Origin of the sequence: Enterococcus sp. DIV1206 (assembly GCF_051712485.1) — a bacterium.
GTDB lineage: Bacteria > Bacillota > Bacilli > Lactobacillales > Enterococcaceae > Enterococcus > Enterococcus faecalis.
The window spans coordinates 57,672-115,342 of the sequence record NZ_JBIOOZ010000001.1; the positions used below are offsets into that span (position 1 = coordinate 57,672).

General features: G+C 38.1%; 47 protein-coding genes and 2 pseudogenes (1 of these 49 only partly in view). 40 read left to right on the forward strand and 9 right to left on the reverse strand.

Annotation, left to right across the window (positions count from 1 at the left end; translation table 11 throughout):
• Window positions 1–25: 25 nt before the first annotated feature.
• From purR to IGK86_RS00270, 4 genes are all read left to right on the forward strand, one after another.
• Window positions 26–847, forward strand: coding sequence for a pur operon repressor (gene purR, locus IGK86_RS00255; RefSeq protein WP_002381336.1), 822 nt, complete (start codon window positions 26–28; stop codon window positions 845–847).
• A gap of 201 nt (window positions 848–1,048) precedes the next feature.
• The gene (gene glmU / locus IGK86_RS00260) at window positions 1,049–2,434 is read left to right on the forward strand and encodes a bifunctional UDP-N-acetylglucosamine diphosphorylase/glucosamine-1-phosphate N-acetyltransferase GlmU (protein ID WP_002359237.1); all 1,386 of its coding nucleotides are present in this window, start codon (window positions 1,049–1,051) and stop codon (window positions 2,432–2,434) included.
• Between the two features lie 440 nt (window positions 2,435–2,874).
• Complete coding sequence (locus IGK86_RS00265; protein ID WP_438741899.1) at window positions 2,875–6,813, forward strand: 5'-nucleotidase C-terminal domain-containing protein; 3,939 nt, start codon at window positions 2,875–2,877, stop codon at window positions 6,811–6,813.
• A gap of 135 nt (window positions 6,814–6,948) precedes the next feature.
• The gene (locus tag IGK86_RS00270; protein ID WP_002361487.1) at window positions 6,949–8,628 is read left to right on the forward strand and encodes a peptide ABC transporter substrate-binding protein; all 1,680 of its coding nucleotides are present in this window, start codon (window positions 6,949–6,951) and stop codon (window positions 8,626–8,628) included.
• A gap of 46 nt (window positions 8,629–8,674) precedes the next feature.
• Here IGK86_RS00270 and IGK86_RS00275 read toward each other — a convergent pair whose 3' ends face one another.
• A complete protein-coding gene (locus IGK86_RS00275; protein ID WP_002356070.1) occupies window positions 8,675–8,899 on the reverse strand; it encodes a DUF896 domain-containing protein in 225 nt (74 codons plus the stop codon).
• Between the two features lie 14 nt (window positions 8,900–8,913).
• A complete protein-coding gene (locus IGK86_RS00280; protein ID WP_002356071.1) occupies window positions 8,914–9,900 on the reverse strand; it encodes an LLM class flavin-dependent oxidoreductase in 987 nt (328 codons plus the stop codon).
• Between the two features lie 218 nt (window positions 9,901–10,118).
• Between IGK86_RS00280 and ruvA the strand changes: the two genes are divergently transcribed.
• From ruvA to IGK86_RS00305, 5 genes are all read left to right on the forward strand, one after another.
• A complete protein-coding gene (gene ruvA / locus IGK86_RS00285) occupies window positions 10,119–10,733 on the forward strand; it encodes a Holliday junction branch migration protein RuvA (protein ID WP_002359241.1) in 615 nt (204 codons plus the stop codon).
• A gap of 12 nt (window positions 10,734–10,745) precedes the next feature.
• On the forward strand, window positions 10,746–11,762 hold the full coding sequence (gene ruvB, locus IGK86_RS00290; RefSeq protein ID WP_016616679.1) for a Holliday junction branch migration DNA helicase RuvB: 1,017 nt from the start codon (window positions 10,746–10,748) through the stop codon (window positions 11,760–11,762).
• Window positions 11,763–11,903: 141 nt separating this feature from the next.
• Entirely contained in the window at window positions 11,904–12,602 is a 699-nt protein-coding gene (locus tag IGK86_RS00295) for an N-acetylmannosamine-6-phosphate 2-epimerase (RefSeq protein ID WP_033627775.1), read from the forward strand.
• Window positions 12,603–12,780: 178 nt separating this feature from the next.
• The gene (ygjK, locus tag IGK86_RS00300; protein WP_010713650.1) at window positions 12,781–15,120 is read left to right on the forward strand and encodes an alpha-glucosidase; all 2,340 of its coding nucleotides are present in this window, start codon (window positions 12,781–12,783) and stop codon (window positions 15,118–15,120) included.
• Between the two features lie 547 nt (window positions 15,121–15,667).
• Complete coding sequence (locus tag IGK86_RS00305; RefSeq protein WP_002403937.1) at window positions 15,668–16,585, forward strand: helix-turn-helix domain-containing protein; 918 nt, start codon at window positions 15,668–15,670, stop codon at window positions 16,583–16,585.
• A gap of 41 nt (window positions 16,586–16,626) precedes the next feature.
• Here IGK86_RS00305 and IGK86_RS00310 read toward each other — a convergent pair whose 3' ends face one another.
• Complete coding sequence (locus IGK86_RS00310) at window positions 16,627–17,280, reverse strand: Crp/Fnr family transcriptional regulator (protein WP_002356081.1); 654 nt, start codon at window positions 17,278–17,280, stop codon at window positions 16,627–16,629.
• Between the two features lie 273 nt (window positions 17,281–17,553).
• Here IGK86_RS00310 and IGK86_RS00315 point away from each other — a divergent pair, with 273 nt between their 5' ends.
• The 14 genes and pseudogenes from IGK86_RS00315 (at window position 17,554) to IGK86_RS00380 (ending at window position 26,171) form a co-directional block, all read left to right on the forward strand.
• Complete coding sequence (locus IGK86_RS00315; protein ID WP_002376330.1) at window positions 17,554–18,447, forward strand: SDR family oxidoreductase; 894 nt, start codon at window positions 17,554–17,556, stop codon at window positions 18,445–18,447.
• Window positions 18,448–18,459: 12 nt separating this feature from the next.
• Window positions 18,460–19,032, forward strand: coding sequence for an alkaline shock response membrane anchor protein AmaP (gene amaP, locus IGK86_RS00320; RefSeq protein WP_002381343.1), 573 nt, complete (start codon window positions 18,460–18,462; stop codon window positions 19,030–19,032).
• A 12-nt stretch (window positions 19,033–19,044) separates the two neighbouring features.
• Window positions 19,045–19,236, forward strand: a complete 192-nt coding sequence (locus IGK86_RS00325) for a DUF2273 domain-containing protein (protein WP_002356087.1) — start codon at window positions 19,045–19,047, stop codon at window positions 19,234–19,236.
• Window positions 19,237–19,248: 12 nt separating this feature from the next.
• Window positions 19,249–19,761, forward strand: a complete 513-nt coding sequence (locus IGK86_RS00330) for an Asp23/Gls24 family envelope stress response protein (RefSeq protein WP_002383483.1) — start codon at window positions 19,249–19,251, stop codon at window positions 19,759–19,761.
• 58 nt (window positions 19,762–19,819) lie between these two features.
• Window positions 19,820–20,380, forward strand: a complete 561-nt coding sequence (locus IGK86_RS00335) for an Asp23/Gls24 family envelope stress response protein (protein WP_002356090.1) — start codon at window positions 19,820–19,822, stop codon at window positions 20,378–20,380.
• A gap of 23 nt (window positions 20,381–20,403) precedes the next feature.
• On the forward strand, window positions 20,404–20,646 hold the full coding sequence (locus tag IGK86_RS00340) for a GlsB/YeaQ/YmgE family stress response membrane protein (protein WP_002356092.1): 243 nt from the start codon (window positions 20,404–20,406) through the stop codon (window positions 20,644–20,646).
• A gap of 164 nt (window positions 20,647–20,810) precedes the next feature.
• A complete protein-coding gene (locus IGK86_RS00345) occupies window positions 20,811–21,326 on the forward strand; it encodes a hypothetical protein (protein ID WP_104845339.1) in 516 nt (171 codons plus the stop codon).
• 39 nt (window positions 21,327–21,365) lie between these two features.
• Window positions 21,366–21,881 (forward strand): annotated as a pseudogene (locus tag IGK86_RS00350) (hypothetical protein).
• Window positions 21,882–21,920: 39 nt separating this feature from the next.
• Entirely contained in the window at window positions 21,921–22,436 is a 516-nt protein-coding gene (locus IGK86_RS00355) for a hypothetical protein (RefSeq protein WP_085406714.1), read from the forward strand.
• Window positions 22,437–22,442: 6 nt separating this feature from the next.
• On the forward strand, window positions 22,443–23,861 hold the full coding sequence (locus IGK86_RS00360; protein ID WP_016616686.1) for a DUF2974 domain-containing protein: 1,419 nt from the start codon (window positions 22,443–22,445) through the stop codon (window positions 23,859–23,861).
• Window positions 23,858–24,163, forward strand: a complete 306-nt coding sequence (locus IGK86_RS00365) for a hypothetical protein (protein WP_016616687.1) — start codon at window positions 23,858–23,860, stop codon at window positions 24,161–24,163. Before IGK86_RS00360 ends, IGK86_RS00365 begins: the two co-directional genes overlap by 4 nt.
• A 9-nt stretch (window positions 24,164–24,172) precedes the next feature.
• Window positions 24,173–24,439: a hypothetical protein gene (locus IGK86_RS00370; RefSeq protein WP_002356100.1), complete on the forward strand. Its 267-nt coding sequence runs from the start codon at window positions 24,173–24,175 to the stop codon at window positions 24,437–24,439.
• Window positions 24,440–24,735: 296 nt separating this feature from the next.
• Window positions 24,736–25,971, forward strand: a complete 1,236-nt coding sequence (locus tag IGK86_RS00375; RefSeq protein WP_002356101.1) for an MFS transporter — start codon at window positions 24,736–24,738, stop codon at window positions 25,969–25,971.
• 20 nt (window positions 25,972–25,991) lie between these two features.
• The gene (locus tag IGK86_RS00380; RefSeq protein ID WP_002381345.1) at window positions 25,992–26,171 is read left to right on the forward strand and encodes a hypothetical protein; all 180 of its coding nucleotides are present in this window, start codon (window positions 25,992–25,994) and stop codon (window positions 26,169–26,171) included.
• Window positions 26,172–26,326: 155 nt separating this feature from the next.
• On the opposite strand, the gene IGK86_RS00385 is transcribed toward IGK86_RS00380, so the two are convergent.
• Together IGK86_RS00385 and IGK86_RS00390 are read right to left on the reverse strand one after the other, a co-directional pair.
• Complete coding sequence (locus tag IGK86_RS00385; RefSeq protein WP_002373754.1) at window positions 26,327–27,811, reverse strand: helix-turn-helix domain-containing protein; 1,485 nt, start codon at window positions 27,809–27,811, stop codon at window positions 26,327–26,329.
• Window positions 27,805–29,292 (reverse strand): helix-turn-helix domain-containing protein, encoded by a 1,488-nt coding sequence (locus tag IGK86_RS00390; RefSeq protein ID WP_010775476.1) that lies wholly within the window; start codon window positions 29,290–29,292, stop codon window positions 27,805–27,807. The genes IGK86_RS00385 and IGK86_RS00390 overlap by 7 nt, the downstream gene beginning before the upstream one ends.
• Window positions 29,293–30,002: 710 nt before the next feature.
• Between IGK86_RS00390 and fss1 the strand changes: the two genes are divergently transcribed.
• The 7 genes and pseudogenes from fss1 (at window position 30,003) to IGK86_RS00425 (ending at window position 44,251) form a co-directional block, all read left to right on the forward strand.
• On the forward strand, window positions 30,003–36,101 hold the full coding sequence (gene fss1, locus IGK86_RS00395; RefSeq protein WP_154212975.1) for a fibrinogen-binding MSCRAMM adhesin Fss1: 6,099 nt from the start codon (window positions 30,003–30,005) through the stop codon (window positions 36,099–36,101).
• 273 nt (window positions 36,102–36,374) lie between these two features.
• Window positions 36,375–37,289 (forward strand): annotated as a pseudogene (locus IGK86_RS00400) (diacylglycerol/lipid kinase family protein).
• A gap of 81 nt (window positions 37,290–37,370) precedes the next feature.
• Window positions 37,371–38,876, forward strand: a complete 1,506-nt coding sequence (locus IGK86_RS00405) for a helix-turn-helix domain-containing protein (RefSeq protein WP_104877159.1) — start codon at window positions 37,371–37,373, stop codon at window positions 38,874–38,876.
• Window positions 38,877–39,220: 344 nt separating this feature from the next.
• Window positions 39,221–39,460 carry a hypothetical protein gene (locus IGK86_RS00410; protein WP_002356115.1) on the forward strand — a complete coding sequence of 80 codons (240 nt, stop codon included), beginning with the start codon at window positions 39,221–39,223 and terminating at the stop codon, window positions 39,458–39,460.
• Window positions 39,457–42,372, forward strand: a complete 2,916-nt coding sequence (locus IGK86_RS00415) for a glycosyl hydrolase family 28-related protein (protein ID WP_179141071.1) — start codon at window positions 39,457–39,459, stop codon at window positions 42,370–42,372. Before IGK86_RS00410 ends, IGK86_RS00415 begins: the two co-directional genes overlap by 4 nt.
• A 176-nt stretch (window positions 42,373–42,548) precedes the next feature.
• Window positions 42,549–43,310: a formate/nitrite transporter family protein gene (locus IGK86_RS00420; RefSeq protein ID WP_002389593.1), complete on the forward strand. Its 762-nt coding sequence runs from the start codon at window positions 42,549–42,551 to the stop codon at window positions 43,308–43,310.
• Between the two features lie 155 nt (window positions 43,311–43,465).
• Window positions 43,466–44,251, forward strand: coding sequence for a lipoprotein (locus tag IGK86_RS00425; RefSeq protein WP_010713639.1), 786 nt, complete (start codon window positions 43,466–43,468; stop codon window positions 44,249–44,251).
• Between the two features lie 58 nt (window positions 44,252–44,309).
• Here IGK86_RS00425 and IGK86_RS00430 read toward each other — a convergent pair whose 3' ends face one another.
• Window positions 44,310–44,930, reverse strand: a complete 621-nt coding sequence (locus tag IGK86_RS00430) for a helix-turn-helix transcriptional regulator (protein WP_002383467.1) — start codon at window positions 44,928–44,930, stop codon at window positions 44,310–44,312.
• 316 nt (window positions 44,931–45,246) lie between these two features.
• On the opposite strand from IGK86_RS00430, the gene IGK86_RS00435 reads away from it, so the two are divergent.
• The 4 genes from IGK86_RS00435 to serS are packed head-to-tail and all read left to right on the forward strand — an operon-like array spanning window position 45,247 to window position 49,241.
• On the forward strand, window positions 45,247–46,353 hold the full coding sequence (locus IGK86_RS00435; RefSeq protein ID WP_002383466.1) for a PTS sugar transporter subunit IIC: 1,107 nt from the start codon (window positions 45,247–45,249) through the stop codon (window positions 46,351–46,353).
• On the forward strand, window positions 46,340–47,035 hold the full coding sequence (gene sdaAB, locus IGK86_RS00440) for an L-serine ammonia-lyase, iron-sulfur-dependent subunit beta (RefSeq protein WP_016616693.1): 696 nt from the start codon (window positions 46,340–46,342) through the stop codon (window positions 47,033–47,035). The genes IGK86_RS00435 and sdaAB overlap by 14 nt, the downstream gene beginning before the upstream one ends.
• Window positions 47,036–47,049: 14 nt before the next feature.
• Window positions 47,050–47,943: an L-serine ammonia-lyase, iron-sulfur-dependent, subunit alpha gene (gene sdaAA / locus IGK86_RS00445; RefSeq protein ID WP_002356122.1), complete on the forward strand. Its 894-nt coding sequence runs from the start codon at window positions 47,050–47,052 to the stop codon at window positions 47,941–47,943.
• Between the two features lie 26 nt (window positions 47,944–47,969).
• Complete coding sequence (gene serS, locus IGK86_RS00450) at window positions 47,970–49,241, forward strand: serine--tRNA ligase (protein WP_002383464.1); 1,272 nt, start codon at window positions 47,970–47,972, stop codon at window positions 49,239–49,241.
• 36 nt (window positions 49,242–49,277) lie between these two features.
• On the opposite strand, the gene IGK86_RS00455 is transcribed toward serS, so the two are convergent.
• On the reverse strand, window positions 49,278–50,228 hold the full coding sequence (locus IGK86_RS00455) for an alpha/beta hydrolase (protein ID WP_016616694.1): 951 nt from the start codon (window positions 50,226–50,228) through the stop codon (window positions 49,278–49,280).
• Window positions 50,229–50,358: 130 nt separating this feature from the next.
• Entirely contained in the window at window positions 50,359–50,838 is a 480-nt protein-coding gene (locus IGK86_RS00460; protein WP_002356125.1) for an arginine repressor, read from the reverse strand.
• Window positions 50,839–51,057: 219 nt separating this feature from the next.
• Here IGK86_RS00460 and IGK86_RS00465 point away from each other — a divergent pair, with 219 nt between their 5' ends.
• From IGK86_RS00465 to IGK86_RS00490, 6 genes are all read left to right on the forward strand, one after another.
• Entirely contained in the window at window positions 51,058–51,570 is a 513-nt protein-coding gene (locus tag IGK86_RS00465) for an arginine repressor (protein ID WP_002387472.1), read from the forward strand.
• Window positions 51,571–51,866: 296 nt separating this feature from the next.
• Window positions 51,867–53,093, forward strand: coding sequence for an arginine deiminase (gene arcA, locus IGK86_RS00470; protein ID WP_002356129.1), 1,227 nt, complete (start codon window positions 51,867–51,869; stop codon window positions 53,091–53,093).
• A gap of 25 nt (window positions 53,094–53,118) precedes the next feature.
• Window positions 53,119–54,141 (forward strand): ornithine carbamoyltransferase, encoded by a 1,023-nt coding sequence (gene argF / locus IGK86_RS00475; RefSeq protein ID WP_161299076.1) that lies wholly within the window; start codon window positions 53,119–53,121, stop codon window positions 54,139–54,141.
• Window positions 54,142–54,246: 105 nt separating this feature from the next.
• A complete protein-coding gene (arcC, locus tag IGK86_RS00480) occupies window positions 54,247–55,179 on the forward strand; it encodes a carbamate kinase (RefSeq protein ID WP_002356132.1) in 933 nt (310 codons plus the stop codon).
• Between the two features lie 24 nt (window positions 55,180–55,203).
• Complete coding sequence (locus IGK86_RS00485) at window positions 55,204–55,896, forward strand: Crp/Fnr family transcriptional regulator (protein ID WP_002363490.1); 693 nt, start codon at window positions 55,204–55,206, stop codon at window positions 55,894–55,896.
• Window positions 55,897–55,943: 47 nt separating this feature from the next.
• Window positions 55,944–57,395 carry a YfcC family protein gene (locus tag IGK86_RS00490; RefSeq protein ID WP_002356134.1) on the forward strand — a complete coding sequence of 484 codons (1,452 nt, stop codon included), beginning with the start codon at window positions 55,944–55,946 and terminating at the stop codon, window positions 57,393–57,395.
• Window positions 57,396–57,485: 90 nt separating this feature from the next.
• Here the strand turns inward: IGK86_RS00490 and IGK86_RS00495 are convergent, their stop codons facing one another.
• A protein-coding gene (locus IGK86_RS00495) for a type 1 glutamine amidotransferase domain-containing protein (protein ID WP_010707958.1) crosses the window boundary here: on the reverse strand, window positions 57,486–57,671 show its 3' end. It continues 495 nt past the right edge of the window; the window shows 186 of its 681 coding nt (coding positions 496–681); the start codon falls outside the window, past its right edge; its stop codon occupies window positions 57,486–57,488.

Genomic DNA, 57,671 nt, shown 5'->3' on the forward strand with positions numbered 1-57,671 from the left:
GATAGAATGAAAAGGAGTGACGAATTTGAAAATTCGGAGAAGTGAACGATTAATCGATATGACCCAATATCTTTTAGATCATCCCCATACATTGGTTTCTTTGACATATTTTGCTGACCGATACCAATCTGCCAAGTCTTCCATTAGTGAAGATTTAGCAATTGTTAAAAAAACATTTAAAGAACGTGGAACAGGTATTTTAGAAACGATTCCAGGCGCTGCAGGCGGTGTCCGCTTTATCCCTGAAATTCCTTATGAGGAAGCGGAGCAGTTGATTATGGATTTATGTGATCGTTTGTCAGAACAAGATCGCTTATTACCTGGGGGCTATGTTTATCTTTCAGATTTACTTGGGGAACCGAATTTATTAAGACAAGTGGGCCGGATTATTGCTTCTAAATATTTAGGCAAACAAATTGATGCGGTAATGACCGTTGCGACCAAAGGAGTGCCAATTGCGCAAGCTGTGTCTTATTACTTAAATGTTCCGTTTGTGATTGTTCGTCGCGATTCTAAGATTACTGAAGGTTCAACGGTGAGCGTGAACTATGTATCAGGGTCTTCAGAACGTATCGAAAAAATGGAACTTTCAAAACGCAGCTTAAAACGCGGATCAAAAGTTTTAGTCGTGGATGACTTCATGAAAGGCGGCGGCACCGTCAATGGTATGAAGAGTATGATTGAAGAATTTGAAGCAGAACTTGTGGGCATTACCGTTTTTGCTGAGTCAAAATTCAATGGCCGTCGTGCAATCGATGACTACACTTCGCTATTATATGTGGAAGATGTGGATACACAAACAAAAACGATTAGCGTAGTCCCAGGAAACTATTTCACAGAGAAATAATTTGAAAAAGAACCTGAAAATGGTCCATTCCATTTTCAGGTTCTTTTTTTCTGTTTTATTCCTTTAAAAAAAGATGAGAAAATAAATTGGTCTACCTTTTAAATGCCTTATTTTGTTGAAAAAGACAAAAGAGTAAGATAAACTAGAAAAGGTATAATGAGGACGATTTAGAAGAAAATCAAACAATTTAGTTAATTTGAGGTGGCAAACGTGGAAAATAGATACGCAATTATTTTAGCAGCTGGTAAAGGAACACGCATGAAATCTAAACTTTATAAAGTATTGCATCCAGTTGCTGGTAAACCAATGGTCGAACATATTTTAGATCAAGTAGAACAAACAGAACCAACAGAAATCGTGACGATCGTTGGACACGGGGCGGAAATGATTAAAAGCCATTTAGGCGAACGTAGTCAATATGCCTTACAAGCTGAACAATTGGGAACTGGGCATGCAGTCATGCAAGCACAAGAGTTATTAGGTGGCAAACAAGGAACAACATTAGTTATTACAGGGGATACGCCGTTATTAACTGCAGAAACCTTGAAAAACTTATTCGATTACCATCAAGGTAAGAATGCAAGTGCGACTATTTTAACAGCGCATGCGGAAGACCCAACAGGCTATGGTCGAATTATTCGTGACCATGTGGGCATTGTTGAACGAATCGTGGAACAAAAAGATGCCAGTGAAGAAGAAGCACGTGTTCAAGAAATTAATACAGGAACCTTCTGTTTTGATAATGAATCATTGTTTGAAGCGTTAGCGAAAACAGATACAAACAACACACAAGGGGAATACTATTTAACAGATATCATTGAAATTTTGAAAAAAGAAGGCAAAGCTGTCGCTGCTTACCAAATGGCAGACTTTGACGAAGCAATGGGTGTAAATGATCGTGTTGCTTTATCCACTGCTAATAAAATTATGCATCGTCGGTTAAATGAGATGCATATGCGAAATGGTGTTACATTTATTGATCCAGACACAACGTATATTGATGAAGGCGTGGTAATTGGTTCAGACACAGTCATTGAAGCGGGAGTCACTATCAAAGGAAAAACAGTGATTGGCGAAGATTGCTGGATTGGCGCACATTCAGAAATCGTTGATAGTCACATCGGCAATCAAGTGGTTGTTAAACAGTCTGTGATTGAAGAAAGTGTGGTTCGCGAGGGGGCCGATGTGGGTCCGTATGCACATTTACGTCCTAAAGCAGATGTGGGGGTAAACGTACACATTGGTAACTTCGTGGAAGTAAAAAATGCAACAATCGATGAAGGCACAAAAGTGGGCCATTTAACATACGTTGGTGATGCAACATTAGGCAAAGATATTAATGTCGGTTGCGGCGTTGTTTTTGTTAATTATGATGGCAAAAATAAACACCAAACAGTCGTGGGTGATCACGCGTTTATTGGCTCTGCAACGAACATTGTTGCGCCAGTCACGATTGGTGATCATGCGGTGACTGCTGCTGGTTCAACTATCACAGAAGATGTCCCTTCAGAAGATTTGGCGATTGCCCGGGCACGTCAAGTGAATAAAGAAGGCTATGCTAAAAAGTTACCTTATATGAAGGATTAACCTCAAATAAAAAAGAACGCTCTTTTGCTTAAGCAAAAGAGCGTTCTTTTTCCTCCTTAAAGACTAGACCAATTGCTGCTAATATTTGTTTAGAGGTATTCAAGGACTAGACCAATGCTGTTTATTCGGTATTTTTAGTTATTTTTTTCAAAAAAATAGTTTTTGTTCTGCTTTTCCAATATAAAAAGACTTTCTTTTTTATAAAGTTCGTGTTTTGGTCAAAATTACTATTTTTTTCACAAACAAATCCGCTGTATTGTCCAAAAATAAAAACAATTTACAGGAAAAACATCTTATTTTAACGGAATTTACTGTTTTTTATTTAACGGATATATTATGATAGGAAAAGAAGAGCAGCGTGATGGGGGAAGGCTCTTTTTGTTGTTTGTTACTTTGACAATTGTTTGTTGCAAATGGGTTGAAACACAAGGAGGAAATTTGTGAAAAAGTTGAGCTTTAAAAAAGTGAAGTGGGGCATGCATTTTTTAATGGCTGTTGCGTTGATAGCGCCAAGCGTTACTAGTACGGCATATGCAGTAGAAACAACGAGTCAACAAAGTTCAGAAGCAGTAACAAGTACCACCGATTCAAGTAGAAAACAAGAACCAGTCATTACACAGGAAACAACAGACATCAAACAAGAAGCACCAAATCAGGCTACGAGTGACAGTGTCAAGCAGTCACAAGAAACCACAGCACCAACAGAGACGACGAATTTAGAAACGTCAACCGCTGAAAAAGAAGAAACGAGCACGCCGCAAAAAATAACAATTTTAGGTACGTCAGATGTTCATGGTCAATTATGGAATTGGTCTTATGAAGATGATAAAGAATTACCAGTTGGTTTGTCCCAAGTAAGTACAGTCGTCAACCAAGTCCGGGCACAAAACCCAGCAGGCACCGTTTTAATTGATAATGGCGACAATATTCAAGGCACTATTTTAACAGATGACTTGTATAATAAAGCGCCTTTAGTGAATGAAAAGACCCATCCAATGATTACCGCCATGAATGTGATGAAGTATGATGCAATGGTTTTGGGGAATCATGAGTTTAATTTTGGTTTACCGTTAATCCAAAAAATTCAAAAAGAAGCCACTTTTCCAATCTTGTCTGCGAATACCTACAATAAGGATGGTAGTCGTTTTGTTGAAGGGACTACCACGAAGGAACTTGATCTTAATCAAGATGGGCAGCCAGATTTAAAAGTTGGGATTATCGGCTTAACAATCCCGCACATTCCTTTGTGGGATGGCCCTCGTGTTACTTCGCTTAATTTTTTACCTTTGAAAGAAGAAGCAGAAAAAGCAGTTACTGAGTTGAAAACTAACGATCAGGCTGACATTATTGTTGCTTCGATTCATGCGGGACAACAAAATAGTGATCCGGCTGCCAGTGCCGACCAAGTAATTGAAAATGTCGCGGGGATTGATGCGTATATTCTGGGTCATGACCACCTTTCTTTTACCAAGCAAGGAGCAGCGCCGAATGGAAAAACTGTACCGGTAGGGGGACCTAAAGATACAGGGACAGAAGTTGTTAAGATTGATCTTTCAGTTGCTAAAAATGCCGATAAGTGGGAAGTGCAAGAAGGTACAGCAACGATTGTACCAACAACGAATGTTCCAGCAGATGAAGCAGTTAAGGCAGCGACAAAAGAATACCATGAAAAAACGCGAGCGTTTATTCAGGAGGAGATCGGCACAGCAACAGCTGATTTTTTACCAAAACAAGAAATTAAAGGAATTCCCGAAGCACAATTACAACCAACAGCGATGATTTCTTTAATTAATAATGTTCAAAAAGAAGTAACAGGCGCACAATTAAGTGCGGCAGCGTTGTTTAAATATGACAGTAAATTACCTGCGGGGAAGATTTCCTATGCCACGATTTTTGATATCTACAAATACCCGAATACCTTAGTGAGTGTTCCCATTAACGGTGAAAACTTACTGAAGTATTTAGAAAAACAAGGGGCGTACTATAACCAAACACAGCCAGATGATTTGACCATTAGTTTTAATCCAAACATTCGTGTATATAACTATGACATGATTTCTGGAGTGGACTACAAGATTGACATTTCAAAACCAGTGGGTGAACGAATTGTAGATGCGAAAATTGACGGCCAACCGTTGAATCCTGCCAAAGAATATACGATTGCTATGAATAATTATCGTTACGGCGGTTTAGCTAGCCAAGGGATTCAAGTAGGGGAACCTATTAAAAATTCTGATCCAGAAACCTTACGAGGAATGATTGTTGATTATATTAAGAAAAAAGGAACGCTTGATCCAGAACAAGAAATCGAACGAAATTGGTCAATTATTGGGACAAATTTTGATGAAAAATGGCGTGCCAAAGCAATCGAATTAGTGAATGACGGCACTCTTCAAATTCCGACTTCTCCTGATGGACGTACACCAAACGCCGCCGCTATTACGAAACAAGATGTCCGTAATGCGGGCTTTGATTTAGATAATGCATATACCATTATGCACACAAATGACGTTCATGGCCGACTAGAAGCAGGGAAAGGCGAATTAGGTATGGCGCGTCTAAAAACCTTTAAAGACCAAGAAAACCCAACCTTGATGGTGGATGCAGGGGATGTTTTCCAAGGATTACCAATCTCCAATTTCTCCAAAGGCGCGGATATGGCCAAAGCCATGAATGAAGTTGGTTATGATGCCATGGCGGTGGGAAATCACGAGTTTGATTTTGGTTTAGAGATTGCACTAGGTTATAAAGACCAACTGAATTTTCCGATTTTATCTAGTAATACGTATTACAAAGATGGCAGTGGACGGGTTTTTGATCCGTATACAATCGTAGAAAAAGCTGGGAAAAAGTTTGCCATTGTAGGTGTGACGACCCCAGAAACAGCAACGAAAACACACCCGAAAAACGTGGAGAAGGTAACATTTAAAGACCCGATTCCAGAAGTAGAAGCAGTGATTAATGAAATTAAAGAGAAGTACGCGGATATTCAAGCTTTCGTGGTTACTGGGCATTTAGGCGTAGATGAAACGACGCCGCATATCTGGCGTGGTGATACGCTAGCAGAAACCCTTAGTCAAACATATCCTGAGTTAGATATCACTGTGATTGATGGACATTCGCATACAGCCGTCGAAAGCGGCAAACGTTATGGCAAAGTGATCTATGCTCAAACAGGTAATTATTTAAATAATGTTGGGATCGTCACAGCACCAGAGAGTGAACCAACTAAGAAAACAGCAAAATTGATTTCAGCAGAAGAGTTGCTAGGATTGCCAGAAAACCCGGCAGTTAAAGCCATCGTTGATGAAGCACGAACGAATTTTAACGCTGAAAATGAAAAAGTAATTGTCGATTATATTCCATTCACATTGGATGGACAACGAGAAAATGTGCGCACACGAGAGACCAACTTAGGGAATTTGATTGGTGATGCGATTATGTCATATGGACAAGACGCGTTTAGTCAACCTGCTGATTTTGCAGTAACCAATGGTGGCGGCATTCGCGCTGATATTAAACAAGGGCCAATTAAAGTTGGGGATGTCATTGCTGTGTTACCTTTTGGCAATAGCATTGCGCAAATTCAAGTAACCGGCGCTCAAGTTAAAGAAATGTTTGAAATGTCTGTTCGTTCGATTCCACAAAAAGATGAGAATGGCACAATTTTACTAGATGATGCTGGCCAACCAAAACTTGGCGCAAATGGTGGTTTCCTACATGTTTCAAGCTCCATTCGTATCCACTATGATTCCACAAAACCAGGTACTCGCTTGGCTAGTGACGAAGGCAATGAAACAGGACAAACGATTGTTGGTAGTCGCGTATTAGGAATAGAAATTAAAAATCGGCAAACGCAAAAGTTTGAACCATTGGATGAGAAGAAACAATACCGGATGGCTACCAATGATTTCTTAGCTGCTGGTGGTGATGGTTACGATATGCTAGGTGGTGAACGAGAAGAAGGGATTTCACTAGATGCTGTCTTAATTGAATACTTGAAAAGTGCAACCAGCTTGCGGTTGTATCGTGCAGCAACGACGATTGATTTAGCACAATATAAAGAACCATTCCCAGGCGAACGAATTGTTTCTATTTCGGAAGAAGCTTACAAAGAGTTAATCGGTGGAGGAGAGACGCCAAAACCAGATCCAAAACCAGATCCAATACCAACACCAGAAACACCAGTAGCAACCAATAAACAAAACCAAGCGGGAGCAAGACAGAGCAATCCATCCGTAACAGAGAAGAAAAAGTATGGCGGCTTTTTGCCTAAAACGGGTACAGAAACAGAAACGCTTGCGTTATATGGTTTACTGTTCGTTGGACTTTCTTCTTCTGGCTGGTATATTTATAAACGACGTAACAAAGCTAGTTAGTCATTTTTTAAGAACCGTCCTTCGGGATTGGTTCTTTTTTTATTTTAACGCTTGCCATTTGTTTTTAATTTTAGTATTATAAGAATATTCTAAAAATTAAAAAATGAAGAGTTTTTTCTGTGAAGGGAGAAAGGCATGAAAAGTAAACGTATAAAAGGACTTATCGGGTTAAGTTTAACAACGCTGTTAGTTTTAGCTGCTTGTGGTGGTGATGGGGGAGCTGGCGCCGAAAAAGCAAAGGGCGGATCAGAGAAAACTGCCGCTAAACAAGAATTTAAAGTAGTAGTTCAACAAGAAATGCCTTCTGCAGATTTATCTTTAGGAACAGATACAATTAGTTTTACGGCACTGAATAATGCGTATGAAGGAATTTATCGTTTAGATGATAAAAGCAAGCCGCAACCAGCAGGGGCTAAAGAAAAAGTGCAAGTCAGTGATGATGGTCTGACGTACACAGTGAAACTAAGAGAAGAAGCAAAATGGTCCAATGGTGATCCTGTCACAGCTGCCGATTATGTTTTTAGTTGGCAACGTACAGCAGATCCTCAGACTGGCGCTGAGTATGCTTATTTTCTAGAAATGATTGAAAACGGTGCAGATATTGTAGCTGGTAAGAAACCAGTCTCTGAATTAGGCATTAAAGCAAACGGAGATTACGAGCTAGAAATTAAACTGGCAAAACCAACACCATATTTTGATTATTTACTGGCCTTTCCACTATTTTTCCCGCAACATCAAGCAACCGTAGAGAAATATGGCAAAGATTACGCTGCTTCCAGTGAAAAAGCAGTCTATAATGGTCCGTTTGTCTTAGCTAACTTTGAAGGGGCTGGCTCAGATACCAATTGGACTTTGGAAAAAAATGAAAACTATTGGGATAAAGACAATGTCAAATTAGATAAAATCAATTTTGATGTCGTCAAGGAGGCACCAACTGCCTTGAACTTATTCCAAGATGGTCAAGCAGACGATGTTATTTTAAGTGGCGAATTGGCCCAGCAAATGGCGAAGGATCCAGAATTGGTTATCGAAAAAGAAGCACGAACCAGCTATTTGGAATTTAATCAGCGAGATAAAAATTCACCGTATAATAATGTGAATTTACGCAAAGCAATTTCAGCAGCGATTGATCGCAACGCATTAGTAGATAAAATTTTAGGCGACGGCTCAGTAGTCGCTACCGGCTTAATTCCAGAAGGGATGTCGTATTCGCCGACAGATGACAAAGATTTTGCTGATGAAAATAAAAAAATTGTTGAATATAGCCCAGAAAAAGCAAAAGAATATTGGGCAAAAGCGAAGAAAGAATTGGGCATAACAACACTCAAAATGGATATTGTTGCCGATGATGTCGATTCTACGAAAAAGTTAGCGGAATATATTCAAGGTACGTTAAAGGATACTTTAGAGGGCATTGATGTAACAGTGAGCCCAGTGCCGTTTTCAGTTCGAATTGATCGAGGTAGTCGCGGCGATTTTGAGACAATCTTAGGTGGTTGGGCTGCGGATTACGCAGATCCAAGTAGTTTCTTAGACCTTTTTGTTACTGGTAATAACTATAATCGCGGGCGTTTTTCAAGTAAAGCCTACGATGAGTTGATTGAGGCTTCAGCTACAAGAGATGCTTCAGATCCTGAAAAACGTTGGGAAGACATGGTTAAGGCTGAGAAGTTATTGATTGGTGAAGAGACCGCTTTGGCACCACTTTATCAAAAGGCGACTGCCCATCTACGCAGTAAAGAAGTGAAAGGCGTCGTTGCCCATGGTGCTGGCGCACAATATGATTATAAGTGGACATATGTGACAGAAGAGTAGTTAAAAAGAGACACAGAATAGTCAAATCGACTGTTCTGTGTCTCTTTTAATCAAAATATTTCTGCTGTTCTTCTTTTAATTTTTCTGGGGTCACATCTTCACCAGTAGGATCATAAATAGTGACGCCCATTAATGTTTTATTGAATTGTTCACGAATGGTCCGCAAATATTCTTGTCGCAAATCGACACGAAGAGCTTGTTCTTCAGATGTTAAGCCTTGTTCACGCTCTTTTTGTGCAAGCGTATTAATTCTTTTTAAAACCTCTAACATTTCTCATTTCCTTTCTATAATAATTCTTTTGCTAGGCGTTCAAATGATTGAAAGCGCGTTTGTTTGTCATAACCTGGGGTGATTAGCATCGCTTCTGTCAACCCTAGTTCTTCTTGTTGGTGGAAAAACTCCGCAACTTCTTGGCTACTGCCAATGACAAAGCGTTGTTTATTTTGTTCTAAAACCAGTTTGTCCATTTCACTGTAAGGGAAAGCTAGGGCTTCTTCTGGCGATAAAAATTTATTTGGAAGCCCATGTTCGGTGGCAAAGATATAATGCTCGAAACTAGCCGCATGGTATTCTGCTTCTTCTTTCGTGTCGGCGGCGAAAGTGAAATACGCAGCGCTCACTTGCGGCTCTTGTTGTTCAGTTACTGGTCGGAAATGCTTGTAATATGCGGACAATACTTCTTTGGGCAAATGTCCATGAATAAACTGCGCAAAGGAAAAATTAATGCCATATTCACCAGCTGAACGTGCGCTTTCTTTACTAGCACCTAGTAACCAGGGTTGTGGTAATAGAACTTCCCGCGGAACAGCTGAAATTTTAGAATATAAATGATCTTCAGGAAATTCCTCTCTTAAAAAGAGTAAAATTTCAGGTAATTTATCAAATTGGTCTAGCTGTGGTGGCTGACCATTATTTAACGCTAACGTAGTCAAAGGGCTGCCGCCAGGCGAGCGGCCCATGCCTAAATCGATTCGATCAGGATATAAAGCTGCTAATGTTTTAAACGTTTCTGCGACTTTAAATGGCGCATAATGCATGGTCATGATGCCACCCGCGCCAACACGAATTTTTTCGGTGGCACTAGCAATATGTGCAACTAAAATTTCTGGCGTTGCACTGGCAAAGGCGTCTGAACCGTGATGTTCGGCATACCAAATTCTTGTGTAACCAAGTTTTTCCGCTAATTGAGCGAGCTCTTTGGCTTCTTGTAATGTGTCGCTTGCTGATTGATTTTTAGGAACCGTTAATTGATCTAAGATACTTAATTTCATGTATGTAGTCTCCTTTTTGGTTATTTTTTTGAAGCTACCGCTATTATTACGCAAGCATGTCAAAAAAAACAGTACGCACTTTTTAATTCCCTAGTGAGCGAAAAGTAACAAATAGATGTAGCCAAGGTCGATGATAAAAAATTCTCCGCTATGGCTTTTTGATGCTTTGTGTTAAAATGGAACATATGTACGCAATCAGCAATTGGAAAGGTGACAACATGTACGAATATATTATTGGAAAAGTAACGTTTGTTAGCCCATACTATATTGTCGTTGAAACAAATGGCATTGGCTATCAGATTTCAGTCGATAACCCGTATCGCTATTCAGGAAAAATGGATACGGATATTAAACTATATCTTCACCAAGTCGTGCGGGAAGATGCACAACTTTTATTTGGTTTTGGCAGTTTAGAAGAAAAACAATTGTTCTTAAAATTAATCAGTGTCTCTGGAATTGGCCCTAAAAGTGGCTTAGCTATCATGGCTTCTGTGGCTGATCATGGTGGTTTAATCAATGCAATTGAAGGGGAAGATGTTACATATTTAACGAAGTTCCCAGGTGTTGGCAAGAAAACAGCCCAACAAATGATTTTAGATTTAAAAGGAAAATTAGGCGAATTAGAGTCTTCCGAAGCAGCGGTGGCGGCCATGACCGCAACCGAAGCGGTGACAACAAGCAATCAAGCATTGGCAGAAGCGTTAGAAGCATTAAGTGCCCTAGGCTACAGTGACCGAGAGATTAAGCGTATCACTAAGCAATTGGAAGCGTTAGGTGAGACAACGACAGATGTTTATTTGAGCAATGCGTTAAAATTCATGATGAAACGCTAAGGAGGAATAACGATGACAGAAGAAGAACGGTTGCTTTCAGCTGCAAGTCAAGAAGCAGAAGCTTCAATTGAAAAATCGTTACGTCCACAATTTTTAGCACAATATATTGGTCAAGACAAAGTAAAACAAGAACTAACGATTTATATTGAAGCGGCGAAAAATCGGAATGAAGCGTTGGATCATACCCTTCTTTATGGTCCACCAGGTTTAGGGAAAACGACAATGGCGATGGTCATCGCCAATGAAATGAATGTGAACATTCGTACCACAAGTGGACCAGCCATCGAACGGGCGGGAGATTTAGTCGCTATTTTGAACGAATTAGAGCCTGGTGATGTGTTATTTATCGATGAAATTCATCGTTTGCCGCGAGTTGTGGAAGAAATGCTGTATTCCGCAATGGAAGATTTTTACATTGATATCATGGTTGGTCAAGGAACCACGGCACATCCCGTTCATTTTCCATTACCGCCTTTTACTTTAGTGGGCGCTACCACACGGGCAGGGATGCTTTCAGCGCCATTACGAGATCGTTTTGGGATTATTTCTCACATGGAGTATTATCAAGAGCAGGATTTAAAAGAAATCGTTCTTCGTTCCGCGGATATTTTTCAAACGGAGATTTTTGAGGAAGGTGCCTTTGAAATTGCGCGCCGCTCAAGAGGAACCCCCCGAATTGCTAACCGTTTGTTAAAACGTGTCCGTGATTTTGCCCAAGTCCAATCAGATGGCAAAATCGACCGAGCGATTGCAGACAAAGCGTTAACCTTACTGCAAGTGGACCATCAAGGCTTGGATTATGTCGATCAAAAATTGTTGAAAACAATGATTGATTTATACGGTGGCGGTCCGGTTGGTTTAAGTACCTTGTCTGTAAACATCGGTGAAGAAACCGAAACGGTGGAAGATATGTATGAACCCTATCTTATTCAAAAAGGTTTCATTAAACGAACACCGCGAGGACGAATTGCAACGCCATTTGCGTATGCACATTTTGGGTATGATTATTTAGAGGCTCGTAAAAATTAAAAATAAGTCAAAAGAAAGCAAGCCCTAACCGCTTGCTTTCTTTTGTTTCACGTGAAACGTTTGTTCTTATTTAGAAGAGTGGCATATTTCAGCTGTTGTAGGTATACTGTGTTTGTAATCGCTTTTAAATTGGAGGGATCAATGTTGAATAAAGAAATCAAAGGGGCATTAATTGTTTCTTGCCAAGCGTTGGCAGACGAACCGTTGCATAGTTCTTTTATCATGTCCAAGATGGCTTTGGCCGCTAAACAAGGAGGGGCTAAAGGCATTCGAGCAAATTCTGTGGTAGACATTCGAGCAATCCGGAAAGAGGTTGATTTACCAATCATTGGGATTATTAAACGAGATTATCCTGGCGCAGAAGTATATATTACCGCAACTATGCGTGAGGTAGATGAATTAATGGCTGTTCAGCCAGAAATTATCGCTCTCGATGCAACCCATTCGAAACGACCAAATGGCGAAACGTTAGCCACATTTTTCAAAAAAATAAAAGAAAAGTATCCTAACCAAGAATGGATGGCGGATTGTTCCACGCTGGAAGAGATGATTGAAGCGGCGGAGTTAGGCTTTGATTATATTGGCACAACGTTAGTCGGCTATACGCCGCAAAGTGAAAATCAGCGGATTGAACAAAATGATTTTGAACTGTTAAGAGAAGCAAAGAAGCATTTTACTACACCAATCATTGCAGAAGGAATGATTGATACGCCAGCAAAAGTCCAACGTGTTCTGGAGCTAGGTGCTTATAGCGTGGTGGTGGGATCTGTTATTACACGACCGCAAAAAATTACTGAAAAATTTGTGGAAGCTACGAAAATAAAACAGAATCAAGCATAAACTAAATACACTATCGATACACTTGTTATTTTTTGATCAATACACTTCAATACGGTCGCTTTTTTTCTAGAGAAAGTGGAATCTTTCAATAATGAAAAGGGATACACTCCGTTTGGCATAGTCCTTGCTGATAATAAATCAGTGTATAAAGCGCTATCATTTTTATAGGAGGGGTTTTATGAAGGGTTTATCAAAAAAGAAACGGGTGTCTACTTGGTTAGCGTTAGGAATCACCGTAGTCAGCTGTTTTGCGTTAAGCGGGGAAGTGCAAGCAAGTGTTGAAAGAACAAAAGTTGATGAATTTGCGAATGTTTTAGATGTGAGTGCATCACCAACCGAACGGACGAATGGCGTATACGATACCAATTATTTTAATAATTTTTCTGATTTAGGTGCATGGCATGGCTACTATTTACCTGAAAAAAGCAATAAAGAGCTACTGGGTGGTTTTGCGGGGCCATTGATTATTGCGGAAGAATATCCAGTAAACTTGGCGGCAAGTTTAAACAAATTAACGGTCAAAAATAAAAAAACGGGAGAAACCTATGATTTAAGCCAAAGCAACCGCATGGACCTGTCTTATTATCCTGGGCGCCTAGAGCAAACCTATGAATTAGACGATGTAACGATTCATTTAGCTTTAATTTTTGTCAGCAATCGAACGGCGCTTATCCAAACGACACTTGAAAACACTGGTGAAGATCCCTTGTCACTTGAAGCAAGCTGGACAGGTGCGGTCTTTGACAAAATTCAAGAGGGAACGGAAACCTTAGATATTGGTACTCGTTTAACTGCTAAAGACAATGACATTCAAGTGAATTTTGGTGAAGTCAGAGAAACGTGGAATTATTTTGCTACGAAAGACACAAAATATACGATTCATCATGCGGATAAAGTTTCAACAAAAATTGATAATCGGAATTATACAGCGACCGCTGAACCAATTGAATTGAAGCCTAAACAAACGTACAACACCTATACGACAGAAAGCTATACTTTTACAAAAGAGGAAGAGGCAAAGGAACAACAACAAGCACCCGAATATACCAAAAATGCGGCGCGCTATTTCAAAGAGAACAAGCAAAGATGGCAAGGATATCTAGATAAAACGTTTGATCAAAAGAAAACAGCAGAATTTCCTGAATATCAAAATGCGCTAGTCAAATCGATTGAAACGATTAATACCAATTGGCGAAGTGCGGCAGGTGCCTTTAAGCATGACGGGATTGTTCCGTCCATGTCTTATAAATGGTTTATTGGTATGTGGGCTTGGGATTCGTGGAAAGCGGATGTAGCAACGGCTGATTTTAATCCTGAGTTAGCTAAAAATAATATGCGGGCCTTGTTTGATTATCAAATTCAAAAAGATGATACCGTACGTCCACAAGATGCAGGAGCGATCATTGATGCTGTCTTTTACAATCAAGACAGTGCGCGTGGTGGTGAAGGTGGCAACTGGAATGAACGAAATTCTAAACCACCATTGGCTGCATGGGCAGTTTGGCATATTTATCAAGAAACCAAAGATAAGGAATTTTTAAAAGAAATGTATCCCAAACTTGTGGCTTATCATAATTGGTGGTATACCAACAGAGACCACAATAAAAATGGGATAGCAGAATATGGAAGCATGGTCAGTGATGCTCACTGGCAAAAAGACGACAAGGATCAAATCATTAAAGATAAAAATGGCCAACCTAAAGTGGATGATGATGCTGTTATTGAAGCAGCTGCGTGGGAAAGTGGCATGGATAACGCTACACGGTTTGACAAAGAAGGTGTGGGCAAAGGCGACGTTGGAGTTAAAGTTTTTGAAAACAAAAATAAAGGAAAAGTAGTGGGGTATTCGATTAATCAAGAATCAGTGGATTTGAATGCGTATCTCTACGCTGAAAAGGGCTATTTAGCTTCGATAGCAGAAGAACTAGGCAAAAAAGAGGACTATAAGAACTATCAAAAAGAAGCGAAGAAACTAAAAAAATATATTCAAGAAAATATGTTTGATGAAAAAACGGGCTTCTTCTATGACTTACAAATAAATGAAGACGGCTCGAAAACAAAATTGTTAGTCAATCGTGGCAAAGGAACAGAAGGCTGGTTGCCGCTCTGGGCAAAAGTAGCGACCAAAGAACAGGCGGCGGCAGTTAAGAAAAACATGATGAATCAAGAAATGTTCAATACCTTTATGCCATTCCCAACAGCATCCAAAGACAATGAAAAATTTGCTGCAACGAAATATTGGCGGGGACCAGTTTGGCTTGATCAAGCTTTGTTTGGTGTAGAAGCTCTTCAAAACTATGACTATACAAAAGAAGCAAAAGAAATGACACAAAAACTCTTCTTACATGCTGAAGGATTGATGGGAGAAGGCCCTATTCATGAAAATTATGATCCACTGACAGGGAAGGGCCTAAGTACGAAAAACTTTAGTTGGTCAGCGGCAGCGTACTATTTACTGTATAAAAACACCTTATTAAGTAATAACCCCACAACGCAAACCGCTTTTGAAATAAAATAGAAAAACAGCTCTTGAGAAAATATCTCTCAAGAGCTGTTTTTTTCTTCACTTGCTACAATCTGTTTCCCTCTGATTTAATTAAATGTAATTTATTTGTTTAAATAAATATATTTCATATAATTAAATAAAATATCTAAAAATAAACGATATGTACTTTTATTAAAAATGTTATTTAATAAAAAATGAAATATATATTCAATGGAATTGATTGTACAATGGTTAGTGAAGAGTGGGTTTAACGGAATAGTGTAATAAGGAATAAGCTGATATCAAAACCAAACATATGCAAAACCTCCTTCTCTGTTAGCTATATTGACTTCTATTATAGAACATTTCTTTTGGTTTTTTCAAGGGAAGTTAAGTATATAAGTTTTTATGATTATCAAAATATTACAATATTATAATTGCTGAAATAATAAAAATGAATATTTTGAAATATTTATTAATGTTTTCGCTGATTTTGTTTAATTTGTACAGGTATTGTTGGATCTTTAAGTTAATAAAAAAATAATATTTAATATTATATTCATTATAAAAGGGGGATATTATGGATGTGCTAGGTGCTCTAAAATATTTTAGAAAAAAGAAAAAAATTGCTCAGAAAGATGTTTTGCCAAAAAAGGGGAAACAAACCTATCGAAGAATCGAAATTGGTGAAGCCAAGCTAAGTTACGAGGATTTAATGACGGCATTACAGTCATTGGGGATTACTTTTAATGAATTTTTTTTTATGGTATCTGATACGAGAATCATGGCTTCTTCAGAAGTCAAACATCAAATTGAATGTTGTCAACTGGGGTTGAACAATACAAGTGAAAAAAAGAATCTCATTCATTATTTTTATCAATTAGAGCGCAATCCTCATAAAAATGCGTTGGAAATGTCTATTTACACAGATATTAAATTAACGTTTAGTAATGATTGGGAGGAAATTCCAGAATTTGATGAAACCGATCGAATGGTAATTCTCGCGCTTATCTCTAGCAAAAGCTACTATACATACTACGATTATCAAATGGTGACTAATCCTGCCGCCTTGTTTTCTGAAAATGAAGTCCTTCAGATTCTTGATCAGATGTTTCCTGTCAAAGATGCTGAATTACGTGATACCCAAACACTAAATGTTGCCTATGGTTTTTACCTAAATATCATTACTGGGGAACTTTATAAGAAAAATTATGCGAAAGCCCGGGAATATTTAGCGCTAGTGAGTGTTACCACGATTCCTGCTGAAATCTACTATATTCATTTTAACTTACGTTACTTAAAAAACCTTACGTATTATCTGTACACTGGCAAAATGAGATACTATAAAGAAGTAATCGCCGTTATTGATATGATTGAAAGCTTTGGCGATGTACGTTTGGCGGAAGGCATGAAAAAAGAAATGCTTCAGCTGACGGCTGGTCGGACATTTAATTTAGAAAAAGGTCAGTTTCCATTGAATATTGTCACTGAAAAATAAAAAGCACCCCCCGCAAGGTCAAACTTGCGGGGGTGCTTATGTTAAACAATAATGTTATCTCTAATCATATCTAAATCTTTAATCAAAATTTTGCGGTTACGTAGTTCAATTGCCCCTAACTCTTTTAGTTGCTGCATCATCCGGTTAACGCTACTAGCAGAAGTTATCCCACAAAAATGCGCAATTTCTTCATTGGTCACCACGAAATCAATTAAAATACCTTCCTCTGTTTCTACGCCAAATGAATCGTACATTTCATAGATTTGTGTACAAACGGCCCCAAATTTGCCATTCATTAACATTTGCTGCATCTTTTTCATGGAATGCATTAAACGGTCCCGATAGTATTCTTTGACATACATTTGCAAGTCTTTACTATTATTGATATCCCGCCAAAATTGAACACGGTCGATTTGGTAAAGTTCTGCTTGTGGAGATTCGATGCGAATATTAAAAGGTGCATCAATAAATTCTGAATATTCATCACGTAGCAATGAAACAATTTCCAAATTGTTGATATAACGTAAATTAAATTCACGACCGTCTTTGGAAATAACGCTAGTTTTGATGATGCCACTTTTTAAAATATAGGCATAACGATCTTGCAGTCCTTCATAAGTTAAATAATTTTTCTTCTTTTTTACAACGACTCGAAAGGAATGTTCATCTAAGTAGTCTTGTAAAACATTTCTCATTGGCGGTAACTCCTCAATTATCTCTAAATATTTTTGTTTTTGCCTGTTGGGCTTCTTTCTTATTTAAGCGAATTGGACATCATATGTCAATAACAAATGTTGATAAAATAGGTCAATTAAACGCTATTTTGAAAAATAAAATCAGCTTTTAGATAATTTTGCCAAAAATTTCGCTTAATGAGTATTAAAAATATTTTTTTTATTTTATGTGCTCAAATATTTTTCAAAAAGAAAAAATTGTATTAAGGTAATAGTAGAAAGGGAGGAGATTTAATGACAGAACCAAACTTAAAAGACCCAAGAAAGTTATTTTATAGTGATGGATTTCCGCAACAAGATCAAGAAACTCCCGCATTACAGGACAAAATGGTCCCTAAACCAGATTGTGGGGAAGACAGCTATGTCGGAAATCACAAATTAGAAAATCGTCGGGTATTAATTACAGGCGGTGATTCTGGGATTGGACGAGCTGCGGCGATTGCTTTTGCTCGCGAAGGCGCAGATATCGCCTTACATTTTTTCCCAGGTGAAGAAAAAGACGCCGAAGAAGTGGCGCACTATATACGAGAAGCTGGCCGAAAAGTCATTCTTTTGCCAGCAGATTTAAGAGATAAACAGGCACCTGAAAAATTGGTTGCACAAGCTCATGAAGCATTAGGCGGCTTGGATACCCTTGTTTTAAATGCAGCTCAACAAATTTCCTGTGCCGCTATTGAAGAATTGCCAATGGAACAAGTGATAGACACTTTCCATGTCAATATTATTGCGATGTTTGGCATTGTCAAAGCAGCAGTGCCTCACTTACCTGCCGGAAGTAGCATCGTGACAACGACTTCCGTCCAAGCCTTTAATCCAAGTGAGCATTTGTTGGATTATGCAGCAACGAAGGCATCAATTGCCAACTTTACCGTTGGTTTAGCAAAACAACTGGCACCAAAAGGCATTCGGGTAAATGGCGTGGCTCCAGGACCAATCTGGACACCGTTACAGTTAGATCATGGACAACCAATTGAAGAGTTGCCAGAATTTGGGCAACATTCTTTACTGGAACGTGCAGGTCAGCCTGCTGAATTAGCCCCTGTTTATGTTTTCTTGGCGTCCAATGATGCAAGTTATGTTACGGCTCAAGTTTATGGCGTAACTGGTGGAGAAGCAATTAATCTTTAGGAGGGATGTTCCGTGAATAAAGTTGTTAAAATACTTTTGCTTCTAGGTTCACTGATTTTAATGGCATTATTTGGCGCGGTGGCCATTACCACTTGGTCAGCCGATACAGCTTGGCAACCACCAGATAATGTCCAATGGTTCTTGCAAGACAACGAGTACGCACGTCAAGCAATTTTTTGGGTAGCGCTGGTTTTACTAGGAATTATGCTCTTTCTATTTTTATTCATTCTTTTATTCCCAAGAAGAAAAGGCACGTTTGAATTAAAAGAAGAGCAAGGAAAGTTAGTGTTACACCGTAAAGCCATCGAAGGATTTGTACGCTCTAGCTTGCAAGACAGTGACTTTCTGGAAGCACCAACCATTCGTGTAAAGGCGACAAAACGGCGCATTAAGGTCAATGTCAAAGGCACACTGAAACGAACGGCGGATTTAATTGGACAAACAGAAGCTTGGTCAAAAACAATGGAAGAACGGCTTGCTCGTTTGGTGGGAACTGGTCACAAGATTACGATTGATGTTCATTTTGAAGATATTCAATCAATGAAACGACCACAACAACAGCAAACACAAGCACGTGTGGAGTAGGAGGGATGTACAATGGTTGAATGGATAAAACAATATGCCGTTCCGTTAATTGGTGGCCTAGTCGGTTTGGTTTTTGCAATCTTGTTTCTGTCAATCGGCTTCTTTAAAACATTGTTAGTGGTACTCCTGACAGGACTAGGTATTTGGCTAGGTTTGTATTTGGAACAGACAGGCATTGTCAAAAATTATTTTCATCATAAATAGGAGGTTTTGGCTATGGAAAATGCAAATGTATCGATTGTTAAAGGTGAGTTGACGTTTGAGGATAAAGTAATCCAAAAAATTATTGGCATTGCTTTGGAAGAAGTCGACGGTTTGTTAACTGTGGACGGTGGTTTTTTCTCGAATTTACGAGATAAAATGATTAACAGTGAAGATGTTACAACAGGCATTCACACCGAGGTCGGCAAAAAACAAGTCGCAGTGGATATGGACATTGTAGCCGAATATGGGAAAGATATCGAGACCATTTATGATCAAATGAAAGAGGTTATTACTCGTGAAGTCCAACAAATGACTCACTTGGAAGTAATCGAAGTCAATGTCAACGTAGTAGATATCAAAACACAAGCAGAGTACCAAGAAGAAAGTGAAACAGTCCAAGATAAACTTGGCAACGCCGCTGAAGCGACAGGTAGTTTTATGTCAAAACAAACCAATAAAGCCAAACATGCGGTAACTAAAGGCAAGACAAAAGTCAAAGAAAACACGGCACCTCGTGTTCAATAATTGGTTATTATTTTATTAAAAATAAAGCAATAATAGAAGAAACTAGGAGGAATGAACCATGAGTAACGAAAAATTCAATAATGTACCAAAACCAGCAGGAAACGGGCCACACACACCAGAAGATCATGCAATCAAAGGTGAATTAACATTTGAAGATAAAGTCGTTCAAAAAATTATCGGTTTAGCCTTAGAAAATGTCGATGGTCTATTAACAGTCGATGGCGGCTTTTTCTCAAATATTGCTGAAAAATTAGTAAACACAGATAACGTCACAGCTGGTATTGATACCGAAGTTGGTAAAAAACAAGTCGCTGTTGATATGGATATCGTGGTAGAATACGGCAAAGATATTCAAGACATTTACGAAAAAATGAAAGAATTAATCAGTCGTGAAGTGAAAAAAATGACCCACTTAGATGTGATTGAAGTGAATGTTAACGTAGTTGATATCAAATCAAAAGAAGAATACGAAGAAGATAGCGAAACTGTTCAAGATAAAGTCACAGGCGCTGCCAAAAGTACCGGTGAATTTGCTTCTGAACAAACAGAAAAAGCAAAAAAAGCTGTGAATAAAGGAACAGAACAAGTCAAAGAAAATATGGAACCACGTGTAGAATAAACAGTTAAAGGGAGGAAACAATCATGGGCTTTATTTGGGCATTAATTGTCGGCGGGGTCATTGGGGCAATCGCTGGAGCAATTACTAAAAAAGGATCATCGATGGGCATTATTGCCAATATCATTGCAGGGTTAGTTGGTTCAACAATTGGTCAAGCCATTTTAGGCACATGGGGACCAAGCTTAGCTGGGATGGCTATTGTGCCATCGATTATCGGGGCAGTGATTTTAGTTGCCATCGTTTCATGGATTTTAGGACGAAAATAGAGAAGATTTTTCAGAAGAGTTTGGGCGATTGTCCAAACTCTTTTTTTATATTCTTTAATATTATCCAGTTTATTAAAATTAGATTAAATATAACTTTCCTTTGATAGGTGGTTTTGTTAAAATTTAATTAAAAAGTCGTTGCGTGGCAAAAAGGAGGTGAATAAGTGAAACATAGGAAGCAATGGTTAATCGGACTACTCATTATTTTAATCATAGGAATTGGAGGAAAATGGTATATGGACGAACAAGAAAAAGCGAAACTACACGAAATCCAAACAGATTTAGCGAACTATTTGTATAATAACTACCGAATTTATACATTTGATGAGCAAGAAAGAGCACAATTAGAGAAGAAATATAATAAGGGAAATGGAGAATTGAGTTATCGAGAGTATTCAAATAAATTAGATGAGATTGCAAAATACTACGACGTTAACAAAGTAGAATTTACCAGTTTTTCAGTAGGAGCAATGAATACATTAGAAGTTTATTTTACCATCAACGACGTGTATGAAGAAGAAGTGGATTTAGACACGATATCAGCAGAAACTGAAAAATTTATTTATAGCATAACAAATAGTACAGGCAATGGCCCTTATTACATTGAGAAAAAAGACAAACCTACAAAGGAAAGAATGCCAGAAGACTTAATTGTGTATGATGAAGGAGGGATAAAGTAATGGATAATTATCGTACATAAAGAACAAGGAGGTGAATCAGTGAAACATAAGAAGCAATGGTTAATCGGATTACTCATTATTTTATTCATAGGAATTGGAGGAAAATGGTACATGGATGAACAAGAAAAAGCGAAACTACACGAAATCCAAACAGATTTAGCGAACTATTTGTATAATAACTACAGACTTTACACAGTAGATGAAGCAAAGGATGAACAGCTAAATAAGGAATACAACAGAGGGGAAGGTAGTTTAACTACGGAAGAATTTCTAAAAAAATCAGATGAACTAAAAGAATACAGCGATATTAAAAAAGTAGAATTTACAAGTTTTTCAATAGGCCCAGTAAACACGTTGAAAGTTTATTTTACCATCAACGATGTTTATGAAGAAGAGGTCAGTTTAGACACAATATAGTCAGAAACCAAGAAATTTATCTATCGAATAACGAATAGTACAGGTAGAGGTCCCTATTATATTGAAAAAAAAGATAAACCAACAGAATTAACGATTCCGGAAAATTTAATTATGTATTATGATGGAGGGATAAAGTGATGGATAACTATCGTACATAAAGAACAAGGAGGTGAATCAGTGAAACATAGGAAGCAATGGTTAATCGGATTACTCATTATTTTAATCATAGGAATTGGAGGGAAATGGTACATGGACGAACAAGAAAAAGTTAAACTACACGAAATTCAAACAGACTTAGCGAACTATTTGTATAATAATTATCGGATTTATACAAAAAATAAAGAAAAATCGGAAGAAATAAAGAAAAAATATAATCGAGGAAATGGTTCAATAACAGAAAAAGAGTATCTACAAAAAATGAAAAGTATTAGAGAATACTCTGATATCAACAAAATAGAATTTACAAGTTTTTCAGTGGGACCAATGAATAGTTTGGATGTCGAATTTATTATCAATGATGTTTATCCAGATTATATAATATTAGGTACTATCTCAGCAGAAACAGGAAAATTTCGCTATAGTTTTAACACAGGCAACACGATAAATAATTATGTTTTGGAAAGAAAAGAAAACAGTAGTACAGAAAAAATGCCAGAAAAAAATATTATCTACACTAATAAAGGAGTTGAATAAGTAGAAATGACAGAAAAGAAAATAGGTAAGGAATTGGATGATTTTAATAAGTTGTCTAAAGAAGTCTATAAAGTTGAAAGGGAACAAGTTGTTTCCGATAAGAAGGTAGTTGAAGATAAATATTTAGTACTGGACACCATTGACACCGATAAAGATACCTTCGGATACGAACATGAGCCAAGAAGCAACAGCATGCAAGCTATGACGGTAGCGGAAATTAAAGATGAATATAAATCTTGGGATGAAGATGATTTGAAAGACATCAAAGGCTATCCCCAATCCGTAATCAACCAAAATCTAACCATTGTCTACGCTGGTACCAAATCATGGCAAGATTGGAAAACCAATTTTCGAGAAATTGGCTTTAATGACAAACACCAAGCTGGAGCGTTCCAATCTGCTTTAACATATGCCAGTCAGATTGAGCGCCAATATTCTCCTGAAGCTGGCTATACAATTAACACGACGGGTCATTCTCTTGGTGGTGCCGAAGCAATTTACGTTGCGGTTTTGAAAGGCTACAATGCCATCACGTATGGTGCGGCTGGTTCAGGATTGACAGACGAACAAATTAAAAACTACAAAGGTCAAATTATTAATTTCTATGATACTTCAGATGCGGTCACCAGCAGTTTTGTAACAGGTGGACAAGGGAAAATTCCTTTTTATAGTTTTGGAGTTGATAATTATAGTGGCGTAATTGTCGGTTGGGTTAAAAAGACGTTCGGCCATGATTTGGATATGTTTAAAACTGATGATGCCGGTAATTATATTGATAAATTTGGCGATATTGCTGTCTATTCAGATGGGCATGGTGGCGTTGCAATCGAGCAAACCATCCTGGCGCAGCAGATTTTAGAAAATAAAAATAGAATCCGTGGGCTGGAGACTTACGACGGCACGAATCCTGAGACATTGGCAGAAATCAACCGTTTAAAAAAAGAAAACAAATGGCTTCAAGAACAACTGAAACAATTTAATCAGTTGAATGAATTACGTGTTTCTTTAACGGCGAGCGGTGGCGGATTATCTAGTAATGAACGGATTTATTTAGAAGATAGTCAAGCCTTAGCGGTTGTTAAAGTCGCCGCATCACAATTTGATGTAGCGATGGAAGAGTGCCTACATATTTACAAAAAAGTGATGCAAGAATTACAAGAAGATTGGGAAAACGGATTGCAACTCATTCAACGACATACACCAGAACTTTCGTATGCAGAAATGAGAGAGGCGATGGATCAAGTCCAATGTACGAAACAAACGATGGTTGACCAAGATCTGGAATATTTCCAGCAAAAATTCAGCAAAATCAATCGTATTAGAACTTCATTTGTTCAATTAACCCAACAAATTACCGCTAAAATAAATGAATTGGTTCAGAGAGATCAAGAATTAGCGAGCCAACTGAAAGGAGCCTTAACATGACGACAGCCGATGAGCTAGAAAGATGCCGCAGACAATTGCGGGAGTTAGATGAGCAAGAAATGATCTTAGCTTCTTATCAGAGAAAAAGCCAACAACTCGCTGAAGAAACCTATTATAACATTCAGTCTGCTATTCGAATGATTGCCGAAAATCAGCAACCACTACAACAAGCGAGACAAGAGCTTGGCCGATTAGAATATGACTTTTCAGAAGAAGTAAGTCATGCTAAGAGAAAACTTTACCGTCAGAGGGAAGAGTTAGAAATAACGTATAGAAAATTAAATGCACAGCGGGAAAGTTAACGAAGGAGGATGTTCATGGAGTTATTGGAGAAATTATGGAAAGAATACCAAAAGAATCTGCAAAAAGTAACAGCGCAGTCTCTCGGTTTATCGCTGTTACAACAACAGAGTAAAAAAGTACAGAAAAGCAAGCGAAGGGAAAAAAATGCTTTAGGACAAGCCAAACGCTCAATAGAAAATGCAAATACTGGCTTAGAAAAGTCGGTCCAAGGACAATTTGGTAAAAAAGTAACCGATGTCTTAGACATACAGAGTCAAACTATAGACAGTTTGTAATAGATGTGAACTTATTTTTAATTAAAAGAAAGAGTCCTCAACCATTCGATATTTTGAGAATAGTTGAGGACTCTTTCTTCAACAAAAATCAACAACATTTGTTGAAGTTATTTGTAGATAACGTTTATCATTCACAAATTTACATTTTTTTGTAACGGATATCTCGTATAGTAATAACTGCAAATGAATTTCAGAAAATTTTTTGATAAGTCATCAAAGTGAGGGGATAGCGGTCTTTTATTGAAAAATAGCAACACAAAATAAACAGAACAAAAGAGAGAGGAATTCAAAGAATTATGACAGAACAAACACCAACAAAGCTTTTGAATAAAGGCTTTATCAGTATTACAGTGATTAATTTCATTGTCTATCTTGTTTATTATTTATTAATGGTTATTATTGCGGTGATTGCGCAAGATAGCTTACACGCTACTTTAGGTCAAGCGGGTTTGGCCTCAGGAATTTACATCATCGGGACATTGCTTGCACGACTTTTCATGGGGAAACTCCTTGAACTGATTGGGCGCAAACAAGTCTTACGTTATGGGGCTTTGTTTTATCTTTTAACGACTGTTGCGTATATGTATATGCCAAGTATGGGCATTCTTTATCTGGTCCGTTTTTTAAATGGGTTTGGTTACGGAACCGTTTCGACAGCGACCAACGCAATTGTTACCGCCTATATCCCTAAAAATAAAAAAGGGGAAGGGATCAATTATTATGGTTTGAGTACTAGTTTAGCAGCCGGCATCGGGCCATTTATTGGGATGTTATTGTTAAATGTTTCCAACTTCCATGTCATTATTAACTTTTCAATTATTTTAATTTTGTTAACAACCATTGCTTGCTTCATTTTCCCAGTGAAAAATATTGAGTTAACACCTGAACATCGTGAAGCTTTATCTAAATGGAATTTTGATAGTTTTGTTGAAAAGAAAGTTTTATTTATTACATTTATCGCCTTTTTAATGGGGCTTGCTTATTCAAGTGTCTTATCTTTCTTATCTTCTTATGTCAAAGTAATCGATTTAGTTGACGTCAGCACCTTCTTCTTTATCGTCTATGCAGTCGTGATTACCTTAACACGTCCATCGACAGGTCGGATTTTCGATGTCAAAGGGGAACGCTACGTCATGTATCCGAGCTACATTTTCTTAACACTAGGCCTGTTCTTATTAAGTATGACTACGTCGGGTTGGATGTTATTAGTTTCAGGTGGGTTAATTGGCTTAGGTTATGGGACTTTCATGTCAAATGGCCAAGCGGTTTGTCTTCAAGAAAGCCCAAGTCCTCACCGTATCGGGATTGCTTTATCGACTTATTTCATTGGTTTAGACCTTGGATTAGGGGTTGGTCCGTACGTTTTAGGTGAATTACGTAACTTTATGTCATTCCAACAAATGTACTTCTTAGCAGGCTGTATCCCAATCGTTTGTACCATTTTATATATGGTCTTCCACAAAGCTAAAAATGATGCCAAAGATTTGTCTCTTGAAACGATTGAAGAGATTGAACACGGCTCAGAACTATAAATGGACAAGGAGTGATTTCAATGCCTAACGATGAACGGATTTTAAACGTTTTACAACAAACACTAACGGAAATTCAACGCATGAACACGCGTTTAGCTAAAATTGAAACAGAGTTAGCCGATGTCGATCAACATCATGCGACTTTGGATCATTACTTGCAAGAGCTAGAATTGGTGACAGAAAATAACAACGTCATGTAAAATGAGTAGTTAGTAAATGAATGTTCTACGTTTCGGTATCACTAGAGTGGAACATTGAAAATTTTCGTAAAAAACGCCAAAAGGTAGCAGTTTTTCTGCTACCTTTTGGCGTTTTTTGTAATTTTTATCACTTAAAATGTTTCACGTGAAAACTTTTAAAAGTGGCGTGGACTTTGTTTGGTGACAATTTGTGTATTTAAGTTTTCTAAGCTCTGCGCTAGTTCACCAATGCTAGCGGAAAAATCAACATAATAAGTAGGAATCGTTGATTTGACACTAATTTCTGAAAAGATATTTGTAATAATTACATCGAAAGGCTTTTCTGGTGAAGCGACAAAAATTAATTTTTTATCCACGGCTTTACTTAGCTTTTCATAAAGGGTATCTAAAATTAAGTTACTTTGGTTGGTCCGTACTAAGACACGAATCGGTGGTAAAGATTTCGTTTTCAGTGTACAGAAAAGAATGAACAAGCAGTCAACTAACAATTTTTCATTGCCCATCAATGTTGGAAGCATTTCAATTGTAAGTCGCTTCACATCTTTGTAGAGACTCGGATTTTTTTGAAGTGCTTCTTTTAAAAAGCTTTCTTGCACAAATGGATTGGCAATCGTAACAAAGGTCTTAAAAAAGACACTTAAATTTTGGATAGAAGTATATAGATAAAGGTACTCGTGAAATGTCAATTTAATTTGATAAAAAGACGTCAGTTGATAAATGATCTCTTTAATGGGTGAGCCTAATAGCTGGACCATATGCATCCGTGCTGCTGGAATTTCCAAGACATCTTGTGTGGCGTAGCTGACACTAATCGTTAATAAGAAAAAGGCAAAAAGCCCTTCTTTTTGTATAAATTTTGTTGGAACTTGGTGTAAGGCTTCTTCTTTAAAAAACAATTCAAATTCACTCAGATTAACAAAGGGATTAACAATCGCTTCTTCCTCTACGAAAGTTTCTTTGATAAAAAAGCCCTCTTTCCAACGCGCTAAAATCACCGCAGAAAAAATCAAGTCTTTTGTAAAATCTTGTGTTGTATTGAAGGAAACAGAATGTTTTAAACGTCGAAAGAGACTATGGACTTCTTTTTTAGTGATCGTGTGCAACGGCCAGTCTCCTTCAGAATAATTGTTCCAAAAAAGCATCATAAAGAAAATCCGGATATCTTTTTCTTTGCCCACCAACACATTGGTACGTTTTAAATTGATTTCAATCTGATATTTTTGGAGCCATTGGTTTAATTGACCAATTTTTCGTGTAAAGGTTGACGAAGAAATTTCTAGGACTTTTTCAAAATGTTTGCTATCAATTGCATTATGATTAAAGGCATAGGTCAGTACTTGATACGCGAAACTTTTTTTGACAAAGTAGGGCATCAAAAACGACAGTTGGAAATAGGGTGCAAACCAAAATGTGATCTCTTTGGCATTTGCTGATAAAGAAAATAAGTTCTCCCAGCCGTTTTTTTCAATTTCTGTTTGGAGCAAAGCTACAGATTGTAAAATGGTATTTTGTTGCATTTTTAATTGAGTGGCTAAAGTAGAAATCGCCAATGTTTGCTCTTCTGCTTCACGACGTTCGAGTAATTCTTCTAAAAGAGCAAAACTTTTACGATAAGGTACATCAAGTAATCCTGTTAACATCCGATTCCCTCCAAACTGTTTTCCCCACGTAATTTGGCAAAATAAATTTTGCGGACGACTTGTTTTAAGTTATGGTATTCGTCTAAATAAGGAACGGGATGCCAATAAAAGGTTTTACTGGCGTGAAAAAGCGGATTATTTTTGTCAGTAATGACTAAGTCAGGCACTTCTTGAATATGATTAACAAATTTCAAAGGAACATCGCAATAATTATTGATTTCCTTCGCTAACCAATTTTCTTGTATCTGATTAATAGATGAATGAAGTAAAATTTTAACAGGAATTTGTTTATTTAATAAAACGCTCCGAATAATTAGAAAAATGGTTTCTTTAAATAACGCATCTAGTGGATGTTGTTTGTCAAAAGGCAAACGCTTTAAGAAATAGTTGGTTGTTCGTGAAACATTTGGGTATTGTTTTTCATACAAAGAGACATTAGCAACCTCATAGCTCAATTCCTCTTCCACAGGGAAATGAATCAGTCGTTCACTGGCATTGGATAAATTAACCAACAAAAAGACTACTTCTATTGCGCTTAAATCCAACTGTAATTGCGTACATTTTTCAAAAATCCAGGTGACATGGGGACTTTCATCCATGCCCATAATCGCTAAGTTGGCAAAGTTGACCGTTTCTATTTGTTCAAGTGAATACATCGTTAATGTGCTGAAAAAATCATAGTAGAAACGAATTTCAGCCCGCCATGTGTCGGGTTCTTTTTGTTCATTAATAAAACAATCATTCACTAATAATTGAAATTCTGAATAAGGAAAGGCTAAATTGATCGTAGCAATTTCAGGATAATCGCTGATTGTAAAATCAGATTGGTAACGGAGTAAACCTATGGACATAATTAATTTTAATTTGCGTAAATCGGTATATGTAAAGTAAGGATAACGGTTTTTGATGATTTCAATAAAATTCTGCAATTGCGCTTGATTGGTTTTAGATAAAAAAGGAACGAGAGAAGTTCCTGAAATGAAAAATAAGGAGTAAAAGAAACTACGAAAATCTTTCTCTTTGCCACAAATTTTTTCTCGCCTTTTTAAATTTAAATAACAATTAAATCTAGCTAGATAATTGTTTAAACGGTCACTGACTTGTTTGAAAATAGAAAAGTTAATGAAATGCTCTTCACAAAAATCTTTGGCTGAAGTGTAGCGTTTTAAAAGTAAATCTAAGGCTAACATATAGGTTAATGACCCGCGAACTACGGCTTCTTTCATTAACTCAATCGGGATATTTTCATCGGCGACTAATTCTATGGACTGTTGATTATTAATAATGCGAATATGTACATTTTCATGTGTATTGACTCGAGAAATTAATAAAGTTAATTGATTCAATAAATTGTTGATATTGTAATGGGAAAATTCATATTTTCGCCGGAGTACTTGCATGGGGACTTTTTCTTTACTGTCATACAAGTATTCAATTAGGGAAAGCAACTGAATTTCCTGTTTGGTTAATAAGTTATGCATAATAACCACCTTTCTAATTGGTTACGCTTGTTTGATTTTTCAGATAATACAGATAAAACATTCTTTTCTAAGCGACATTGACAATTGCCAGTGAAAGAACTAGTTGTTCTTATGCTACTGTATCTATTCTTAAAAATCAAGAAGAACTAAATGTGTTAAATAGAAGAAAATACGGATAAAAAATGATAGAGCAAAAAATTATTAAGAAAAACAAATGGTTTATATAAAACATTTAAATAACAAAAATGACAATTTGAGTCTGTTGATTTTTTAGCTTAAATAGCTTATACAAATAGGCTTTTTTGTCTGGTTAGTTCTTATGAAAAAAATTTAAAAAAACGGTATAGTGGAAGAAGGACTAGTACAAATAAAAAAGGATTAAAGGAGTGTTTTCATAAAGATGAAAAGGGTTTCTGGGATTTCATCAACTTTTTCTATTTGGAGGAGAAGTTGTTGATAATTTTTGCTGAAAAATCTCGTTATACTCTTCTTATTCTTATAGAAGAGTCTATAGGAAAAAGCAGAAAATGAATCCGCATTCGAAGTAAGAGTGCGTTTTGAGGAGATAAAAAGAAAAGGTGTGTTGGCTGTCTGTTTTAGCAAGGAAGAAAGACAACAGAAGAGCACTCACTTATTTGGTTTAAAATAAAAAATTGGTACGAAGTGAACGTTCTCTTCTATGTGTCGTTAGTAGAGGAAGGATGAAAGAAATGAGAAAGAATGGTCCAATGGTAAACCGTTGGCTCTACGGGTTGATGTGTTTGTTACTTGTTCTAAATTATGGCACACCACTCATGGCTTTGGCGGAAGAGGTTAACAGCGATGGCCAGTTAACGTTAGGAGAAGTGAAGCAAACCAGCCAGCAAGAAATGACCTTAGCGCTTCAAGGAAAAGCACAACCAGCAACACAAGAGGTTGTAGTGCATTATAGTGCCAATATGTCAATCAAAGCTGCACATTGGGCAGCGCCCAATAATACGCGCAAGATTCAAGTAGATGACCAGAAGAAACAGATTCAAATTGAATTGAATCAGCAAGCGTTAGCAGATACGTTAGTCTTAACGTTGAACCCTAAAGCTACAGAAGATGTGACGTTTTCTTATGGACAACAACAACGAGCGTTGACGTTAAATACTGGTACTGATCCGACAGAATCAACGGTAATCACGAGTTCGCCAGCCGCAACAGCGAATGAAGGTTCAACAGAAGAAGCATCTACAAAATCCTCTGTTCCTCGTTCGTCCAAAGAAACTGTCGCCAGCACGACGAAAGCGGTAGAAAGTAAAACAACCGAGTCTACGACTGTCAAACCGCGCGTAGCAGGACCAACAGATATCAGTGACTATTTTACAGGTGATGAAACAACGATTATCGATAATTTTGAAGATCCGATTTATTTAAATCCTGATGGCACACCAGCAACACCGCCGTACAAAGAAGATGTGACCATTCATTGGAACTTTAACTGGTCGATTCCAGAAGATGTGCGGGAACAAATGAAAGCAGGCGATTACTTCGAGTTTCAATTACCAGGCAATTTGAAACCTAATAAACCAGGTTCAGGTGATTTAGTTGATGCGGAAGGCAATGTCTATGGAACCTACACAATTAGTGAAGATGGTACGGTTCGTTTTACCTTTGATGAGCGAATCACGTCTGAAAGTGACATTCACGGGGACTTTTCTTTAGATACTCATTTGAATGATTCAGATGGGCGGGGCCCAGGAGATTGGGTGATTGATATTCCTACACAAGAAGATTTGCCGCCTGTAGTGATTCCGATTGTCCCAGATACCGAACAACAAATTGATAAACAAGGCCATTTTGATCGAACGCCCAATCCTAGTGCGATTACTTGGACGGTAGATATCAATCAAGCGATGAAAGATCAAACAAATCCAACTGTGACGGAAACATGGCCAACAGGGAATACCTTTAAGTCCGTGAAAGTCTATGAGTTAGTGATGAATCTTGATGGAACAATTAAAGAAGTGGGGCGCGAACTTAGCCCAGATGAATATACGTATGATGCAAATGGCAATGTGATGATTAAAGGTGACACGAATAAAGCGTATCGTCTTGAGTACCAAACGACGATTGACGAGGCGGTTATTCCAGATGGCGGCGGCGACGTGCCTTTTAAAAATCACGCGACGTTAACAAGTGATAATAATCCAAATGGGTTAGATGCTGAAGCAACTGTGACGGCAACCTATGGCAAAATGTTAGATAAGCGCAATATAGATTACGACGAAGCCAATCAAGAATTCACTTGGGAAATTAACTACAACTATGGTGAACAAACCATTCCAAAAGACCAAGCAGTCATTACAGACACAATGGGGGATAATTTAACGTTTGAACCAGATTCTTTACATTTATATTCAGTGACGTTTGATGACAAAGGAAATGAAGTCGTTGGAGCAGAACTTGTGGAAGGAAAAGATTACAAAGTGGTAATCAACGGAGACGGTTCCTTTGCAATTGACTTTTTACATGATGTGAATGGCGCAGTCAAGATTGATTATAAAACCAAAGTTGATGGAATTGTCGAAGGCGATGTTGCCGTGAATAATCGTGTGGATGTTGGCACTGGTCAGCATTCAGAAGGTGATGGCACAGCCAGTCAACAAAATATTATTAAAAACACTGGTGCAGTGGATTATCAAAATTCAACGATTGGTTGGACGTTAGCTGTGAATCAAAATAATTATTTGATGGAAAACGCCGTGATTACGGATACGTACGAACCAGTTCCTGGCTTAACTATGGTACCCAATTCGTTGGTTGTTAAAGATACAACCACTGGTGATCAGTTGACGTTAGGCAAGGATTTCATGGTAGAAATAACTCGTAATGCAGATGGTGAAACAGGCTTTAAGGTAAGTTTTATAGGGGCGTATGCCAAAACAAGTGATGCCTTCCACATAACTTATACTACCTTTTTCGATGTTACCGAGTTAGACGCTAACAATCCTGCGTTGGACCATTATCGAAATACCGCTGCCATTGATTGGACGGATGAAGCGGGAAACAATCATCATTCAGAAGATAGTAAACCGTTTAAACCTTTACCTGCTTTTGATTTAAATGCGCAAAAAAGCGGTGTTTACAATGCCGTCACCAAAGAAATCACTTGGACGCTTGCGGTTAATTTAAGTAATAATCGTTTAGTCGACGCCTTTTTAACGGATCCAATTTTAGCCAATCAAACCTATTTGGCTGGGAGTTTGAAGGTCTATGAAGGCAATACGAAGCCAGATGGTTCGGTTGAAAAAGTGAAACCAACGCAACCGTTGACGGATATCACAATGGAAGAACCAAGCGAGAAAAACCAAAATACTTGGCGTGTTGATTTTCCTAATGATAGTCGTACGTATGTGATTGAATTTAAGACGTCTGTTGATGAAAAAGTTATCGAAGGTTCGGCTAGTTATGACAATACCGCATCTTATACAAACCAAGGTTCTTCACGTGATGTGACAGGAAAAGTTTCCATTCAACATGGTGGCGAATCAGTGAAAAAAGGTGGCGAATACCACAAAGATGATCCAGACCATGTGTACTGGCATGTAATGATTAATGGCGCCCAATCGGTTTTAGACGATGTGGTTATTACTGATACACCCTCACCAAACCAAGTATTAGACCCCAAGTCATTGGTGATTTACGGTACCAACGTAACAGAAGACGGAACGATTACGCCAGATAAATCTGTTATTTTAGAAGAAGGAAAAGATTACACACTGGAAGTTACCACCGATAATGAAACAGGACAACAAAAAATTGTCGTTAAAATGGCTCATATTGAAGCACCTTATTATATGGAATATCGTAGTTTAGTGACTTCTTCAGCGGCGGGGAGTACAGACACGGTATCCAACCAAGTGTCAATTACTGGAAATGGTTCAGAAGTCGTTCATGGGGATGACAATGGCGATGTGGTCGTTGACATTGATCACAGTGGCGGGCATGCCACAGGGACCAAAGGCAAAATTCAGCTGAAGAAAACAGCCATGGATGGGACGACTATTTTAGCAGGCGCTCATTTCCAAATTTGGGACCAAGCTAAAACACAAGTCCTACGTGAAGGCACAGTAGACGCCACTGGGGTTATCACATTTGGTGGGTTGCCGCAAGGGCAATACATTTTGGTGGAGACAAAAGCACCAGAAGGCTATACAGTTTCGGACGAATTAGCTAAAGGCCGAGTCATTACTATTGATGAAGAAACTTCAGCCGAAGGAGCACAACCAACCATTATTAAAAACGATGTCAATAAAGTATTTTTAGAAAAAATGGATGAGAAGGGCAAAAAATTAGTCAATGCACGCTTTAAATTAGAGCATGCCGTAACCACGCCGTTTACTCATTGGGAAGAAGTTCCCCTTGCGCCGGATCGAACCAACGCGAATGGCCAGTTAGAGGTGGATAGTTTAAAACCAGGGCTTTATCAGTTCACAGAAATCGAAGCACCGACAGGCTATCTTTTAGATACTAGGCCAAAACGATTCATTGTGACACAAAGTATGAGTGGGCAAATTCGTGACGTTCACGTTAAAATGCTGAATTACCAAGGTTCTGCTGAGCTAATAAAAAAAGATCAAGCAGGTAATCTATTGGCAGATGCTGAATTTTCGGTCCTTGATGCCACAGGACAAGTGGTTCGAGAACACTTAGTTTCGGATGCAAACGGAAAAGTCACAGTGACGGATTTAGCCCCAGGAAAATATCAATTTGTGGAAACTAAAGCGCCAGCAGGGTACCTTTTAAACACTGAACCAAGTGCTTTCACGATTGCAGCAAGCGATCGGGGCAAACCAGCAACAGTTATAGCAACGGCTAACTTTGTTAACTATCAAGGAGCAGCTAAATTAATCAAAAAAGATGTGAATGGACACTTATTAAGTGGTGCGACATTTAAAGTGCTTGATGCGAAGGGACAAACGATTCAAACAGGCTTGACGACAAATAATCAAGGGGAAATTATTGCAGAGCACTTAGCCCCAGGTAAATATCGCTTTGTAGAAACCAAAGCACCAACAGGCTATTTATTAAATACCACGCCAGTCCCATTTGAAATTGCTGAGAAAAATGCTGGTAAACCAGCGGTCGTTGTTGCTAGTGACAACTTTGTGAATTACAAAGGGGCTTTCCAAATCGTGAAAACGAATAGCGCAGACCAACCATTAGCAGGTGCTGTTTTTGAATTATATGATCACAATAAACAATCATTAGGGATTACAGCAACGAGTGGCAAAGATGGCAAAATTATCTTTAGAGACTTGGCGCCAGGTACCTATTATTACAAAGAAATCAAAGCACCAAAATTACCAGATGGCGCAGATTATATTATTTATCCTGAATTAGTAAAAGTAGAAATTCGTGGTGATTTCAAAGGCGATCCGGAGATCTTCCAATTAGGGGCCTTCGCCAATTTCAAAGGACGCGCCGTCTTTAAGAAAATTGATGCCAATGCGAACCCACTTCCAGGAACAATTTTTAAATTGTATCGAATCGAAAACGGGGAAAAAATCTTTGAAAGAGAAGTAACTGCTGAAAAAGATGGCTCATTGGCTATGGAGGATTTAGGCGCTGGTAGCTATGAATTAGATGAACTGGATGCAACGGATGGCTATATCGTCAATAAACAACCCATTTATTTTGTAGTGAAGAAGAATTCAAATGATAAACAACCACTAGATGAGTTAGAATTTGTGAATTATCAAGCGGAAGTAACGGGACGTAAAGTCAATGAGCAAGGTCAAACCTTAGCGGGTGCAGTTTTTGCAATTTACAATGCCGATGAGCAGAATCAGCCCCAAGGTTCACCGATAACATTCTTGAATCGTGCAGGAGAAAAAGTTTCTGAAATAACAACGGATAAGACTGGCGAAATTTACGCTAAAGGGCTAAATGAAGGGCATTACGTTTTAGTGGAAACGAAAGCACCAACAGGCTATCTGTTAGACACAACGCCACATCCATTTGATGTAACCGCCCAATTAGGAAAAGAGCAGCCAATTGCTTTAGGCGATCTTATCAATTATCAAGGAACTGCTCAATTAACCAAAGAAAACGAAACAGGTGAAGCATTGGCAGGTGCGGTGTTTAAGGTCATTGATGAAACAGGGCAAACCGTGGCTGGACAAACTAATCTGATGTCTGACAAGCAAGGCAAAGTCATTGCGAAAAATTTAGCACCGGGAACGTATCGTTTTGTGGAGACACAAGCGCCAACTGGCTATCTTCTTAATGAAACGCCAAGCGCAAGCTTTACGATTGCCAAAGACAACCAGGGCAAACCAGCCACTGTGGTACTTAAAGCACCTTTTATTAATTACCAAGGTGCTGCCAAGCTGGTGAAAATTGATCAGCAAAAGAATGCCTTAGCAGGTGCTGAATTTAAAGTGACAGATGCAGAGACAGGGCAAACTGTCGCTCGTTCATTACGTTCTGACAACCAAGGGTTAGTTCAAGTGAACCACTTACAACCAGGAAAATATACCTTTGTGGAAACAAAAGCACCGGATGGTTACCAACTGTCTAAGCAAGCAGTCGCATTCACTATTGCGGCAACAGCGAAAGACAAACCTGAACTCGTGGATGCGGGCACGTTTGTTAACGAGAAACAACCTGTATCCAAAAAAACAAAACCAAATCAGCCAACAACGAAACAAGCAGCTAGAGAGACAGGTTGGCTTGGTTTACCGAAAACCAACACACAAGTCAATTACTTCTTTGTCTTTATCGGCCTCCTGTTGGTCAGTTTGGCAAGTTGGCTCTTCTATAAAAAGAGCAAGAAATAAGCAAAAGCTATAAAAAAACAGGCCATCCGTCCTTTCGACGGATGGCCTGTTTTTTCATCTTAAGCTAATCAACTGAACAAAAGTAGCTCCTTCTTATTGACATTCTCAGGTAAGCCTTCATCGCAGTTTAGCCTTTGAACAGAACTTACTGAGTTCTTGGAGCAAATCGCTTGTGCCTCAGCCTTTGTTTTTCGATGCTATCTTTAGGTATTTTGGCTAAAATATTGTACACTTTACATGTGCAAGAAATTTAGTTAGAGATATGAGGATAGAATGATGAAAAAGATGATGGTTTTATACAACGAAACTTCAGGAAGTAGTGAAAGTAAAGAGATTGCAGAACGCTTTAAAAAAGCTGCAGAAGCGAAAGGGGAAGCGGTTATTTTGCAACCTTCCAATCCAGACATTGATCCTGAAGAAATGCGGAAAAATGCCAAAGAAAATCAAGTGGGTGTCTTGGTCGTCATTGGTGGTGACGGGACCATTCATCATGCCGTTCAAAATTTTAAAGACACCATTCGTGACTATCAAATAGGGATTATTCCAGGTGGAACAGTCAATAATTTTGCGCGTGTGTTAAGTATTCCTTTGAAAGAAGAAGACGCCTTTGAGACCATTTTGGCAGGACAGACCACGCCAGTTGACTTTGGAATGGTAAATCAAGATGTGATGATTTCGACCTTAACGATTGGACTATTAGCGGACACAGCAGCAAATGTGACCCAACAGGAGAAACAAAAATATGGTCCTTAAGCCTTTACAAAGCAATTTTTCCGCTTATTAATGAAAAAGAAAAAGTACAAACTAAAAATTGATGGCGATGAAAGACGTTGGCATGGCAAAGCCCAATTATTAACGATGACCATGACGAATTCTGCTGGCGGCTTTACCAATTTCGATGCCAATGCCACGCCAGATGACGGCGAAGTGCACATTATCATTTTGCCTAAGTTAGTTTTTTACAAGTTTGTCTATTATTTACCTAAAATTATCAGAGGACAATTAAATGAAATTCCTGGTGTCGTGTATTTCTCTGGGAGTCAATTTAAAATTAGGGGCGAAAAAGACAAGAAAGTCCAAACACGAACAGATGGCGATCCTACCGATGATTTACCGATTAAAGTAACGGTGGAAGCTGGGGGACTCAACGTGTTTGTTCCTGAAACGTCCACATCTACGAAAGAATAAAAGAAACAACTGTTATTTTTTCGTGGAATAGATTTCTCATTTTGTGTACAATAGAACAGAAGAGAGGCAGTTGAGTGAACAGTGAAATGGGATGAATATGTTGATATATTCGATACAGATGTCGTTTCTAAAATTATTATTTTAAGAAACTTGCCAATTAATGAAGGCTGGATTGACATCAATGAGTTAGCAGAAGAATTACAATTAAACAAAAAATCAGTCAAAAAATACGTAGAACTCCTAAAAGATGACATTACGTATTATGCTGTGGATAATGATGCTTCTTTGGCTTTTGAAAAGGGGCATGGCTATCGCTTGAACTTGGCGTCTAGCCAAGCGTTCCAGAAACTTTATACAGCAATTTTTCGGGATAGTTTAACTTATCAAGTAATGGAAGATTTATTCTGGGGTCGATTTAATGGGATTGTGCCAGCGACAGCAAAATATCATACCAGTGATGCCACGATTCGGCGCTTGCTCAAAGGGTTTACAGAAATTTTAGCACCATTGGGTTTAGTAATTAATAAAAGTACTTGGAAAATTGAAGGCAATGAAGCGTATTTGCGCCATTTTGCTTACACTATTTTTATGGACTTAATCCGTGATACGTGGCCTTTTGACTATATACAAGAAACGGAAGTCGCACAAACTGTCCAAAAAATGATGGCTTTTTTCAACGTAGAAGTTGCGGAAACGGTGATACGCCGAGTTAAATATATGGTCGCTATCTCAAAAGTCCGTAGTGCGCAAGGCGCCGAATATCGACCTTCAGCCGAGCAAGAAACTTATTTAGAAGGTAATAAACATTACCAAGCCTTTATAGAAGAGATGACAGCTACAACCCTTTTCCTTAACAAAAACGATTTAACTTTTGTGTACTTTTTCTTGTTAGCCAATGACCAATTTTATCAAGATGAAGCCACTGCACAAGCAATTTTAGCGCATTTTGATGAGTCTGAAGCGCCTGTTTATATGTTGACTCATTTAGTCCAACATTTCTTATTAGAAGAAATACAAATGACGCCGCAATTGGAAAAAATTCGTCCGCAAATTTTTTATTATTTGTTTGCTACACATTTATTTGCCGAACTTTACTATGTCCAAAATGTGAAAATGTATAATGTCTTTTGGAATAAAGTCAAAGAAAAATATCCGGTTCTTTTAGAAGAATTAAGCCAAGGCTTAAATCAACTTTACGAACAAATAGGCAATGAATTATTTACAAATAAAGAATTTTTGGCTTTGCGTTATTCTAGTGTTTTGGCGCTTTCTAATGATTTAATTCATCGTGAACAAAAAATTGTTTTAGGGTTAAAATCAGGCTTGCCAGTACTGGAAGAAGAACGGGTGAAACTTTCGATTGAAAATAATTTTCGTCGGTTTTATGCATTGGAAGTTTTACGATACAGTGAAGCAAGCAAAGAAGAATGGCAAAATATTGATTTACTATTAGTGACTTCTTTGGCAGATGTAGAAACGGGCCATCCAGAGATCTTTTTACTTTCAAGTGAGTTAACGTTTGAGCAATATAATCGTTTGAACCAAAAAATAGTAAAAATTAACGAGAAAAGAACCACGTCACTTTAATAAAAAATCAAAAAAATGGGCTTTTTTGATGCATATGTCCGATAAATTGTAAAAAAATTTTTCTAAAAAGTAAAAAAAGACAAGAAGAAAACGTCAATAAGTAGGTGTTGATTACCTACTTATTGACGTTTTCTCGTTGTTTTTTAATAAATACTGCGTCAATTCTTCTGAAAATTATGTCAAAAAGGTACTTTTTTTGCTTTTTTTATCGTAAATAATAGATGGTTAGCTATTGATAGCAAAGGAACTACTACTTTTTTTAACAGTCAGTTAAAAAATATTGAGGGTTCTCACAAGAATTTTTCTATATAATAGAAAGAGCAAGGGAAGGAAGGCGGGATGAGATGAAAAAACGGATGGAACAAATTGAAGAAATTTTAAGTTGTGAAGAAAATAGTGCCGGTGTTCGCTTAAAGGAATTGGTTGAGGCTTTAGAATTAGAAGTCACAAATCAAAACTTGTTAAAGGTAACAAGTATCTTACATATGAATCCAAAATTTAAAAAAATTTATGCATACGAAGACAGTCGTGTTATTACGCTGTATCAACTTTTACAAAATAAGCCGTTGGAAGTAACGGAATGAAAAGCGGGAAACACATGAAGAAAACAATGCTCATTCTTCTATTTGGTTTATTGACAGTGGTGGGTCTACCAATGGTGACTGAAGCGGTTGAACCAGTTAACGCAACAGATACAACGATTTTTGGTGCGCAAGCGATGGTGCCTAATAGCACAGAGGATCAAACAGAGAAGTTACAGACGTTGCTGAGTCAGACAGCAAGGGAAGGACGGGCATTATTTTTACCACAGGGAAGTTATGCTCTGTCAAAAGATATTGTGATTTCTTCAAATTATCAATTAATTGGCGATACAACAGGAGCCACTATTTTACATAATGCTACAGGTGCACCGATTCAGCTAACAGACACAACGTACGGGACGAAAACCAATGTACGACTTCAAAATATTGCTTTTGACGGCATCAATGTGACCTTAAAATTGACGAATCAATTAACGCTAGCAAACAATATCTTTTATAATCCATTAAAAGGATTCGTGGTCAATTTAAATGCAGATATTGGCGTTAAAATTTCAGGTAATATTTTCATGCGAGACACGGCACATATGCAATCGGGAGGTGATTTTAACCGAGCGATTTACATTGGTGGTTATTCAACGCCAAGTCGCTTCCAGTATATGTCAGATGTAGACATCGTGGACAATCTATTTGGTTTAAAAGTGACAGAATTAGATGCGATTAAAAGTACCAGTCGTTCAGACTTAGCAGCGACTATTACACGTTTGCAAACAGCCATTGAAGCCGGTGCTATTTCAGTACCTAATGAACAAAATTATCTATCCACCGGGGTTAATTCTTTTAATATGTTGAAGGATGTAACTGTCCAACATAATTTTTTCTATTCACCCTATGATAATGAAAACTTGAATGGTCTAGTGGGAGATCATGCAATTTATTTCCGTGGCGCCCAAAACATCACGGTGGTGGGGAATCATTTACGTGGACTACAAAATGGTCCAGCTGGCGGATTTAAGTTTAAATCAGGTCGTAATATTACGATTATGAATAATTATTTGCGAAATACAGGCCTCATTATGTATGGAACACCAGAGATTGGTTTGGCAGAAACGCAAGCAGAGGGAGCTATTTCAGAATTATCCAACTGGCTAGTGGCTAATAACATTTTTGATTGGAAGTATTGGGACAATCAATATGCAATTGGGATGGAATACAATCGACATACAGGAAATAACAATGTGTTCAATGGCGTATTTATCAACAATCAGTTTGTTAACTACCATAATATTCCGCAAAATCGACGTCGGGAATTGTTAATCGCTAGTGGCGGTGGTTTCCGACCAGAAACGAGTTTTGTGAAAGACAATACTCGAGATGATGGCCTTAAAAACGGCCAATTATTGGTAGAAAATTGGACAGAGGAGGACTATCGCTTAATGCCAGCAACATGGGAATCGTTGGTTTCACCAACACTTTACGAGCAATATAAAAATACGCCAATTCCGGTTAGAAATACTTTAGCAACCCCTGTGGCTACAACGATTGTGCAAGGACAATCAATCGATCCGCAGCAACTGGTTGCTAATACAAATGACGCGGATGAAGCAGTCCCAGCCGCTAAAATCGTCAATCCAGAGGTCTTAAATGAAATCGGCCAACAAAAAGTGACTGTTCAATTAACTTATGAAACAGGTTCATTGGTAACAGTGAACGTACCGGTGACGGTAGAGGCTCCGGCAAAAAAGCTTGATTTGTCCCAGCTACAAACCGTTTATGCTTCGATTGGTGAAGCAAACCAATATACAGTTTACTCTTGGCAGCTATTCACTGCCATTGGGCCTAAAACAATTGTTCCTTCCTATTATCAGCAGGCGACACAATTGTTAGCAGAAGGTCAGGAGAGTCAGGACAAAACCCAAGAGCAAGTGGATCAGTTAACAAGTAATTTGCAATCTGCAATGAAAGTATTAGTCAAAAAAGCCGATATCACGCTAGAGCGTACAGAAGCAGAAAATGAACTTGCAAGCGTTCATAAATTAGACGAATCTGTATATACCAAAGACTCTTGGCAAGCCATGCAAGAAGCCTTAATAGATACAACAACTGGCGAAGGAAGCTATAAGCAGTTACAACAACTGCTTGCTTGGTCAGATGAAGAATTATTAGAGCCAACACTTGGTGGCTTTAAAACGCCTGCAGATGCACAAAAGCGTATTAACCAATTAACACAAACCATAAAAACGGCGTTACTTCTGTTAGTTGAAAAATCAACAGAGACAACTAGTAACACAAGCGAAAGCAGCACTTCAAGCACAACCAGTGAAACCAGTAATACCAGCGAAAGCAGCACCTCAAGCACGACAAGTGAAACCAGTAATACCAGCGAAAGCAGCACTTCAAGCACAACCAGTGAAACCAGTAATACCAGCGAAAGCAGCACCTCAAGCACGACAAGTGAAACCAGTAATACCAGCGAAAGCAGCACGCCAAGCACGACAAGTGAGAGCAGTAGTACGAGTGAAAGCAACACGCCAAGCACAACCAGCGAAACCAGTAGTACCAGCGAAAGTAGTGCTTCAAGTACGACCAGCGCAACCAACAGTACAAGTGAGAGTAGCACCCCAAGAACTGTAAACGAAAACAGTCAAAGCAAAGGCCAGAATTCTGTCATTTACGCGGTAGAGTCTAATCAAGATCCTAATGACGCTCAAAGTAATTCAAAGCCCTCTGCCAAGGCTAGTCAAACAAAGGAATCAGTAGCAGAAAACCAAGCAACTAAACAGATACAGACAAATAAAGAATCGTCAGGAACAGTCAAAAAAGCGGATAATACGACCAAAATTGCCAAGAAAAAATTCCCCAAAACAGGGGAACAATCTTCAGCAGTTGGGAGCTTCCTAGGCCTGAGCTTTTTATCGTTAGCCATAGCAACCTATTGTTTTAAAGTGAAAAGATAACTCTTTAAAAACGGATAAGTAAACATCCTGAAACAAGAAATAGGACTTGTTTCAGGATGTTTTCATATAAAATTAAAAGAACTACAGTTTTTAGTGAAAAAATACACAAAAGTACTTGAATTTCTGTGATATAAGGGTAAAGTAAAGGAGGACAAAAAACAAAGGAAGTGAAATGTTTGTATACACCAGATGAAATTTTAAGTATCAGTATTGAAAATGGTCAGAAAAAAATTCAAAAGCCTTTGGTAGCAAAACTCATTTTAGGATTTATCGGCGGGGCTATGATTTCCCTCGGCTATTTGGCTTATGTGCGTGTTTCCGCCTCTATTCCAGCAGATTTAGCCAGTGTTCAAGCTTTAGTGGGAGCTGCGGTTTTCCCAATTGGTCTAATTGTTATTTTAATGGCTGGTGGTGAGTTAATCACAGGAAATATGATGGCGGTGAGTACGGCTTGGTTTGCTAAAAAGGTCTCTTTCAGAGAATTACTCGTGAACTGGGTCACAATTACATTGGCAAATATGGTTGGCGCCCTATTTGTTGCCTATTTTTTTGGCCATTATTTAGGTTTAACCAGTAGCGGCGCCTATTTAAATCAGGTTCTTTCTCTTGCAGAACATAAAGTTGCAGCAACTTGGCTTCAAGCAATTATTTCAGGTATTGGCTGTAACTGGTTCGTAGGTCTGGCCTTATGGCTTTGTTATGGTGCGAAAGATGCAGCGGGGAAACTATTAGGCATCTGGTTTCCAGTAATGATTTTTGTTGCAATTGGCTTTCAGCATAGTGTGGCGAATGCATTCATCATTCCAGCCGCAATTTTTGAAGGCGGCGTTCAGTGGGGGGATTTTTTCCGTAATTTTATTTTTGTTTATTTAGGTAATATCATTGGTGGTGCCATTTTTGTTTCTGGCTTTTACTATTTAAGCTATCGCAAACATTAAATCCATTTAGCAGATAAAAACCTACACAAAGGCTAAATGCCTTTGTGCAGGTTTTTTCTTTTTAAACAAAAAGGAAAACGGTTGAAAAATTATTGCTAGATTTTTAAAACAATGTTACATTAATGTTACAAAAAGATTTCTGGAGGTAACGAAAAATGAAAAAAATTGCTTTGTTCAGTATGTTAACGTTCAGTGTATTGTCTTTAAGTCTAGCAGGATGTGGAAACAAAAAAACAGCAAGCACAAATGATTCTAAGCCAAAGCAAGAAACAAAGAAAGCCACGCAGAAATCCTCTAGTCAACAAGAAATGAAAAGTAGTCATTCGTCTGTCACGGGTCAAAATTCTAATGTGACAGGGGAAAATCCGTCAGAAAATGCCACGCAGCCTTCTGCAGGAACTGATGGAACGAATGAAGTCCCTCAAAACCAAGCACCTGATACAAACATTACAATTACCAATGTTGTTTTCAATCCTGAAAGAAATGAAATTAATGGTACTACATTACCTAATGCAACCATTACAGCAACGGTAGTCGGTGATGCTTCTGCACAAGCAGGTGTTTTTTATGCGGATGCCAATGGCAATTTTACAGTAATTAGTCCCAGAGCGGGAGCGACTACTCAATTAATCGCAACCGTTGATCAACGGAATAGTGCACCTGTCCAAATTGACATTCCAAGTTCAGGACAAGAAGCAGCGCTTTCTTTTAGCAATATTACGATTGATCCGAAACAAGGAACAATTTCTGGTAAAACAGCACCGAATGCAACTATTTTAGTGTCACGTGCAGATGATGCGCGGGTGATTTTAGCAAGTTTTACTGCGGATGCCCAAGGGAATTTCACAGCCAGTAATTTAGTTCCTGGCACAAAAAATCGCTTAGATGTTACGTTAAATGGAGAAATAGGGACACCTTACTTGTTTGATTTACCAAATTAAAATAGAAGAGAAGTGATTAAAGCCACCAACGCTAGTTAGCGTTGGTGGCTTTGATGGTTTAAGCTTCTTCTTTTTTATGATTGCGGATATGTAAATAGATGGTATTTTTTGAAATACCTAATCGATCGGCAATCTTTATGACAGAATCTTTGAGATTAAAAATTCCTTGATCATATAAACGAATAACAATTTCTTTATTTTGATTCAAATGTGATACATTTGGATCGCTTTCTACTGCTTGTTTTACTTTTGTCAGTGAAGTAGTGATTAATTCGTCAATATTGTCAGAAAAATGTTCAGAATTTTTAAGCTCTTGGGACATATCATTTTGTTGTCCTGAAGGTAATAAGTCTTGCAAGTAATCAATTAATGGCATTTCTAAATGCATATTGATACAGATCAATCCAATAATACGATCATTTTCACCGATAACTGGAATGGTGGAAGATTTTAAAATAACCCCTTTTTGATTTTTATTGTAGTAGGGTTTCACAGCGTAATCATGTTCCGACTCTACTTGACTTAACATTTTTAACGCCATATCAGTAATGGGGGCACCTTCCTTGCGGTTACTGAAATGGCCATTGATGACTTTGATAGCTGAACTTTCCAAATTTTCTAAACTATGAAGAATGACTTCATGGGTACTACCAAAGAAGTTCCCTAATCCATCAAGCATTAAGGCATGTGAATGTAAGATTTGTTTATCTACTTCACTTAAACGTAAATATGACTCCAAGTGATATCCTCCCCTACACTGAAATTAATTTTAGTGTAATACTTTTTTAATGGAAAAGCAATAAGATTCTTTACGTTAAAAAAATACATTGACTAAACTTTTGTTTAGTCGTATACTCTGAATGTGGAATGAAATTTTTGTTACTCATTGTACTTTAGTTCATCGGAATGTTCGCTCATTCTTTCACTTGTTGAGCAATAAAAATTTTATTCAGGAGTACCATCCGTTATAAAAAAATATAGTTGGAGGCAAAGAAATGAAAACGTTATCAGGAATCTTGATGTTAGTCTTAGTTTTATGTGGCATGTCCCTATTCTCTTTTAAAGCACCGCGAGGGAAAAAATCTTTAAGTGCTTTGTCTGGTGCAGCTTGTGCCACCTTTCTACCAGAGGCATTTTTGCGGTATGCAGTAGGCGGCGTTTTTCATTTAGATTATGTGTCGCAAATTGGTGAAACTATGGGTAGTCTAGGTGGTTTAGCAGCTGGAGCTCTTGTGCCGCTGGCTTTCGGGATTAGTCCAGTTTTTTCAATTATTTTAGGTCTGTCATTGATTAAAGTCAGCTTGTTACCAGCTTTTATTACCGCGTATCTTTTATCTTTTGTTGTTGAGCAGATGCAAAAACGTATTCCAGAAGGGATTGACTTATTAGTCGTTATTTTAGTCATTCCAGTCGCTGCTTCGTTAGTTGCTGGTTTTATTCAACCCGTTGTATTAGGTGTGCTAGAAGTTATTGGGGGCACGATTTTAAGTGCAGTAGATGGCAATCCATATGTGATGGGCGCAATTTTAGGTGCTATTATCCCGATTGTTGGTATGACACCGTTAAGTTCAATGGTTTTAACTGCCTTGATTGGTTTGACTGGTGTACCAATGGCTGTCGGTGCGTTGACTTGTTACGGCAGTTCCATTGTCAATGCGGCGCTATTTAAAAAGTTAAAACTAGGCACAGCTTCAACCCCGTTAGCTGTGGCAATTGAGCCATTAACACAAGTCGATATCATCAGCTCCAATCCAATACCTATTTACGCAACGAATTTATTTTCAGGAATGGTTAGTGGTATTGTAGTGACTTTCTTTGGCTTAAAAGTACCTGTGACAGGAATGGCAACACCGTGGGCTGGTTTACTTGTGACATTAGGTAACAATGCCATTCAAACGACTTTACTAGCAGTAGCGATTATCACAGTGGTCAGTCTGATGTTTGGATTTTTAGGTGCGCTGGTCTTTAAACGTTACAGAATTGAAGCGGTGGATAATACACCAGAATTTGAAGGAACGACGGAAGTAACCAGTGAGAAAGAAAAAGAAGCAGTAAAAACCAAAGGAGGAGTTACGTATGAACACAGCTATGGCCATCAATAAACCTAAAAAAGTGAACAAAGTAATGAACTACAAAAGTTGTTTTGACATTATCGGTCCTATTATGATTGGTCCTTCTAGTTCGCATACAGCTGGGGCCTTAGCAATTGGCTTAGCGGCAAGAAAGTTATTCGGCGGAACGCCAGAAAAAATTGTGATTAAATACTATGAATCTTTTGCAGACACGCATAAAGGACATGGGACTGATTTTGCAATTATTGGTGGAATTCTTGGACTAGCAGCAGATGATGCCAACGTAACACAATCCATTGAACTTGCGGAAGAACAAGGAATCGAGATTCAATTTTTAGAAATGAGTGAAGAAAGTCCAGTGAAGCATGCTAATACAGCATGTGTGACACTCAGTGATGCAACGCACGAAATCCATTTAACAGGAATTTCTGTAGGTGGCGGCACTATCGAGGTGAAATACATTGAATTAGACGGTTTCAATGTCCAACTACATGGTCCTTTACCTATTTTGTTAGTCATTAATCAAGACGAGCAGGCGATGCAAGCTTTTAAAGATACGTTACAAAAAAATAATATTCAAGTGAATGCTGTGTCTCGTTATGTGGAAGGGAATCAAATTTTATTCATCTTTGACTTAGATTCGGCACCAATTTCCTCGGTGAAAGAACAATTGTTTTCACTAGATGACACATCGAAAATAATCTTATTATGATAGGAGTTTGACATATGTACCTTTCGATTGAAGAATTTATCGATAAAGCTGAAAAAACAGGAAAAAAAATCTCTGATTTGATGATTGAGCAAGAAATGGAGCGTAGCCAAAAAAGCTATGAAGAAATTTGGACACAGATGGGTCAAAATTTGGATGTCATGGATGCTGCTGTCAAACGCTCGCAAGAAGGAGCAGGCGTTTTTTCTCCTACTGGGTTAACGGGCGGTGATGCGGCACGTTTAAAAAAATACCGCGCAGCTGGCAAAACGTTATCAGGTGATTTAATGATGTCTGCAGTTCAAGCCGCACTAGGTACTAATGAAGTCAATGCAGCAATGGGCGTTGTTTGCGCAACGCCAACTGCTGGTGCAAGTGGCACCTTACCAGGGGTTTTAACAGCAATTAAAAATACCTTGAATTTAACGCGTGATCAACAAATTCGTTTCTTGTTTACCAGTTCTTTATTTGGGATGGTCACAGCCAACAATGCGATGATTGCTGGTGCTGTTGGTGGATGTCAAGCCGAAGTAGGCAGTGCTTCAGCGATGGCCGCCGCTGCAGCTGTTGAAGCGGCTGGCGGAACACCACGCCAATCTTCTGAAGCTTTTGCTATGGCTTTAGGGAATTTATTAGGTTTAGTTTGTGACCCAGTGGCTGGGTTAGTCGAAATTCCTTGTGTCAAACGAAATACAGTAGGTGCAGGCAATGCGTTAATCGCTGCAGATATGGCTTTAGCTGGAATTGTAAATAAAATACCAGCAGATGAAGTGGTGGAAGCCATGAATAAAGTCGGCCGTCAATTACCACGAGAATTGAGAGAAACGGGTTTAGGTGGCTTAGCTGGCACAGCGACTGGCCAACGAATGAAGAATGAAATTTTTGAAAAAGTAAAATTCACCATTGTTTAAAATTTAATCATGAAGAGGGAAATAAGATGTTGGATATGAAAAAAATTCGCCAAAATGTAGAAGTGGTACAGAAAAAGTTAAAAACACGTGGTGTGGACGAGGAAGTTTTATTACGCTTTTTGGCTTTAGATGAAGAACGGAGAGCGTTACTTGTTAAAGTTGAAGAACTGAAAAAACACCGTAATCAGGTATCAGGAGAAATTGCACAATTAAAGCGTGCACAAAAAGATGCTTCACAACAGTTGCTAAATATGCAAGAAGTTAGCGAGCAAATTAAAGTTTTAGACCAAGAAGTTGTTCATTTGCAAGAACAATGCACAGCCATTGCAGAACGTCTGCCTAACTTACCTCATGAGAGCGTGCCTGTTGGCGCGGACGAAGCCGCCAACGTAGAAGTTCGGCGGTGGAGTACGCCGAAAACTTTTTCATTTGAACCGAAACCACATTGGGAAATCGGTGAAGCCTTAGGAATTTTAGATTTTGAAAGAGGCGCGAAAGTATCTGGTAGCCGTTTTCTTTATTACAAAGGTTTAGGGGCTCGTTTAGAACGAGCGGTCTATAATTTTATGTTAGATCAACATGTTAATGAACATGGTTATACCGAGGTGATTCCTCCTTATTTGGTCAATAGCAAAGCAATGTTTGGCACTGGTCAGTTTCCTAAGTTCAAAGAAGATGTCTTCCAAGTTGCAGAAAGTGATTTGACGCTGATCCCCACAGCGGAAGTCCCGTTAACTAACTACTATAATAATGAAATTTTAGAGGCGCAAGAGTTACCGATTTATTTCACTGCTTTAAGTCCTTCTTTTCGTTCGGAAGCGGGTAGCGCAGGCCGTGATACCCGAGGATTAATTCGTTTACACCAGTTCCATAAAGTAGAAATGGTTAAATTTAGTGATGCAGAACACTCCTATGAAGAATTAGAAAAAATGACCAACAATGCTGGAGACATTTTAGAAAAATTGGGCCTCCCTTATCGAGTGATTACTCTTTCGACAGGTGACATGGGCTTCTCGGCAGCGAAAACCTATGATTTAGAAGTTTGGATTCCGGCACAGAAAACGTATCGAGAAATTAGTTCTTGTTCAAACTGTGAAGACTTCCAAGCACGTCGGGCGTTGATTCGTTATCGTGATAAAACGGGTCAAGTTCAATATGCTCATACTCTTAACGGGTCAGGACTTGCTGTTGGTCGAACAGTGGCTGCCATTTTGGAAAATTATCAAAATGAAGATGGCACGGTAACGATTCCAGAAGTTCTACGTCCTTATATGGGCGGTTTAACGAAAATAGATTAAAAAAGAAGGTTGATGTCACAACATCAACCTTCTTTTTTATTTCGTTAAATCCGTTAACCAATGCCCAATTTCTTGAAAAACTGTTGCTTTTTCCGTTTCTAATAAAATTTCATGACGCAAAGTGGGAAATAGCCGTAACGTCACGTGCTGAAAACCTGCATGCTTTAATTGCTTTTGAATTTTCGCTGGCCCCTTGCTGAAATCACCAACTGGGTCTTCAGCGCCACTAATGATTAAAATAGGCAATTCTTTTGGGATCGCTTGGTACCAATTCCTTTGATTGGCTCGTTTAACAAGCGAAAAAAGGGTAGCAAAACCATTGTTGGTAAATACGAAGCCCATTAATGGGTCATTTTCATAGTCAGCCACATTGGCTTGATTTTTAGAAAGCCAATTAAAGGAACTTGCTTCAGGAAATTTTTTGCTAAAAGAACCAAATGCCAGCTTATCAATGAACGGAGCTGGTTTTTTCGGCTGTTTCTCGGCCATTTTTTTAATAAAAGGCAATGCGGCGGTTAAAGGTAACGGACTTGTTCCAGTGCCCATGAAAATGACTCCTTGCATAGTCACAGGATAGTCTTGCAGATAGTTGCGCAAGGCGAAAGACCCCATGCTGTGACCCATCATAAAATAGGGCAATTGTGGATAGTGATTCATAGCCCATTGTTTCACTTGATGAATATCTGTAACGACATTTTCAGGCCCTTGTTCTCCAAAAAAACCATAGATCGGTGCGCTTGGTTGTACAGATTCGCCATGACCTAGATGATCATGCCCAATTACGGCAAACCCTAATTGATTTAAAAAACGAGCAAATTCATCATAACGTTGGATATGCTCTGCCATGCCGTGAATCAATTGAACTACGGCTTTGGGTGAAGGACAGGGCCAATGACGTACATTGAGCTGTGTTTGTTGATCGTTTGAAGTGAGTATGAATTGTTCAGTCATAAGAAACCCTTTCTTTGCTTTTTGATTATTATACAAAAAAAAGACGGTGTTCAAAAGAAAAACTCATGAGAAAACGCCTCAGCTTTCACTGAGACGCCTTTTTTTATTTATCTTTAATAAAAATAGCAATGATGTCAAAAAATAGTCGATTTTACTAAGTGATGAATTATGGGTGGTACAAATACTGCTGGAAATAGTTGTTAACTTCAAGGGCATCTTCTTTATTTTTTGAAAGAATTAAGATGGTATCATCCCCAGCGATGCAGCCCAAGATATGAGGGTTGTGGATACGTATGCGATCAATTAAAACCCCAATGGCTTGCCCGTTGCCAGGTAAGACGGTTAAAAGATTTGTGAACTCTATTTGTGTTAAAGAAACACCAGTTTCAATAATAATGTCAACAAGACGTTCTTCATCTGTTTTATATTTTGGACGAAGGGCAGAATTATTCAAGATACGATAATAGGCTTCTCCTTGACCATTGTCTACTTTGTTTAAATTCAGCTCACGAATGTCACGAGAAATAGTTGCTTGTGTGGTGTGAATATTTTCTTTTTCCAATAATGCTAGTAATTCACTTTGTGTATGGATTTCATTTTCTGTGACCAATCGCTTAATCATCGTTTGGCGTTTTAATCGGTTCATTACTTTCCTCCAGTTCAGTTAATCATGCAAAAAAAACATCATTGCTGTTATTTAAAACGGTGCCAGTAATTCCCTAAAATCACTGTACAACGTTTTACTAAATTGTGCAAGTCTCACTTTTTTAAATGCGAAATATCCGACAAAGTCAATGAGAACCTTTTAGCTAAACGACCCTTTTTCTATTCTAATTAGAGAGATTCTGCTAGTATTGCTTTGTAAATGTCTGGAGGAAGGGTGTTATTTGTGAATAAGCAAACACGCCAAAGTTTGATTAAAGAAATCATTCAAACAACTGTAATTCATAGTCAAAATGAGTTGTTAAGAGAATTAAAAAAGCGCGAGATAAATGTCGCACAAGCAACGATTTCACGGGATTTATGGGAATTAAAAGTCGTCAAAGCATTGGATGAGTCTGGCGAGATGCGGTTAACGATTTTTGAACAATTCACTTCTTTAGAAGAACGAAAAAAAGAACAGTTGATACAAGCAATTCGTGAGGTAGTGACCAAAGTTGAACGTGTCGCCTTTTTACTAGTGGTTCATACATTACCAGACAACGCAACATTGTTTTCAGCTGTACTTGATGAAGTGTCTTTGTGTGAAAAGAAATGTTCTGTCGCTGGCTTCGACACTGTTATTATTGTTTCATCATCCGAGGAAAAAGCACAAGAACTAGAGCAGTATTTTCAACAATTTATTCAGCCAACACCTTTGTCAAAAAGTAACGCATAAAAGTAAGGGAGCCAGAAGTCGTTTTGACTTCTGGCTCCCTTACTTTTACCTCTATAAGATTATAACTTTATGAAGTGTATGGAGAAATAATTTTTTTTGAATAAATGCATTTTTTTTTATTTAATTATGCATTATTTTTTTAGAATATCTATGAAAGCGCATTCTTTTGGGCTGGAAATATGCATAAGAAAGAATACCGTTGTATATTTGGTATTTTGTTTGGCAAATGGTTCACGTCCTAGGTTAATCAGGTCTGTTATTCTGTGTTTGTAATTAAGTTGAGGAGGTTATTTCACATGAGTCATCCAATTAATGTATTTTCTGAAATCGGAAAATTGAAAACAGTGATGTTACATCGTCCAGGTAAGGAATTAGAAAATTTAATGCCAGATTATCTGGAGAGACTGTTGTTTGATGATATTCCGTTTTTAGAAAAAGCACAAGCAGAACATGATGCATTTGCAGAGTTGTTACGATCAAAAGATATCGAAGTGGTCTATTTAGAGGACTTAGCTGCTGAAGCGTTGATTAATGAAGAGGTCCGCCGACAATTTATTGACCAATTCTTAGAAGAAGCCAATATTCGCAGCGAATCAGCAAAAGAAAAAGTTAGAGAGTTAATGTTAGAAATTGACGACAACGAAGAACTGATTCAAAAAGCGATTGCAGGCATTCAAAAACAAGAATTACCTAAATATGAGCAAGAATTTTTAACAGATATGGTTGAAGCGGATTATCCATTCATTATTGATCCAATGCCTAACTTATACTTCACGCGTGATAACTTTGCGACAATGGGGCACGGGATTTCTTTAAATCATATGTATTCAGTAACTCGACAACGGGAAACTATTTTTGGGCAATACATTTTTGATTATCATCCTCGTTTTGCTGGAAAAGAGGTTCCTAGAGTCTATGATCGTTCAGAATCAACCAGAATTGAAGGTGGCGATGAATTAATTCTTTCAAAAGAAGTAGTGGCCATTGGGATTTCTCAAAGAACGGATGCCGCGTCAATTGAAAAAATTGCGAGAAATATTTTTGAACAAAAATTAGGGTTTAAAAATATCTTGGCTTTTGATATCGGTGAACACCGTAAATTCATGCATTTAGATACCGTTTTTACCATGATTGACTATGATAAATTTACGATTCATCCAGAAATCGAAGGTGGTTTGGTTGTTTACTCGATCACTGAAAAAGCAGATGGAGACATCCAAATTACAAAAGAAAAAGATACATTAGATAACATTTTATGCAAATACTTGCATTTAGACAATGTTCAATTAATCCGTTGCGGTGCTGGAAATTTAACAGCAGCAGCCCGTGAACAATGGAACGACGGTTCAAATACATTAGCAATTGCCCCTGGGGAAGTTGTTGTTTACGATCGGAATACGATTACGAATAAAGCGCTAGAAGAAGCAGGCGTGAAATTGAATTACATTCCAGGAAGTGAACTAGTACGTGGCCGTGGTGGCCCTCGTTGTATGAGTATGCCACTTTACCGTGAAGATCTTTAAAAAACACCCAAAAATAGGAGGAATCATCATGAATTCAGTATTTCAAGGACGTAGTTTATTAGCAGAAAAAGATTTTTCAAGAGCAGAATTAGAGTATTTGGTAGACTTCAGTATTCACTTAAAAGAATTGAAGAAAAAAGGGATTCCACATCACTATTTAGAAGGAAAAAATATCGCTCTTTTATTTGAAAAAACTTCGACACGGACACGCTCTGCGTTTACGACAGCAGCGATTGATTTAGGGGCACATCCTGAGTATTTAGGCGCCAACGATATTCAATTAGGTAAAAAAGAATCTGTTGAAGATACAGCGATTGTTTTAGGTAGTATGTTTGACGGGATTGAGTTCCGTGGGTTTAGTCAAGAAGTAGTGGAAGATTTAGCGAAATATTCTGGTGTTCCTGTTTGGAATGGTTTAACGGATCAATGGCATCCAACACAAATGATTGCGGACTTTATGACAGTGAAAGAAAACTTTGGTCGTTTAGAAGGAATCACTTTAGTATATGTCGGCGATGGCCGTAACAACATGGCAAACAGCTTGTTAGTGACAGGTGCTATTTTAGGCGTAAATGTTCGCATTTGTGCACCAAAAGAATTGTTCCCTTCTGATGAAGTCGTTAATTATGCAAAAGAATTTGCGAAAGAATCTGGTGCAGAATTAATGATTACAGACGACGTTGCTAAAGGTGTTAAAGGAGCCAACGTGTTATATACAGACGTTTGGGTGTCCATGGGTGAAGAAGATAAATTTGAAGAACGTGTCAATCTGTTGAAACCTTATCAAATTAATATGGCTATGTTAGAAAAAACCGAAAACATGGATGGCGATTTAATCGTATTACACTGTTTGCCAGCCTTTCATGATACGAAAACACAATACGGAGAAATGGTTGCTGAAAAATTCGGCATTACTGAAATGGAAATCACGGATGAAGTCTTCCGTAGTAAATATGGTCGTCAATTTGAAGAAGCAGAAAACAGAATGCATTCTATTAAAGCAATCATGGCAGCTACTTTAGGCAACTTATTCATTCCTCGTGTGTAGGAAGCAACTGAAAAAACATTGAAAAAAGAATAGTTGTTTCGCCCTTTAAGAGTTTCTTTTGAAGGGCGGCCTATTCTTTATTATGATAGGAAAGAAGGATTTGTAATGGGGAAAAAAATGGTCGTTGCACTAGGCGGAAATGCCATCCTTTCAAATGATGCTAGCGCACACGCACAACAGCAAGCATTAGTTCAAACATCTGCCTATTTAGTTCATTTAATTAAACAAGGGCATCGGTTGATTGTTTCACATGGCAATGGTCCACAAGTTGGTAATCTATTATTGCAACAACAAGCAGCTGATTCTGAAAAAAATCCAGCGATGCCGCTAGATACGTGTGTTGCTATGACACAAGGAAGTATCGGCTACTGGTTGTCCAATGCGCTTAATCAAGAATTAAACAAAGCAGGAATCAAGAAACAAGTGGCTACTGTTTTAACACAGGTGGTCGTAGATCCAGCAGATGAGGCATTCAAAAATCCAACAAAACCGATCGGTCCATTTTTAACAGAAGCTGAAGCCAAAGAAGCAATGCAAGCAGGTGCTATTTTTAAAGAAGATGCAGGACGTGGCTGGCGCAAAGTCGTTCCAAGTCCTAAGCCAATTGACATCCACGAGGCTGAGACTATTAATACCTTAATAAAAAATGATATAATTACCATTTCATGTGGTGGTGGCGGCATCCCTGTCGTAGGACAAGAATTAAAAGGTGTCGAAGCAGTAATCGATAAAGATTTTGCTTCTGAAAAACTAGCAGAATTAGTGGATGCGGATGCACTAGTTATTTTAACTGGCGTGGATTATGTGTGCATTAATTATGGCAAACCAGATGAAAAACAATTAACCAATGTCACTGTAGCAGAGTTGGAAGAATACAAACAAGCGGGTCATTTTGCACCAGGTAGTATGTTACCGAAAATTGAAGCCGCCATTCAGTTTGTAGAAAGCCAACCCAATAAACAAGCAATTATCACTTCTTTGGAAAACTTAGGAAGTATGAGCGGCGATGAAATCGTAGGAACGGTTGTGACAAAATAAAGTATAGTATTTAGGAGAATTAAGATGATGATAGAGAAAATAATCACTAAAAATAATCAAGATTTTCAATACTTTTCTGAATCAGAACTAACAGAATTGCGCAACGAGAGTTTCGTTCGCTCCTATAAAAAAGGCCAAGTCCTTTTTTATCCAGGTGATCCGAGAAATCATTTGATTTTATTGGTTTCAGGTGTCATTAAAATTGAAAAAAATGATCGCAGTGGTAATTTTTCCTATCTGCATTTTATGAAAAAGCAGGCTCTTTTTCCGAGAATTGGACTGTTTCAAGATGAGGTTCATTACGACTCCGCGATTGCCTATACGGATATTGAGGTTGTGTTTGTGCCAGTTAAACTGTTTGAGCGTTTTCTCCAAAATAATCCCCAGCAATTGATTCATTGGATTCAAGAACAATCGGTCCTTTTAAAAGAAAGCATGATCAAAATCCAAAAAGGAACAACCAATGATGCATGTGAACGGATTGTGACATCACTGGCGATGTTATTAAATGATTTAGGAGAACGAATTGACAACAGAGAACGCGTTGCAATTGCTTGTCCAATTACCATTAATGACATTGCACGAATGAGTGGAACTACGCGGGAAACAGCAAGCAGTGTTATGAAAAAATTAGTCCAAATGAACCGTATTAGCTACAGTCATAAATTCTTAACTTTTCTAGATACGCCATTCTTTATTGATCGATTGAGTAATTAATCATAGAGAAGGGAGATACAGGAAAGTAGGTTCCTGTATAAAAGGATATGGCAGAAAAAAAGAAGAAAAACAAAAAACAGCTTTCGTCTTTTAGTATTTTATTTATTATTTTAATTGTTTTAGGTATCGTAACGGTCTTGCTAAATGGCCAGCCATTTACCCCAAGAGAAATTGATGGCAAAATGGTTGATCACGTGGTAGGGGCCAAATTATCGGATATTATCATGGCTCCATTCAATGGGTTTAAAGATGCCATTGAAATTAATATTTTTATTTTAGTACTTGGTGGCTTTTTAAATATTGTGACACAAACTGGGGCTCTTGAAGCAGGGATTCAATCAGTCGTTAAAAAGTTAAAAGGGAACGAATTGAAAATTATTCCAATTTTAATGATTTTATTTTCTATTGGTGGTTCGACTTATGGAATGGCAGAAGAAACAATTCCTTTTTATGGTTTATTGAGTGCTACCATGGTCGCCGCTGGGTTTGATACGTTTGTCGCAGTGGGTACTGTGCTATTGGGTGCAGGATCAGGTGTTATCGGTTCAACGGTTAACCCTTTCTCCACAGGGGTAGCGATGGATGCGTTGCGAGGTATTGGCATTCAGCCGAATACAGGAATTATTTTAATTGTCGGTGCTATTTTGTGGGCGGCCTCTACTAGCTATTCTATTTTCATTGTGATGCGTTATGCGAAAAAAGTGAAGGCTGACAAAGGTTCAACAATTTTATCTTTACAAGAACAAGAGGATATGGAAAAAACGTATGGACAAGCAGCGTCGAAAGAAATGCCATTTACGAATCGTCATAAAAAAATCTTAATGGTATTCGCTTTCTGTTTTGTCATTATGATTGTTTCCTTAATTCCATGGAACGACTTTGGAGTGACGATTTTCAAAGGCTGGACGTCTGTTTTAACAGGCAACAGTTTCGGTGACTGGTACTTTGGCGACTTAGCGATGTGGTTCTTCCTTTTAGGGATCATTGCTGCCTTGATTGGTCGCTTTACTGAAAAAGAAACCATTGAAGCATTTATCGACGGTGCCAAAGATATGTTATCCGTTGTTTTAATTATCGTAGTTGCTCGCGGGGCATCTGTTTTGATGTCTAAAACGTATTTAGATTCATTTATCCTTGATAAAGCGGCAGGCTTATTACAAGGACTCTCCCCAGTCTTATTTGTCATCGGTGCCTTTGTTTTATACTTAGGTTTATCTTTCCTAATTCCTTCAACTTCTGGTTTAGCGTACGTTTCTATTCCTGTAATGGGTGCGTTAGCTAAAAACATTGGTTTAAGTCCAGAAGTGATGGTTATGATTTTTGCTTCAGGTTGTGGCTTGATTAATTTGATCACGCCAACATCTGGTGTCGTAATGGGTGGTTTGGAAATTTCCAAAGTTCAATATGCCACTTGGACAAAATTCATGGCCAAACCAATGATTGTCTTAGGCTTAATTAACCTAATTATCTTAATTGGCGCGATGTTACTCTTTAGCTAATCAAAAATTTTTTATGTTAGGGCTTCGGCTTTCGGAAAAAAGAAGAAGCAATGAAACAACAGCGACTACCTAAAAGTAGTCGCTGTTGTTTCATTTTGATAGTTGTTGAATTAACAATCTTGCGACAGCGCGGACAGAAAAAGGATTTTGCCCAGTGATTATACGGCCATCTTGATACGCAAATTCTTTATAGGGACGCTTTTTCGCAAAAGTAGCACCATGTTCTTTGGCAATTGTTTCGTTTAAGAAAGGAACAACTGCTTTTTTCATGGCTAA

Excerpts from the sequence above, each read along its gene's own strand:
- IGK86_RS00330 (WP_002383483.1), top strand. The coding sequence starts at position 19,249 with ATGGAAAATGCAAATGTATCGATTGTTAAAGGTGAGTTGACGTTTGAG.
- IGK86_RS00275 (WP_002356070.1), bottom strand. The coding sequence starts at position 8,899 with ATGTTAGAGGTTTTAAAAAGAATTAATACGCTTGCACAAAAAGAGCGT.
- fss1 (WP_154212975.1), top strand. The coding sequence starts at position 30,003 with ATGAGAAAGAATGGTCCAATGGTAAACCGTTGGCTCTACGGGTTGATG.
- IGK86_RS00325 (WP_002356087.1), top strand. The coding sequence starts at position 19,045 with ATGGTTGAATGGATAAAACAATATGCCGTTCCGTTAATTGGTGGCCTA.
- IGK86_RS00385 (WP_002373754.1), bottom strand. The coding sequence starts at position 27,811 with ATGTTAACAGGATTACTTGATGTACCTTATCGTAAAAGTTTTGCTCTT.
- sdaAB (WP_016616693.1), top strand. The coding sequence starts at position 46,340 with ATGGCCATCAATAAACCTAAAAAAGTGAACAAAGTAATGAACTACAAA.
- ruvB (WP_016616679.1), top strand. The coding sequence starts at position 10,746 with ATGACAGAAGAAGAACGGTTGCTTTCAGCTGCAAGTCAAGAAGCAGAA.
- IGK86_RS00490 (WP_002356134.1), top strand. The coding sequence starts at position 55,944 with ATGGCAGAAAAAAAGAAGAAAAACAAAAAACAGCTTTCGTCTTTTAGT.
- IGK86_RS00485 (WP_002363490.1), top strand. The coding sequence starts at position 55,204 with ATGATGATAGAGAAAATAATCACTAAAAATAATCAAGATTTTCAATAC.
- IGK86_RS00460 (WP_002356125.1), bottom strand. The coding sequence starts at position 50,838 with ATGAACCGATTAAAACGCCAAACGATGATTAAGCGATTGGTCACAGAA.
- IGK86_RS00360 (WP_016616686.1), top strand. The coding sequence starts at position 22,443 with ATGACAGAAAAGAAAATAGGTAAGGAATTGGATGATTTTAATAAGTTG.
- sdaAA (WP_002356122.1), top strand. The coding sequence starts at position 47,050 with ATGTACCTTTCGATTGAAGAATTTATCGATAAAGCTGAAAAAACAGGA.
- IGK86_RS00295 (WP_033627775.1), top strand. The coding sequence starts at position 11,904 with ATGTTGAATAAAGAAATCAAAGGGGCATTAATTGTTTCTTGCCAAGCG.
- IGK86_RS00425 (WP_010713639.1), top strand. The coding sequence starts at position 43,466 with ATGAAAAAAATTGCTTTGTTCAGTATGTTAACGTTCAGTGTATTGTCT.
- IGK86_RS00365 (WP_016616687.1), top strand. The coding sequence starts at position 23,858 with ATGACGACAGCCGATGAGCTAGAAAGATGCCGCAGACAATTGCGGGAG.
- IGK86_RS00305 (WP_002403937.1), top strand. The coding sequence starts at position 15,668 with ATGGATGTGCTAGGTGCTCTAAAATATTTTAGAAAAAAGAAAAAAATT.
- arcA (WP_002356129.1), top strand. The coding sequence starts at position 51,867 with ATGAGTCATCCAATTAATGTATTTTCTGAAATCGGAAAATTGAAAACA.
- IGK86_RS00270 (WP_002361487.1), top strand. The coding sequence starts at position 6,949 with ATGAAAAGTAAACGTATAAAAGGACTTATCGGGTTAAGTTTAACAACG.
- IGK86_RS00410 (WP_002356115.1), top strand. The coding sequence starts at position 39,221 with ATGAAAAAACGGATGGAACAAATTGAAGAAATTTTAAGTTGTGAAGAA.
- IGK86_RS00380 (WP_002381345.1), top strand. The coding sequence starts at position 25,992 with ATGCCTAACGATGAACGGATTTTAAACGTTTTACAACAAACACTAACG.
- IGK86_RS00315 (WP_002376330.1), top strand. The coding sequence starts at position 17,554 with ATGACAGAACCAAACTTAAAAGACCCAAGAAAGTTATTTTATAGTGAT.
- IGK86_RS00335 (WP_002356090.1), top strand. The coding sequence starts at position 19,820 with ATGAGTAACGAAAAATTCAATAATGTACCAAAACCAGCAGGAAACGGG.
- IGK86_RS00370 (WP_002356100.1), top strand. The coding sequence starts at position 24,173 with ATGTTCATGGAGTTATTGGAGAAATTATGGAAAGAATACCAAAAGAAT.
- IGK86_RS00430 (WP_002383467.1), bottom strand. The coding sequence starts at position 44,930 with ATGCTTGATGGATTAGGGAACTTCTTTGGTAGTACCCATGAAGTCATT.
- serS (WP_002383464.1), top strand. The coding sequence starts at position 47,970 with ATGTTGGATATGAAAAAAATTCGCCAAAATGTAGAAGTGGTACAGAAA.
- IGK86_RS00280 (WP_002356071.1), bottom strand. The coding sequence starts at position 9,900 with ATGAAATTAAGTATCTTAGATCAATTAACGGTTCCTAAAAATCAATCA.
- IGK86_RS00465 (WP_002387472.1), top strand. The coding sequence starts at position 51,058 with ATGTCTGGAGGAAGGGTGTTATTTGTGAATAAGCAAACACGCCAAAGT.
- IGK86_RS00340 (WP_002356092.1), top strand. The coding sequence starts at position 20,404 with ATGGGCTTTATTTGGGCATTAATTGTCGGCGGGGTCATTGGGGCAATC.
- IGK86_RS00390 (WP_010775476.1), bottom strand. The coding sequence starts at position 29,292 with ATGCATAACTTATTAACCAAACAGGAAATTCAGTTGCTTTCCCTAATT.
- IGK86_RS00435 (WP_002383466.1), top strand. The coding sequence starts at position 45,247 with ATGAAAACGTTATCAGGAATCTTGATGTTAGTCTTAGTTTTATGTGGC.
- ruvA (WP_002359241.1), top strand. The coding sequence starts at position 10,119 with ATGTACGAATATATTATTGGAAAAGTAACGTTTGTTAGCCCATACTAT.
- arcC (WP_002356132.1), top strand. The coding sequence starts at position 54,247 with ATGGGGAAAAAAATGGTCGTTGCACTAGGCGGAAATGCCATCCTTTCA.
- IGK86_RS00415 (WP_179141071.1), top strand. The coding sequence starts at position 39,457 with ATGAAAAGCGGGAAACACATGAAGAAAACAATGCTCATTCTTCTATTT.
- IGK86_RS00310 (WP_002356081.1), bottom strand. The coding sequence starts at position 17,280 with ATGAGAAATGTTTTACAAGACTACTTAGATGAACATTCCTTTCGAGTC.
- IGK86_RS00375 (WP_002356101.1), top strand. The coding sequence starts at position 24,736 with ATGACAGAACAAACACCAACAAAGCTTTTGAATAAAGGCTTTATCAGT.
- ygjK (WP_010713650.1), top strand. The coding sequence starts at position 12,781 with ATGAAGGGTTTATCAAAAAAGAAACGGGTGTCTACTTGGTTAGCGTTA.